The sequence below is a fragment of the Vibrio sp. Isolate34 genome (assembly GCF_022397915.1).
Lineage (GTDB): Bacteria > Pseudomonadota > Gammaproteobacteria > Enterobacterales > Vibrionaceae > Vibrio.
Map to the genome: position 1 here is coordinate 115,344 of NZ_JAKEUO010000005.1, position 57,671 is coordinate 173,014.

The 57,671-nt window shown below is 44.5% G+C and carries 52 protein-coding genes and 1 riboswitch (2 of these 53 cut by a window edge); of the genes, 35 read left to right on the forward strand and 17 right to left on the reverse strand.

Features of this window, described 5'->3' with window-relative positions; translation table 11 throughout:
* Positions 1-1,509, reverse strand: the 5' portion of a protein-coding gene (locus L1D22_RS07610) for a phospho-sugar mutase (protein ID WP_239829267.1). 216 nt of this gene lie to the left of the window's left edge; the window shows 1,509 of its 1,725 coding nt (coding positions 1-1,509); it begins with the start codon at positions 1,507-1,509; its stop codon lies off the left edge, out of view.
* Between the two features lie 519 nt (positions 1,510-2,028).
* Here L1D22_RS07610 and coxB point away from each other — a divergent pair.
* The 4 genes from coxB to L1D22_RS07630 are packed head-to-tail and all read left to right on the forward strand — an operon-like array spanning position 2,029 to position 6,447.
* Positions 2,029-3,246: a cytochrome c oxidase subunit II gene (coxB, locus tag L1D22_RS07615; RefSeq protein WP_239829268.1), complete on the forward strand. Its 1,218-nt coding sequence runs from the start codon at positions 2,029-2,031 to the stop codon at positions 3,244-3,246.
* Positions 3,243-4,904: a cytochrome c oxidase subunit I gene (ctaD, locus tag L1D22_RS07620; RefSeq protein ID WP_239829269.1), complete on the forward strand. Its 1,662-nt coding sequence runs from the start codon at positions 3,243-3,245 to the stop codon at positions 4,902-4,904. The genes coxB and ctaD overlap by 4 nt, the downstream gene beginning before the upstream one ends.
* 11 nt (positions 4,905-4,915) lie before the next feature.
* Positions 4,916-5,524: a cytochrome c oxidase assembly protein gene (locus tag L1D22_RS07625; RefSeq protein ID WP_239829270.1), complete on the forward strand. Its 609-nt coding sequence runs from the start codon at positions 4,916-4,918 to the stop codon at positions 5,522-5,524.
* 38 nt (positions 5,525-5,562) lie between these two features.
* The gene (locus tag L1D22_RS07630) at positions 5,563-6,447 is read left to right on the forward strand and encodes a cytochrome c oxidase subunit 3 (RefSeq protein WP_239829271.1); all 885 of its coding nucleotides are present in this window, start codon (positions 5,563-5,565) and stop codon (positions 6,445-6,447) included.
* Positions 6,448-6,483: 36 nt separating this feature from the next.
* On the opposite strand, the gene L1D22_RS07635 is transcribed toward L1D22_RS07630, so the two are convergent.
* Positions 6,484-6,714, reverse strand: coding sequence for a DUF2909 family protein (locus tag L1D22_RS07635; protein ID WP_017630007.1), 231 nt, complete (start codon positions 6,712-6,714; stop codon positions 6,484-6,486).
* Between L1D22_RS07635 and L1D22_RS07640 the strand changes: the two genes are divergently transcribed.
* The 4 genes from L1D22_RS07640 to cyoE all read left to right on the forward strand — a co-directional run bounded on the left by L1D22_RS07640 (position 6,626) and on the right by cyoE (position 10,252).
* On the forward strand, positions 6,626-7,525 hold the full coding sequence (locus tag L1D22_RS07640; RefSeq protein WP_239829272.1) for an SURF1 family protein: 900 nt from the start codon (positions 6,626-6,628) through the stop codon (positions 7,523-7,525). The two genes, L1D22_RS07635 and L1D22_RS07640, sit on opposite strands and share 89 nt — an antisense overlap.
* A gap of 59 nt (positions 7,526-7,584) precedes the next feature.
* Positions 7,585-8,193 (forward strand): hypothetical protein, encoded by a 609-nt coding sequence (locus L1D22_RS07645; protein ID WP_239829273.1) that lies wholly within the window; start codon positions 7,585-7,587, stop codon positions 8,191-8,193.
* A 75-nt stretch (positions 8,194-8,268) separates the two neighbouring features.
* Positions 8,269-9,321 carry a COX15/CtaA family protein gene (locus L1D22_RS07650; RefSeq protein WP_239829274.1) on the forward strand — a complete coding sequence of 351 codons (1,053 nt, stop codon included), beginning with the start codon at positions 8,269-8,271 and terminating at the stop codon, positions 9,319-9,321.
* Positions 9,314-10,252, forward strand: coding sequence for a heme o synthase (gene cyoE, locus L1D22_RS07655; RefSeq protein ID WP_239829275.1), 939 nt, complete (start codon positions 9,314-9,316; stop codon positions 10,250-10,252). The genes L1D22_RS07650 and cyoE overlap by 8 nt, the downstream gene beginning before the upstream one ends.
* Positions 10,253-10,362: 110 nt before the next feature.
* Here the strand turns inward: cyoE and gbpA are convergent, their stop codons facing one another.
* Entirely contained in the window at positions 10,363-11,829 is a 1,467-nt protein-coding gene (gene gbpA, locus L1D22_RS07660) for an N-acetylglucosamine-binding protein GbpA (protein WP_239829276.1), read from the reverse strand.
* A 72-nt stretch (positions 11,830-11,901) separates the two neighbouring features.
* Positions 11,902-11,991: riboswitch (cyclic di-GMP riboswitch) on the reverse strand.
* A 316-nt stretch (positions 11,992-12,307) separates the two neighbouring features.
* Here gbpA and L1D22_RS07665 point away from each other — a divergent pair.
* The 3 genes from L1D22_RS07665 to aroG all read left to right on the forward strand — a co-directional run bounded on the left by L1D22_RS07665 (position 12,308) and on the right by aroG (position 14,488).
* Positions 12,308-12,661, forward strand: coding sequence for a hypothetical protein (locus L1D22_RS07665; RefSeq protein ID WP_017630160.1), 354 nt, complete (start codon positions 12,308-12,310; stop codon positions 12,659-12,661).
* A gap of 245 nt (positions 12,662-12,906) precedes the next feature.
* Entirely contained in the window at positions 12,907-13,122 is a 216-nt protein-coding gene (locus tag L1D22_RS07670; RefSeq protein WP_004730103.1) for a DUF3820 family protein, read from the forward strand.
* Positions 13,123-13,435: 313 nt separating this feature from the next.
* Complete coding sequence (gene aroG, locus L1D22_RS07675; protein ID WP_239829277.1) at positions 13,436-14,488, forward strand: 3-deoxy-7-phosphoheptulonate synthase AroG; 1,053 nt, start codon at positions 13,436-13,438, stop codon at positions 14,486-14,488.
* A gap of 112 nt (positions 14,489-14,600) precedes the next feature.
* Here the strand turns inward: aroG and L1D22_RS07680 are convergent, their stop codons facing one another.
* From L1D22_RS07680 to L1D22_RS07690, 3 genes are all read right to left on the reverse strand, one after another.
* Complete coding sequence (locus L1D22_RS07680) at positions 14,601-16,025, reverse strand: phosphomannomutase CpsG (RefSeq protein ID WP_239829278.1); 1,425 nt, start codon at positions 16,023-16,025, stop codon at positions 14,601-14,603.
* A gap of 15 nt (positions 16,026-16,040) precedes the next feature.
* Complete coding sequence (locus L1D22_RS07685) at positions 16,041-17,534, reverse strand: mannose-1-phosphate guanylyltransferase/mannose-6-phosphate isomerase (protein WP_239829367.1); 1,494 nt, start codon at positions 17,532-17,534, stop codon at positions 16,041-16,043.
* An 80-nt stretch (positions 17,535-17,614) separates the two neighbouring features.
* A complete protein-coding gene (locus L1D22_RS07690) occupies positions 17,615-18,730 on the reverse strand; it encodes a mechanosensitive ion channel family protein (RefSeq protein ID WP_239829279.1) in 1,116 nt (371 codons plus the stop codon).
* Between the two features lie 187 nt (positions 18,731-18,917).
* On the opposite strand from L1D22_RS07690, the gene L1D22_RS07695 reads away from it, so the two are divergent.
* On the forward strand, positions 18,918-19,574 hold the full coding sequence (locus L1D22_RS07695; RefSeq protein ID WP_239829280.1) for a TrkA family potassium uptake protein: 657 nt from the start codon (positions 18,918-18,920) through the stop codon (positions 19,572-19,574).
* Positions 19,575-19,600: 26 nt separating this feature from the next.
* Positions 19,601-20,968 carry a TrkH family potassium uptake protein gene (locus L1D22_RS07700; RefSeq protein WP_239829281.1) on the forward strand — a complete coding sequence of 456 codons (1,368 nt, stop codon included), beginning with the start codon at positions 19,601-19,603 and terminating at the stop codon, positions 20,966-20,968.
* A gap of 131 nt (positions 20,969-21,099) precedes the next feature.
* Here the strand turns inward: L1D22_RS07700 and msrB are convergent, their stop codons facing one another.
* Positions 21,100-22,242, reverse strand: a complete 1,143-nt coding sequence (gene msrB / locus L1D22_RS07705) for a peptide-methionine (R)-S-oxide reductase MsrB (RefSeq protein WP_239829282.1) — start codon at positions 22,240-22,242, stop codon at positions 21,100-21,102.
* A gap of 201 nt (positions 22,243-22,443) precedes the next feature.
* On the opposite strand from msrB, the gene L1D22_RS07710 reads away from it, so the two are divergent.
* Positions 22,444-22,842: an OsmC family protein gene (locus tag L1D22_RS07710; protein WP_017068628.1), complete on the forward strand. Its 399-nt coding sequence runs from the start codon at positions 22,444-22,446 to the stop codon at positions 22,840-22,842.
* Positions 22,843-22,944: 102 nt separating this feature from the next.
* Here the strand turns inward: L1D22_RS07710 and L1D22_RS07715 are convergent, their stop codons facing one another.
* The 4 genes from L1D22_RS07715 to phnW all read right to left on the reverse strand — a co-directional run bounded on the left by L1D22_RS07715 (position 22,945) and on the right by phnW (position 27,929).
* Complete coding sequence (locus L1D22_RS07715) at positions 22,945-24,015, reverse strand: OmpA family protein (protein ID WP_239829283.1); 1,071 nt, start codon at positions 24,013-24,015, stop codon at positions 22,945-22,947.
* 437 nt (positions 24,016-24,452) lie between these two features.
* Positions 24,453-25,271, reverse strand: coding sequence for a phosphonoacetaldehyde hydrolase (gene phnX, locus L1D22_RS07720; RefSeq protein ID WP_239829284.1), 819 nt, complete (start codon positions 25,269-25,271; stop codon positions 24,453-24,455).
* A 97-nt stretch (positions 25,272-25,368) separates the two neighbouring features.
* Positions 25,369-26,826 carry an aspartate aminotransferase family protein gene (locus L1D22_RS07725; protein ID WP_239829285.1) on the reverse strand — a complete coding sequence of 486 codons (1,458 nt, stop codon included), beginning with the start codon at positions 26,824-26,826 and terminating at the stop codon, positions 25,369-25,371.
* A complete protein-coding gene (gene phnW, locus L1D22_RS07730; protein ID WP_239829286.1) occupies positions 26,826-27,929 on the reverse strand; it encodes a 2-aminoethylphosphonate--pyruvate transaminase in 1,104 nt (367 codons plus the stop codon). Before phnW ends, L1D22_RS07725 begins: the two co-directional genes overlap by 1 nt.
* Positions 27,930-28,256: 327 nt before the next feature.
* Between phnW and L1D22_RS07735 the strand changes: the two genes are divergently transcribed.
* The 13 genes from L1D22_RS07735 to gntR all read left to right on the forward strand — a co-directional run bounded on the left by L1D22_RS07735 (position 28,257) and on the right by gntR (position 42,867).
* Positions 28,257-29,267, forward strand: a complete 1,011-nt coding sequence (locus L1D22_RS07735; RefSeq protein WP_239829287.1) for a putative 2-aminoethylphosphonate ABC transporter substrate-binding protein — start codon at positions 28,257-28,259, stop codon at positions 29,265-29,267.
* Positions 29,268-29,371: 104 nt separating this feature from the next.
* Positions 29,372-30,790: an FAD-dependent oxidoreductase gene (locus tag L1D22_RS07740; protein ID WP_239829288.1), complete on the forward strand. Its 1,419-nt coding sequence runs from the start codon at positions 29,372-29,374 to the stop codon at positions 30,788-30,790.
* Between the two features lie 74 nt (positions 30,791-30,864).
* Positions 30,865-31,518 carry an HAD-IB family hydrolase gene (locus tag L1D22_RS07745; RefSeq protein WP_239829289.1) on the forward strand — a complete coding sequence of 218 codons (654 nt, stop codon included), beginning with the start codon at positions 30,865-30,867 and terminating at the stop codon, positions 31,516-31,518.
* 274 nt (positions 31,519-31,792) lie between these two features.
* A complete protein-coding gene (locus tag L1D22_RS07750; protein WP_239829290.1) occupies positions 31,793-32,902 on the forward strand; it encodes a putative 2-aminoethylphosphonate ABC transporter ATP-binding protein in 1,110 nt (369 codons plus the stop codon).
* Positions 32,903-32,908: 6 nt separating this feature from the next.
* Positions 32,909-34,633, forward strand: coding sequence for a putative 2-aminoethylphosphonate ABC transporter permease subunit (locus L1D22_RS07755; RefSeq protein ID WP_239829291.1), 1,725 nt, complete (start codon positions 32,909-32,911; stop codon positions 34,631-34,633).
* A gap of 67 nt (positions 34,634-34,700) precedes the next feature.
* The gene (phnR, locus tag L1D22_RS07760) at positions 34,701-35,405 is read left to right on the forward strand and encodes a phosphonate utilization transcriptional regulator PhnR (RefSeq protein ID WP_239829292.1); all 705 of its coding nucleotides are present in this window, start codon (positions 34,701-34,703) and stop codon (positions 35,403-35,405) included.
* Positions 35,406-35,540: 135 nt separating this feature from the next.
* Positions 35,541-36,443, forward strand: a complete 903-nt coding sequence (locus L1D22_RS07765; protein ID WP_239829293.1) for a multidrug transporter — start codon at positions 35,541-35,543, stop codon at positions 36,441-36,443.
* A gap of 201 nt (positions 36,444-36,644) precedes the next feature.
* Positions 36,645-37,661: a TRAP transporter substrate-binding protein gene (locus tag L1D22_RS07770; protein WP_019820432.1), complete on the forward strand. Its 1,017-nt coding sequence runs from the start codon at positions 36,645-36,647 to the stop codon at positions 37,659-37,661.
* Between the two features lie 65 nt (positions 37,662-37,726).
* On the forward strand, positions 37,727-38,284 hold the full coding sequence (locus L1D22_RS07775) for a TRAP transporter small permease subunit (protein WP_239829294.1): 558 nt from the start codon (positions 37,727-37,729) through the stop codon (positions 38,282-38,284).
* A complete protein-coding gene (locus L1D22_RS07780; RefSeq protein WP_048663353.1) occupies positions 38,277-39,599 on the forward strand; it encodes a TRAP transporter large permease subunit in 1,323 nt (440 codons plus the stop codon). The genes L1D22_RS07775 and L1D22_RS07780 overlap by 8 nt, the downstream gene beginning before the upstream one ends.
* A 117-nt stretch (positions 39,600-39,716) precedes the next feature.
* Positions 39,717-40,214, forward strand: coding sequence for a gluconokinase (locus tag L1D22_RS07785; RefSeq protein ID WP_019820437.1), 498 nt, complete (start codon positions 39,717-39,719; stop codon positions 40,212-40,214).
* A gap of 3 nt (positions 40,215-40,217) precedes the next feature.
* Positions 40,218-41,726 (forward strand): NADP-dependent phosphogluconate dehydrogenase, encoded by a 1,509-nt coding sequence (gene gndA / locus L1D22_RS07790; protein WP_239829295.1) that lies wholly within the window; start codon positions 40,218-40,220, stop codon positions 41,724-41,726.
* A 139-nt stretch (positions 41,727-41,865) separates the two neighbouring features.
* Positions 41,866-42,867: a gluconate operon transcriptional repressor GntR gene (gene gntR / locus L1D22_RS07795; RefSeq protein ID WP_239829296.1), complete on the forward strand. Its 1,002-nt coding sequence runs from the start codon at positions 41,866-41,868 to the stop codon at positions 42,865-42,867.
* 123 nt (positions 42,868-42,990) lie between these two features.
* On the opposite strand, the gene L1D22_RS07800 is transcribed toward gntR, so the two are convergent.
* The 3 genes from L1D22_RS07800 to L1D22_RS07810 form a co-directional block, all read right to left on the reverse strand.
* Positions 42,991-43,773 carry a siderophore-interacting protein gene (locus L1D22_RS07800; protein ID WP_239829297.1) on the reverse strand — a complete coding sequence of 261 codons (783 nt, stop codon included), beginning with the start codon at positions 43,771-43,773 and terminating at the stop codon, positions 42,991-42,993.
* Between the two features lie 201 nt (positions 43,774-43,974).
* Complete coding sequence (locus L1D22_RS07805) at positions 43,975-45,453, reverse strand: peptide MFS transporter (protein ID WP_239829298.1); 1,479 nt, start codon at positions 45,451-45,453, stop codon at positions 43,975-43,977.
* A 414-nt stretch (positions 45,454-45,867) separates the two neighbouring features.
* Complete coding sequence (locus L1D22_RS07810; RefSeq protein ID WP_239829299.1) at positions 45,868-47,238, reverse strand: L-serine ammonia-lyase; 1,371 nt, start codon at positions 47,236-47,238, stop codon at positions 45,868-45,870.
* A gap of 336 nt (positions 47,239-47,574) precedes the next feature.
* On the opposite strand from L1D22_RS07810, the gene L1D22_RS07815 reads away from it, so the two are divergent.
* On the forward strand, positions 47,575-48,453 hold the full coding sequence (locus tag L1D22_RS07815) for a YdcF family protein (protein ID WP_239829300.1): 879 nt from the start codon (positions 47,575-47,577) through the stop codon (positions 48,451-48,453).
* A 166-nt stretch (positions 48,454-48,619) separates the two neighbouring features.
* Here the strand turns inward: L1D22_RS07815 and L1D22_RS07820 are convergent, their stop codons facing one another.
* Positions 48,620-48,886, reverse strand: coding sequence for a DUF333 domain-containing protein (locus L1D22_RS07820; RefSeq protein ID WP_239829301.1), 267 nt, complete (start codon positions 48,884-48,886; stop codon positions 48,620-48,622).
* 370 nt (positions 48,887-49,256) lie between these two features.
* Here L1D22_RS07820 and L1D22_RS07825 point away from each other — a divergent pair, with 370 nt between their 5' ends.
* The 7 genes from L1D22_RS07825 to L1D22_RS07855 all read left to right on the forward strand — a co-directional run bounded on the left by L1D22_RS07825 (position 49,257) and on the right by L1D22_RS07855 (position 57,045).
* A complete protein-coding gene (locus L1D22_RS07825) occupies positions 49,257-49,775 on the forward strand; it encodes an NUDIX hydrolase (RefSeq protein WP_076652109.1) in 519 nt (172 codons plus the stop codon).
* Positions 49,776-49,995: 220 nt separating this feature from the next.
* Positions 49,996-51,759, forward strand: a complete 1,764-nt coding sequence (locus tag L1D22_RS07830; protein ID WP_239829302.1) for an ABC transporter ATP-binding protein — start codon at positions 49,996-49,998, stop codon at positions 51,757-51,759.
* Complete coding sequence (locus L1D22_RS07835) at positions 51,753-53,537, forward strand: ABC transporter ATP-binding protein (RefSeq protein ID WP_239829303.1); 1,785 nt, start codon at positions 51,753-51,755, stop codon at positions 53,535-53,537. Before L1D22_RS07830 ends, L1D22_RS07835 begins: the two co-directional genes overlap by 7 nt.
* A 235-nt stretch (positions 53,538-53,772) precedes the next feature.
* A complete protein-coding gene (locus tag L1D22_RS07840; RefSeq protein WP_239829304.1) occupies positions 53,773-54,039 on the forward strand; it encodes a hypothetical protein in 267 nt (88 codons plus the stop codon).
* A 98-nt stretch (positions 54,040-54,137) separates the two neighbouring features.
* On the forward strand, positions 54,138-54,572 hold the full coding sequence (locus L1D22_RS07845; protein ID WP_239829305.1) for a hypothetical protein: 435 nt from the start codon (positions 54,138-54,140) through the stop codon (positions 54,570-54,572).
* A 232-nt stretch (positions 54,573-54,804) separates the two neighbouring features.
* Positions 54,805-55,644 carry an alkyl sulfatase dimerization domain-containing protein gene (locus L1D22_RS07850; RefSeq protein WP_239829306.1) on the forward strand — a complete coding sequence of 280 codons (840 nt, stop codon included), beginning with the start codon at positions 54,805-54,807 and terminating at the stop codon, positions 55,642-55,644.
* A gap of 144 nt (positions 55,645-55,788) precedes the next feature.
* Positions 55,789-57,045 carry a peptidoglycan DD-metalloendopeptidase family protein gene (locus L1D22_RS07855; protein WP_239829307.1) on the forward strand — a complete coding sequence of 419 codons (1,257 nt, stop codon included), beginning with the start codon at positions 55,789-55,791 and terminating at the stop codon, positions 57,043-57,045.
* 108 nt (positions 57,046-57,153) lie between these two features.
* Here L1D22_RS07855 and L1D22_RS07860 read toward each other — a convergent pair whose 3' ends face one another.
* Positions 57,154-57,474 carry a heavy metal-binding domain-containing protein gene (locus L1D22_RS07860; RefSeq protein ID WP_004730185.1) on the reverse strand — a complete coding sequence of 107 codons (321 nt, stop codon included), beginning with the start codon at positions 57,472-57,474 and terminating at the stop codon, positions 57,154-57,156.
* Positions 57,475-57,545: 71 nt separating this feature from the next.
* Positions 57,546-57,671 carry the final stretch of a LysR substrate-binding domain-containing protein gene (locus L1D22_RS07865; protein ID WP_239829308.1) on the reverse strand. Its footprint extends 801 nt past the window's final position, so the window shows 126 of its 927 coding nt (coding positions 802-927); its start codon lies beyond the right edge, outside the window; its stop codon occupies positions 57,546-57,548.

Sequence of the window (57,671 nt, forward strand, 5' to 3'; positions counted from 1 at the left end):
CTCTGTATTACCACCAATAATAAAGCGTAAAGACGACTGCAGATCTTCAATCACTGAAATAGCGACGCCATTGATTGATTTAGGTTGTGCAGACCTAAGCTTAGAGCCAATTGATGGTGAATCCGGGTCAAGCGCGATACTGCGTTGTGCGTTGGTGTGGACACCATGTTCCAACGATATCTGAGCAAGAAGATCCCAAACCGTTCTACCTTGAGATTTGAGCTCCTCAACCAGTTGAGCGAAAACAACGATAGCAGACAGTCCATCTTTATCTCGAACCTGAGTACCAATCGTATAGCCTAGCGCTTCTTCATAGGCGAATAAGAACTCATTGTTTTCGTCTTCTAATTGCATGCCGATATTGGCTAACCATTTAAAGCCTGTCAGTGTTTGGAAATAGGTAGCTCCATGAGTATTCGCTACTTTTTCAAGTAACGTTGATGAGACGATACTATTACCAACCAGCTGATTTTTCGTGTGCGGCTTTGACAACAAGTAGTGAGCGAACAACACACCTACTTGATCGCCCGTGAGCATTTTGTATGAGTCATCTTCAGTTCTAGCTTTATCATCTGTTCTAACGGCGACGGCAAATCTGTCTGCATCTGGGTCATTCGCGCAAGCTATGTCTGCATCGACACTTTTCGCTAGGTTCACCACAAGATCCATTGCCCCTTTTTCTTCTGGGTTAGGGAAGTTGACGGTCGGGAAGTTACCATCCGGTTCTCTTTGTTCTGCAACGCTGAATACCTTATGGAAACCGGAGTCATGGAGCAGATCTTCAGCCATTTGTGCGCCCACACCATGCATAGCGGTGTAGGTAATGGTGGTGTTCGCCGATTCAATATCTTTACTCACATACGGGCTCTGGTTGATCGCAGCGCGATACGTTTGGTAATAGCCCTCGGTCAACCACATTAACTTACCTTGTGCTTCAGCATCACTCAGGCTCATTAAAGGAATCGGCTTGGTCGATGCGATATCGATTTCAGATGCAATGCCAGCATCATGCGGTGGAATGACTTGAGCACCATTCTCCCAGTATACTTTGAAGCCATTGTATTCTGGCGGGTTGTGGCTAGCAGTGACCACAACGGCTGCGGCTGCGTTGAAATGTTCAATACCGAAAGCAACGATAGGAGTTGCAGCGACATTCGAGGTTAAGTAAACCTTAATGCCCAAAGCCGTAAGCACGGAAGCGGTATCAATCGCGAACTGCTTTGAATCTAAACGGCCGTCATAGCCCACAACAACACCACGAATCTTGGCATTTGCAACGTGCTCTATCAAATAGTGACCAAGCCCAGTTGCGGTTTCTTGTATGACTAAGCGATTCATTCTATTTGGACCACATCCGACTTTGCCTCGAAGACCTGCTGTTCCGAACTCTAATCGCTGCGTAAAACGGTTTTCTAATTCGTTGTGCATTCCTTCATCGATGAGGTATTGAAGCTCTTCACGAGTTCTCGGGTCTGGGTCTCTCGCTAACCAATTCATTGCATCTTGCATAATCACTAAACCTTTTAATGTCTGTATGACTTACTGTTGACTTAACTTAAGTGATATTGATTATCATTTCTATGAAAGCAATCGTAAAACTCGATATAAAATAAATTCCAACGGCAAGAGGGCTTGTAGCTTAGTTACTTCAAATAATTGACTGTTTAGTAAGTAAACCTACCTTGAACAATTGGATATCACTAACTAGCCTTTTACATAAATATAACAAAATTTAACAAATTCGCCGTTTTTGAATCTTTCATGGAAATCTCCAACGCTTTTTAGCCGTATTGGCTCATGGGGAGATATGAGGTTAATAGTGCTTTAAAGCTATCTCTACGTGAGTTGTAGATTGAGATTCAGCCTTTTCATGTGTAGTCGGGATAGCAATGAATGTTGTCCGGTTGGTAATGACATATAGCTTGTAATGAAACATAGCTCGCAACGAAATACAGATCGTAATGAAACACAGCTCGTAACGACATTTAGGTCGCAAGTATCCAATTAGGAAGGATAAGGAGAGATCTTTTGAAAAGATTACTGGTTAGGCTAGCGTGGCTTTTGAAGAGTTTTGTTGTGGTGTTAGTGTCGCCTTTAGTGCACGCAAGTAGTGAATACAACATGACAAGAGGCGTGACTGAGATTAGCGGTGAGGTTTATGAACTTCATATGCTGATCTTCTACATCTGCTGCGCAATCGCCTTCGTCGTTTTTGGGGTGATGTTCTATTCGATTCTGAGGCACAGAAAGTCGAAGGGCGCAGTAGCCGCTCATTTTCACGAAAGCACCAAAGTTGAAATCCTCTGGACCATCATTCCTATTATCATCCTCATCGCAATGGCGATACCCGCTACTAAAACCTTGATAGCGATGGAAGACACTTCTCAATCTGAACTCACCGTTAAAATTACTGGCTCACAATGGAAATGGCATTACAGTTATTTCGGTGAAGATGTTGAGTTTTTCAGTCTGCTAGCGACCAGTGACAAAGAAATCGAAGGCATTGAAGTGAAAGGCGCGCATTATCTGCTAGAGGTTGATAAGCCACTCGTCCTTCCTATTGATAGAAAAGTTCGCTTCTTGATGACCTCTGACGATGTGATTCACTCGTGGTGGGTTCCGGCCTTTGCTGTGAAGAAAGACACCATTCCAGGGTTCATTAATGAAGCTTGGACAAAGATTGATGAGCCGGGTGTGTATCGCGGCCAGTGTGCTGAACTGTGTGGCCGAGCGCATGGCTTTATGCCGATAGTGGTGCATGCCATGGCAGAAGATGAGTTTGATGCATGGTTAGCGGAGCAGAAAGAGTTAACGATTGCTGCACAACAAGCGGCTCAAGATGCGTTAGATGCGTCACTTTCTTTAGACGAATTGAATACCATCGGTGAAGAGGTTTACAAGACTCGATGTGCAGTATGCCACCAAGCTAATGGTGAAGGTATCCCTGGTGCATTCCCAGCAATTAAAGGTAGCCCGGTCGCTCTTGGGGATGTGGATGTGCATATCGATACCATTGTTTATGGTCGTGGAGGCACGGCGATGCAAGCCTTCGATAACCAGTTAACCGAGAAAGAGATCGCAGCGGTCGTTACTTACCAAAGAAACGCTTGGGGTAATGACACGGGCGATATTGTTCAGGCTTCAGATATTAACGCTTACAAAGTTAAACAAGAAGGCGGAGCCCAAGAACCTGACGAACAGGGCTCAACGGATGAAGCACAAAGTGATGCTAAGGAGCAGCTATGAGTTCACCAATTGATAAGCCGGTGAAATCGGCGCCTGCAGAAGATCAGGCCTTGAGCCATTCTGTGGAAGGCACATTGGACAGCAATGACTTACCTCTGGATGATCACGATTCTCACGCCGCTCCAAAAGGGTGGGCGCGTTGGCTGTATTCAACCAATCACAAAGACATAGGCACATTATATCTGTGGTTCAGTTTCGCAATGTTCTTAACCGGTGGTGCGATGGCAATGGTGATCCGTGCTGAGTTGTTCCAACCGGGTCTGCAGCTTGTTGAGCCTGATTTCTTTAATCAGATGACCACAGTACACGGCTTGATCATGGTATTTGGTGCGGTAATGCCTGCATTCACGGGGCTCGCTAACTGGATGATCCCGATGATGATCGGTGCGCCGGATATGGCGCTGCCACGAATGAACAACCTCAGTTTCTGGATTTTGCCTTTTGCCTTCTTAATCCTAATTGGTTCCTTGTTTACTGAGGGAGGCGGCCCGAGTTTTGGTTGGACATTCTACGCGCCGCTCTCAACGACTTACGGCCCAGATAGTACGGCACTGTTTGTTTTCTCTGTTCATATTATGGGGATCAGTTCGATCATGGGGGCGATCAACGTCATCGTGACCATCGTGAACATGAGAGCGCCAGGTATGACTTGGTTTAAACTGCCTATGTTCGTCTGGACTTGGTTAATCACCGCTTTCTTGCTGATAGCCGTGATGCCGGTTCTCGCTGGGGCGGTGACCATGGTACTGACCGATAAATACTTCGGGACGAGTTTCTTTGATGCAGCAGGCGGTGGTGATCCCGTCATGTTCCAGCACATATTCTGGTTCTTTGGGCACCCCGAAGTGTACATCATGATCTTACCGTCTTTTGGTATTGTCTCTGCAATCATTCCAGCCTTTAGTGGCAAGCGCTTGTTTGGTTACCACTCGATGGTGTACGCGACCTGTAGTATCGCCATCTTGTCTTTCTTAGTGTGGGCACACCACATGTTCACCACTGGGATGCCGGTTTTTGCTGAGCTCTTCTTCATGTATTGCACCATGTTGATCGCGGTGCCGACGGGGGTGAAAGTCTTTAACTGGGTCGCGACTATGTGGCGAGGTGCATTGACCTTCGAAACCCCGATGCTATTTACCATCGCCTTTATTGTTCTGTTCACGATCGGCGGCTTGTCAGGTTTGATGTTGGCTATTGTTCCTGCTGATTTCCAATATCATGACACCTATTTTGTGGTGGCTCACTTCCACTATGTTCTGGTGACTGGTGCGGTGTTCTCGATAATGGCCGCAGCCTATTATTGGCTGCCTAAGTGGACTGGGCATATGTACGACCACAAACTCAGTCTGTGGCATTTCTGGACTTCAGTAGTTTCAGTGAATGTGCTTTTCTTCCCGATGCACTTTTTAGGCTTGGCGGGCATGCCACGTCGTATTCCAGACTACGCTATTCAGTTCGCAGACGTTAACCAAGTGGTGTCGATAGGTGGCTTTGCCTTTGGTTTATCGCAACTCATCTTTTTATGGTTGGTCATCAAATGTGTGAAAGGCGGCGAGCCTGCATCAAGCAAGCCATGGGAACGTGCTGAAGGGCTAGAATGGACGGTACCAAGTCCAGCACCTCATCACACCTTTACTCATCCACCTAAAATCGATTAGAGAGATTAGCTATGAGTGATAAGCACAGCGATCTAGATAAAAACCAACCAAAACGGTCAACCAAAAAGCTGACGGGCTATTTGGTATTGAGTGTGGTGGCGATGTTTGGTTTCGGTTTCGCTTTGGTGCCGCTCTACGATGTGATGTGCGAGGCTTTGGGAATCAACGGTAAAACCAATACTGTTTCTGCGGTTCAACCTCAGGGAATGCAGCCTGACTACTCTCGTACAATTCGAGTGGAATTCATGTCTCATATTAAACCAGATATGCCATGGACGTTTTCGCCTGAAGTGCGTGTATTGGAAGTTCATCCTGGCGAGGTGGTGCAAACCAATTACATCGCGAAGAATTTATCTGCGAGTTCATTGATTGGTCAAGCTGTGCCATCGGTGTCTCCGGGAATGGGAGCGACTTATTTCAACAAGATGGAATGCTTTTGCTTCAACCAGCAACCACTTGATGGCTTCAAGAGCGCCGAAATGGGTTTGATATTTTATATAGAGCCAGATATTCCAGAGTCGATACACACGCTGACGCTCTCTTATACGTTATTCAATATCACGAGTGAGGTGATCGGGGAATCAAGCAGTCCTGAGCCTAATATACTCGCAAGTAACTAAGACATTACAGAACCAGAATCAACAAAAGGAGTTGAGCGATGAGTTCTAAAAAGGAAGTGTATTTCGTTCCACATCAAAGCCATTGGCCGTTAGTCGGTGCCGTTGCGTTGTTTCTTGTCGCGGTTGGAGCAGGGTTAACCGTGCAAAACATGGGCACTGACGCTGCTGGCGGCGTGTTCGGTAAAGCGGTGCTGTTAGTCGGTTTCGCTGTTCTTCTGTATATGCTCGCGGGTTGGTTTAGTAACGTGATTACAGAGTCACTGAGTGGTGTTTATTCCGAGCAAATATCTCGCTCCTTTAGACAGGGTATGAGCTGGTTCATCTTTTCTGAGATCATGTTCTTCGGCGCGTTCTTTGGCGCGCTTTTCTACGCTCGTATGATATCTGTCCCTTGGATTGGCGGGGCGGGCAATAATGAAATGACTCACGAAGTGTTGTGGCCGATGTTTCAATCGATGTGGCCGCTGACCACGACACCTGATGGTGTGACGACGCAAGCGATGCCTTGGCAAGGTATCCCACTTAAGAACACCATTATCTTACTGCTTTCATCCGTAACGCTTCATATGGCGCACCTAAGCCTTGAACAAAATAAGCGCATGGCATTAATCGTTTGGTTAGAAATTACGATTGTTCTGGCTGGTTTTTTCTTGTTTTTCCAAGTCGAAGAGTACGTTCACGCTTACCAAGAGATGGGGCTGACCCTTCAATCGGGTATCTATGGCAACACCTTCTTCTTATTAACTGGATTCCATGGTTTGCATGTTTGCTTGGGGACGATCTTTTTGGTTGTGTTACTGGCAAGGGTTGCGAAAGACCACTTTACGCCAAAAGACCACTTTGCGTTCCAAGCTGGCAGTTGGTATTGGCACTTTGTTGATGTGGTTTGGTTAGGGTTGTTCGTGTTTGTCTATGTCCTCTAGCGACTTAGACCGCTTTCTCTATCGGGTTCATAGAGCTTAATAAGGACGAGGGTTAGGTGTGATGACTCCTGTTCCTAAAGCCAGTAACAACATTAACACGACAACGGCTGACCACATAACTCGACGCCCTAGGAAGTGACTCAACCTTTTGCCATTGTGTTTGCCAGAAGCGATTTGGATGAGGCCTTTCATTAAGTTGAAGGCGATGAAAAACAGTAGAGCAACCAATACAACTTTGAATAACAAGATAAAGGTGGATGACGCCATAGTGATAACTCCAAACGGTTTGAATCATGATGAACGAACGTTCCGCAGTAAAGGTTTTTGGGTTGCGGTTGTTTTAACTTTGGTTTCAGTCGGCATTTTAATCAAGTTGGGTTTATGGCAGTTAGACAGAGGTAACGAGAAATTACGCTACGAGCAACAGCTATCGCAGAGAGCAACGCAATCCTCTAGGCCTCTGGATATCGTGATTTCAGAATGGCGAGAAGAAAGTGTTCGAACTCAGCAGTCATTGAATCCTTCAACCTTAAATGGTTTAAAAGCTGAAGTTCAATTAGTGAAAACAAGTGATTTGATGTTCTTGTTGGACAATCAAATCAACCAAGGAACGGTTGGATATGTGATTTACATGCTCGGTGAGGTTCTAACACAAGATGGAAGAAAGCAACTGTTGATCGATCTCGGGTTTGTTGCAGCAAGTAATGACAGAAGAGAGCTTCCACAAATAGGAAACGTCACGCTACCAACCAAGATGTCTGGGCGTTTGTACACACGTTCAGTGAATCCGTTAAGTCAGGGGCTTGGGTTAGAGAATACGGCACCAAAAAGAATTCAAAACATCAATATAGAGGCGTTATCGCAATATACAGGACAAGAGGTGTTGCCGTTTATCTTTCAACCCCAGAGCTTAGATTCATGGCCCTATGAGATGTTATGGCGCCCGACGGCGATGAAGTCTGAGAAGCACTTTGGTTACTCATTTCAATGGTTCGTGATGGCTGCGGTACTGCTCTCGTTGATGTTAATGATTGGCTACCGATACTTAAAGAAACATAGTCACATTAATAAGAAGTAAATGATCGGAATGACATAAATACAGATAGCGAACGGCAGCGCTTAATACAGGGAATCAAAATGGATAAGTCTCAAGTACAAATGAACAAGGAAAGTACCGATGCGAACTTGGCTGCGTTTAAACAGCGTCGCTCGCGTGGTCGCCTGGTATTAATCGGTTTGATTCTGATCTTCGCCTTACCTGCCATTATCGCTAAAACCGTGTTGGAGCAAAATTGGTACACATCCGGAGTGACAAACACTGGGGAGTTGGTCGAGCCAAGAGTGACGTTACAGGATTTTGGATTGACGGCGCCGGTGGAAGGTGAAGGGTGGCTGGTGGGTTACATTGCGCCAACAGAGTGCGATAGCTTGTGTGAACAACAGCTTCACTACTTGAATCAAAGCTATTTAGCGTTAGGGAAAAATAAGGAACGAGTGACCGCGGTGGTTTTTGTCTCTGAAGGAGACTCACTACCAGGAGCATTTAATAAGCCTGATTTGTCGTTTCTATCCGGTGGAGATCAGTTGAGTACCAAGTTTGCGCCAGCTTCCATTGTTATTATCGACCCTCTTGGGCAACTCGTTATGGAATATAAAAGTGTTTCAGAACCGTCGCAGTTAGTCGGGCAGTCTAAAGGCATGATTCATGACCTGAGAAAGCTTCTTAAACTGTCGCGTGTTGGGTAGCTGAAAGAGCATTCGTGATTGACCGCAGAGGCTTAGCACTATTAGGAACAGGGAATAAATATAGGGAGATAAACGATGCAGAATAAAGCCCCTGATTTACTCATGCTCGTGATGCGAGTGACCATCTTACTGACGCTTACCGTGATTGTGCTCGGTGCTTATACCCGTTTGTCTGATGCTGGTCTTGGTTGCCCTGATTGGCCTGGGTGTTATGGGAAAATCACCGTTCCTTCTGATGCACAAGCAGTGAATCAAGCCAATCTCCAATTTCCTGAACGTGCGCTTGAAGCAGATAAAGCATGGATAGAGATGATACATCGCTACTTTGCTGGATCGTTAGGGCTTCTTGTCTTTGTTGTGGTTGCTTGGTGTATTAAGAAGAACATCACCTCTGCTGGACTACCGTTACTTATATCGGCAACCGTGATTTTTCAGGCTTTATTAGGCATGTGGACGGTGACACTCAAGCTGATGCCTGTCGTGGTTATGGCGCACTTGATGGGTGGTTTTACTCTGTTGTCTCTACTGTGTTTACTCTACTGTCGTCTCTCTAATTTTCAAACCCGATTTGGCGAAACCTCTCATGCGCCTCAGCTTAAATTCTGGGCCTCGTTGGGGGTAGTGGTTGTGGTGGGGCAGATACTGCTTGGCGGGTGGACCTCATCAAACTATGCCGCATTGGTGTGCACCCAGCTACCAATTTGTGAGGGGAACTGGGCAAGCTATCTAGACTTTAAGAACGCGTTCGATTTTGCACAGAACGGCCATGATAACTATGAGTTTGGTGTATTAGAGTATCCCGCAAGGCTCACAATACATGTCATGCATAGGTTTGGCGCTATTGTGGCAACGTTGACGGTGCTAATGGTCGTGTATCAGTTGTGGAAGCTTGGTCAAACATCACACCAAAAGCTGAGCGTGATTGTTGCAATAGTGTTGGTTACTCAAATCAGCCTTGGAATCAGCAACGTGTGGTTTCACCTGCCAATCTCAGTCGCGGTTTTGCATAATCTAGTCGCGGCGATGCTGCTTATTAGCATGGTTGTGACTAACTTTGTCGTGTGGCAACGGAAACCGAGTGAGAACTTGGTGAAGAACAGTGTATTACAAGGAGGTAATCATGGTTAGTAGAACTTCAACACAGCATGAGATTGTGATTCAAGACGCAGTTTCAAGTAATGAAATGGCTGCGAAAAACAAAGCTGCTTGGAAGGTCTATTTAACACTGACCAAGCCTAAAGTGGTTGCTTTAATGTTACTAACGGCATTAGTCGGAATGTGCTTAGCTGTGCCTAATGGACTACCACTACAGCAGGCTTTATTCGGCATGATAGGGATAGGGTTAATGGCAGGTTCAGCCGCTGCATTTAACCATTTGATCGACAAAAAGATCGATGGGCAAATGTCTCGAACTAATCGACGCCCTTTACCATCGGGTGAGCTCAGCAGCGTACGAGTCTTCGCTTTTGCTGCGGGTATCGGTTTGCTTGGCTTCGTCACCTTAGTGATGTTGGTCAATCCGCTTACAGCATGGTTAACCTTTGCGAGCTTATTGGGTTATGCGGTTATCTATACCATGTACTTGAAGCGAGCGACGCCACAGAACATTGTTATAGCCGGCATCGCTGGTGCAATGCCTCCGTTATTGGGATGGACGGCCGTCACTAATGAGTTGCATTCCAGTGCATGGTTGTTGGTGATGATCATCTTTATCTGGACGCCTCCACACTTTTGGGCGCTTGCGATTCATCGTCGTGACGAGTACGCCAAAGTGGATATCCCGATGTTGCCTGTGACTCATGGGATAGCCTACACCAAGACTTCAATTTTGCTTTATACACTGTTGTTAAGCATCGTATGCGTGCTTCCAGTATTAGTTGGCATGAGCAGTTGGATATACCTGAGCGCTTCTTTGGTGCTAAACGGTGGGTTTGTTTATCACGCGTGGGTTCTTAAATATCATGATGAGCCCAACATGGCGATGAAGACATTTAAGTTCTCTATCTATCACCTTATGCTCTTGTTCGTAGCTCTGTTGGCCGATCACTATCTACTTTGAACACTGACTTTTTAGATGTTACTGCATAAGAAAACGGATGCGCTAGGCATCCGTTTTTGTTTGGTTGATTACTCACTCTCATCTATTAAGAGGAGGTTTCTAGTGATCAATTAGTCCACTTTGTTCCAAGCATCTTGCCAGTGTGAACCTACACCTGGTTCGTACTGAGTTGCTGTTGGTGCCCATTGAACACAGTAGCCAGAGTATGGGAACTCTTTACACTGATAAACGCTACCATCGCTGCTTAGTACTTTAGTTCCTGCTGTGTAAGACTCAATGCTTTCAGGGAATACGAAGTCGTAATCGCCCGCTGGTGGCGGTGTTTGCTCATCCATCAGATGGAAATCAAGCGTGTTCTGATCCACTAAGTTACCTTGGTCATCTTTCGTCACAACCACAAGCATGTGGTGGCCAGCTTCAGATTTAGACAAAGTCAGTTGAACATCTTCCACTTGTCCGTCTGTTAATTCAGATTTTTGAGAAGCAAGTGCTTCACGATGATGGTTGTACACAGTCAATTCAGCTTGAATATCGCCTGTTGCTGCAAGAGTAAGATCAAGCTGTGTTGGCTGGTTTTCATCAATAATGTACTCAGACTCTAAACCTGTTACTTCTAGCTCATGGTCTGGTTCTGGAGTATCAATCTTGTAACCGATCTCTACGCTGTTAAAGCCTGAACCTGATTTTAAGTAAATAGGGTTCGAACCGTATACAGGAGCGAAATCGCCTTGGCCGTTTAATTGACCTGCTTTGATTTGCGTCTGCTCTTGGTTGATCTTAGAGGCAAGTGCGTAAGACCAGTTGTTTGCTTTGCCTTGCTCGTTGCTTTCAATCACTAGCTCAGTGCTGTATGAAGCGTTCTCACCAGATTGGTCGAAGACACGAGTGTAAACCGCATCACCAACGTTCAGGTCTTGAGTTGGATTGATTTGACCACCTTGATCCCAATCCGGGATGATAGGACCGTCGCCATCAAATTTCACATCGATAACGTTGTAGAAAGCTGCAGCAGTGTCACCCACATCCCATACAGCAAGGATCACTTGATAACCTTCGCGCTCTGGAACATTACACAAGTGGCTTACTTGCATCGGTGGCTGTTCCATATTGCCTTCAACAACACAGAATGGCGTTAAATCAAAAGAGCTGCGTGCCAAAGGCTGGTTTGGATTCCAGTCAGGTTGCGTAATGTAGTATTTCCAATCGCGGGTCTTGTGGTTCGCTGTGAACGTCCACTCGAAGTATTGAGAACCAGACTTGATAGGGCGTTTAACCCAGCGGTCTGCAGTTTGTTCGTCTAGTGCTGCCGCTAAAGGAGATTCTGCACTGGCGATTTTTCCATCAACAGGGCCGACTTCAGGGAAACCTTCTGGACCTTCTACACTTTGTGGCTCGTATTGGATCCCACCACAATCAGTGTTTTTCTGTTGTGTGTCACTCGCAGGGAACTTACATAGGGCGACACGGCTCTCAGCAACGCCATTATCGTATGCTGAAACATAACCGTGACCGAAGCTTGCACCGCTTACGCTAAGTAACGACAGCGCGATGAGTGATTTTTTTGGGAGTTGTTTCATTATTTGTCCTTACTGTATTTGGCCGACAAAAAAGAGAACACTCCGGCATGCATATGCACTTAAATCCTATTAAGTGGCGGCCCCGCTATCATAGACAGAATATTTGTCGACAGACCGGTGGCTTTGCGTCCTATTCTTTCAAATAGTTTGCCAGAAGTGCGTTTAAGCAAACGGAATGTAGCCAACCAGTTTTATAAATGCGAATCAATAGATTGAAATGTGGAATGCTAATCTCGAACTTTTAATTCTTAATACAAATTAACTTGCTATATGTTTCGTTAGTTAACGTATAAAACATTGATATCAATAAAGAAAGCATTTGATCTAATCGTTTTTGTGAATGCTTTTGGGTTTTTGCTCTGTACAACAATTGCACTCATATCAAAACCAAACCTTTGGTTTCCACTAACCGAACCCTGACATGTCGTGTATGAAAAAACGGACAATTGATTGGTATGAATTATATAAAGGAGTTGGTATGGAATTCACAGAACAAGACAGAGATGCGTTGTATCAAACGTGGATGTCACAAAAATCGCGAATGCGAATTACGCAGATGGAGTTTTCTAAAAAGCTAGGAATGAACCAGCTTGATTTCTCACGAGTGTTAAGAGGAGAGACGCCATTGACCATGTCTTTCATCAGTCACTTTTGTCGTTTACTTCATTTAGAACCTAGAAATGTGTTTCCTTCACTTAAAGAAGGCAATGAATCTGGGCCTAAAGTGGTTTATTTAAAAAGTAGAATGAGTGTTGATGGCGAGATTCAAAACGCTTATATCGAAGGAAATCAGGTGATTGTAGAGTATGCTCACACCGTGCAGCATGACTAATTTTAGAGCTAGCTCTGAGTTTTAACCCCTTTTTCTACAATCTTCCCACATAGGGTATGGCATACTTAGTATGATTATTATCTTTAATGTAAGTGCGCTATGAAACCTTTAAAACTTCTCTTGCTTGTTGCAACCAGTATTTTTTGTTTGATTCCCTAGATGATGCCAAAGACGCAATCAACTATTGGGTTGAACGTTTAGGTGATACTCTACAGAACATCGATGACGCATAGAAAGAGCCTGTAATGCTAGAAAAAGAGAACCTCATCAAACTTGCCAGAATGCAGATGCCTTTTGGCAAATACGCTGGTCGTACATTGATCGATTTACCTGAAGAATATTTGCTATGGTTTGATAAAAAAGGATTTCCGTCTGGTGAACTGGGTGATCTATTAAAGCTGTGCCTTGCTCTGAAAATCGAAGGGCTTGATAGTGTCGTCAAGCCATTGAAAAGAATGTAATGAAATTAAAGCTCACGCTAATCACGTGAGCTTTTTTGTTTTCAGTTTCCTTATTGGATTAGAGGAACATGGCAATTCGCACAACATAGAATCTCATCCTGCCTTAAATTGCGCAATCGATAGCGTGTAAATAATGTTGTACGGGGTGTTTTAAATATAAAACACAAAAAAAATTGCGTTTTTTTTAAATTAGTGATTGAAACTAGGGTTTTTACTAGTTAAGTTACAGGGAACAAGAAGATATGTGCTGATGGAAAGTTACGTGAGATAACGTACATTCAGCTCAAGGATAGAAAATAGGAAGAAGTAAGCAATGTTCCAGACTGATGATGTAAGAATTAACAAAGTAAAAGAGTTATTACCACCTGTTGCTGTTTTAGAAAAGTTTCCAGCGACAGAAATTGCTTCTTCTACAACCTTTGAAAGCCGTAAAGCGATTCACAATATTTTAGAGGAAAGCGATGATCGCTTGCTCGTTATTGTAGGTCCATGTTCTATTCATGACACTGAAGCTGCTCTTGAGTACGGTAAGCGTTTGAAAGTGCTACGCGACGAACTAGGCGATAAGCTTGAAATCGTAATGCGAGTTTACTTTGAAAAGCCACGTACAACCGTTGGTTGGAAAGGTCTGATCAATGACCCGTACATGGACGACACATTTAAGCTAAATGATGGTCTTCGCCTAGGACGTAAGCTACTGCTTGATCTAACAGACATGGGCATGCCGACGGCAAGTGAATTCCTGGATATGATCACACCTCAATACGTTGCTGACCTAATCAGCTGGGGTGCAATCGGTGCACGTACTACTGAATCTCAAGTTCACCGTGAACTGGCTTCTGGTCTGTCTTGCCCTGTTGGCTTTAAGAATGGTACCGATGGCAACATTAAGATCGCAACAGACGCAATCCGTTCTGCTAGCGCTTCTCACCACTTCTTGTCGGTAACTAAATACGGCCACTCAGCTATCGTAGAGACAGCAGGTAACCCTGACTGTCATATCATCCTACGCGGTGGTAAAGAGCCAAACTACAGCGCAGAGCACGTTGGTAAGATCAAAGAAGAGCTAGCAGCTTCAGGTCTTTCACAGAAGGTGATGATCGACTTCAGCCATGCAAACAGCTCTAAGCAGTTTAAACGTCAAATGAACGTATCTGATGACGTAAGTGCGCAGATCTCTGCTGGTGATAAAGCTATCTTTGGTGTGATGATCGAATCTCACTTAGTTGAAGGTCGCCAAGATTTAGTCGAGGGTAAAGCTGCAACATACGGCCAGTCGATTACTGATGCTTGTATTGGTTGGGAAGATACTGAAACCGTACTTCGTCAATTGGCAGATGCTGTTGAAGCTCGCCGTAATAAGTAAATTGGTGACTTTAATTAGTCTCTAGCACGACTTAGACAATTGAGGCCCTTATTTGCTTTCGTGAATAAGGGCTCTTTTGTTTTTTAATGCTAACAGGAAGCAGTCAGTATCTTTAAACAAGAAAAGACAGTAGCTCGTCGACTTTACGTGACAACAAAGCTCTATCTTGTCTGGTTTCTGCGTTAAGGCGTATTAATGGCTCGGTATTGGCCTTTCTCAAGTTGAAACGCCACTCGCCCATGTTGATGCTTATTCCATCGGTATGATCGATGTCTTCAGCACTTTCTCGGTAGCGTGACAATACTCGATCCATAACTTGCTCAGGGTTTACTACCTCGCGATTGATCTCGCCTGAAGAAGGGAATTTGCCCATGCTTGATCTGATAAGTTGGTGGAGAGACTGTTGAGTCTTACTAATCAACTCAATCACTAACAGCCAAGGAATCATTCCCGAGTCGCAATACCCAAAGTCACGGAAGTAGTGATGTGCACTCATTTCTCCACCGTACACCGCATTCAGTTCTCGCATCTTCTCTTTAATCAGAGCATGCCCAGCTTTGACGCCAACAGCGTTTCCACCAAGCTTGTTAGCAACTTCAATCGTATTCCATGTCATACGCATATCGTGCAACACAGTAGCGTTAGGTTCTTTCAGTAAGAATGCTTCGGTGAGCAGACCAACGATATAATAACCCTCAATATAATTGCCTTGTTCATCGAAGAAAAAGCAACGGTCGAAATCTCCATCCCATGCGATACCAAGGTCGGCGGAATGAACTAAGACAGCATTGCGTGTCGCAGTCTGGTTCTCTTTAATTAAGGGGTTAGGAATACCGTTGGGGAATTTTCCGTCTGGAGTGTGATGAACCTTGATGAAAGAGATAGGAACACTCAGTTCGTTAAACTTCTTCTCTAACGCGTCAATGACATGCCCAGCAACACCGTTCCCTGCGTTAACCACAATCTTCATCGGTGACAGCCTTGATGGGGTGATATACGAGAGTATGTGCTCTACATACGGAGCAAGAATACTGGTCGTTCTACAAGAATAAGAGGGTTGTACATGGCTGGTCGGTAGATCGCTGACTGGCTGTTGATCTAGAACCTCAATGCGTTGTTTGATTACATCTAAACCACTGTTTTTACTAATCGGACTCGCACCTGCACCGACTAATTTCATTCCGTTGTAATTGATTGGGTTGTGGCTAGCCGTAATTTGGATTCCGCCAATCGCATGCAGGTAGCGAGTTGCAAAGTAAACCTCTTCAGTACCTGTCATACCGAGATCTATTACGCTTATTCCAGACTCGTTTAAGCCTTTGGTTATGGCTTCTTGTAGTGAAAGGGACGTTTCGCGGTTATCACGGCCAATCACTACTTGAGCCAAGCTATCGAGTGACGCTTCAGCTGCAGCACAAAGTACGTGTTCGCCAAATGCCTTTCCAAGCAGAAAGGCGAGGTGTTCATTGATTTGTTCACCAATGATGCCGCGGATATCGTTATTCTTAAAGCAGCTTAGGTCTAATGTTGATTTCATGGATTTGTCGCTGCTTTAGTTCGATTTGTTGCTTTGAGACGGATCGGACTGTTTGCATTTTACGTCTCGCCCATAGCTATCTTGATATCGGATGATGTCGTCTTCGCTCAAATGGCTGCCGGTTTGTACTTCGATCATTTCGAGTGGCAGTTCGCCTGGGTTTTCTAAGCTATGAACATGTCCTAATGGAATGTAGGTGGATTGGTCTTCTTCGACTAGGTAAGTTTTCTCATCATTGGTTACCTTCGCGATGCCTGCTACGACAACCCAGTGTTCCGCTCTATGATGATGCATCTGTAGTGATAACTTGTGACCGGGTTTTACGGTGATACGTTTTACTTTGTCGCGTTTACCTAGGTCGATTACATCGTATTTACCCCAAGGTCTAAACACCTCACGGTGATGAACATGTTCTGTGCGACCAGCCTGGTTCAGTTGACTAACAATCGATTTTACGCCTTGAACTTTGTCTTTATTCGCAACCAATATAGCGTCTTTGGTTTCGACAATAATCAGGTTTTCGACACCCACAGTCGCAACTAATTTATTTTCAGCATGGATATAGTTGTGCTGAGAATCGACAGTCAACACATCGCCTTCAATTACGTTGTTGTTCTTGTCCTTATCACTGACATCCCAGATTGCAGACCACGAACCAATATCATTCCAACCGACATCCATAGGAATTACTGCAGCGTGTGAAGTTTTTTCCATCACGGCATAGTCGATAGAGTCGCTAGGGCTGCTTTTGAATGCTTCGGCGTCAATACGAATAAAGTCGAGGTCGGTGTTTTGCGTTGCGAGAGCGAGTTTACAGGCGGCTAAGATCTCGGGACTATGTTCAGCAAGTTCTTCAAGGTAGCGTGATGCTCTAAACATGAACATACCGCTGTTCCATAGGTATTGTCCCGAATCGATGTATTGCTCTGCCGTTGCTAGGTCGGGCTTTTCAACGAAACATTCAATCGCATAAGCATTTGGGGAGAGAGGCTCTCCTTGCTTGATATAACCATAGCCCGTCTCGGGTGCGCTCGGAGTAATACCAAATGTGACGAGTTTGCCTTGTTTCGCGTATTCGACACCTCTCGCTACCGCTTGCTGAAATTCGGTCGTTTTGGCGATGTGATGATCGGCTGCCAGTACCAATAATATTGGATCTGACTTGTTCTGTTGGTTGCTGTTCGAGTGACTTAAAGCCTGTAAGGCTGCAAGTGCGATGGCAGGCGCTGTGTTTCGACCTACAGGTTCTAGCAAAATACCACTGTGTTGGATGTTAGCGGATCGAGCTTGCTCTGCAGCAATAAAGCGGTGTTCTTCGTTACAGATAATGAAGGGAGCGGCACACTCGGTATCACTTAAGTGCGCTTTAAGGCCTTGCAAACGCAAAAGGGTTTGCTGGAGCATCGATTGTTCGCCAGCAATATTGAGGAACTGCTTGGGGTAAAGCTCGCGAGATAGTGGCCAGAGGCGGCTACCAGAGCCACCAGCTAGAATGACAGGTAAAATCATATCGTGGTAATTGAGTGCCTTAAAATACTGGCACCATGTTACCACGCTTCACCGTTATTATTGATCGATAAGAAATTTACTTATCGATGACCCTCTGTATTGGAAGTGACCATATCTTGAGCTTCGCTAAAACCTTGTGGATCGATTTTTAGTGTTTGAGTTGGGAAAGCTATATCCGCATTGTGCTTGTGAATTATTGCCAGCACCTGCAGTAGCACATCTTGTTTTACCTTATGGTATCGCACCCAGTTGACGGTTTTAGTGAAGGTATAGATGAAGAAGTTCAGCGTTGATGGGCCAAACTTATCGAAGTTCACGATGAGTGTTTGTTTAGCATCGATGTCTGGATGTGTTTCAAGCATGGCTTTTACGTCATCCACGATAAGAGCCAGTTTGCTCGCGTCTTGGTAGCGAAGCCCGAAGGTTTCATTGATTCGGCGGTTCAACATTCGAGATGGGTTCTCCACCACAATGTTACTGAATACTGAGTTTGGCACGTACAATGGGCGCTTATCAAAAGTGCGGATAATCGTCATGCGCCATCCAATGCGTTCGACTGTACCTTCTATTTGACGGTCGGGAGAGCGTATCCAATCGCCGACTTTAAAAGGACGATCGAAGTAAATCATCATCCCGCCAAAGAAGTTCGATAATAGGTCTTTGGCCGCCAAACCGACAATTAAACCGCCCACACCACCAAAGGTGAGCAAGCCCGATAGGCTGAGCCCAAACGCTTGCATGATGGTTAGGCCACCCATCACCATAAAGAACAGGCGGGCTACTTTTGCAATTGCCTGTACCGTCGTTTCATCTCTGTTTTTCTGCTCTAAGACGTACTCTTCAGTATTGGTGATCATTCGTAAGGTAAACCAAACGAAAGTACATATGATCAATATGTTTTTTAGCGTTCTTAACCAGTTGATTTCGTTGCCAAACTGGTCTTGAAGAATCAATCCAACTGATACAGTCGCAGGCCAACACCAAAGTAACGTACTGACTGGGGTTTTTAATGCTTCTAGTAGTAGGTCATCCCAGTGGAATGAGGTTTTCTGAACCAGAATTTCTAAGCGATTATGGATAATTCGCCAAGCTACCCAAGCAAGAAAGCTCGCAATAGTGATGAATAGGACACTGATCGTCCAATCACTATGGCTTTGGTTAATGTAGGTTTGTACTTGGGTTAAGAATTCATTCATTGTGTGTGCTGCCGCAGAAATTATGAATTGGAAATTAGCAGAAACTGGAATTGTTCTCTACCTTTATAAATCAAGCGATTATGACACTAGTATAACCTTATTATTGAAAAACTAACTTTTTTTTGAGGTGGAAAATAATGTAGGTTTGATTATCCCGTGTAATTAAAATTTCTCAACAGGACTTCAAATGAGCGACAAACAATATGCAGTTATCGGTTTAGGGCGTTTTGGGTTATCTGTATGCAAAGAGCTGCAAAGTTCAGGCGCGCAGGTACTAGCCGTCGATATTGATGAAGAGCGAGTGAAAGAAGCTGCGGCTTTTGTTTCACAAGCGATTGTTGCGAACTGTACGAGCGAAGAGACGGTAAAAGAGTTAAGGCTAGACGATTATGACATGGTAATGGTTTCGATTGGCTCCGATGTTAACTCGAGCATTCTAACCACTTTGGTGGTGAAAGAGTCAGGCGCAAAAGCCGTCTGGGTGAAGGCAAACGATAAATTCCACGGTAAGATCCTCTCTAAAATTGGTGCTGACCATATCATCATGCCAGAGCGCGATATGGGCATTCGTGTTGCACGTAAGATGTTGGATAGACGCGTTCTTGAGTTTATCGACTTAGGCAGTAGTTTAGCGATGACCGAAATTGTTATCGGTGCCAAGTTATTGGGCAAACAACTTCGCGAACTCAAGTTGTGTAAAGAGACTGGCGTTGAAGTGCTTGGCTTCAAGCGTGGTCCAAACCTAACCAAAGCTCCGGATCTGGATGTGAGTTTAGAAATCGGTGATGTCGTGATCATTGCAGGGCCGAAAGAGACCTTGTCTAGAAAACTGCGTAATTGGTAACCGGCAATGGGTCATAAGGTAATAGTATGAATTCGTTAAAACGAAAAGGTACTTTCTACACGCTTAAGAGAGATGAAAAACCACGTAAAGGCTCTGAACCTAAGATTATTCTGACGAGTTTCTTAGGTGTTCTTATCCCTTCGGCCATACTGCTAACGATGCCTGTTTTCTCTGTTACAGGGCTTAGCTTTACGGATGCGTTGTTTACCGCGACTTCCGCGATCAGTGTGACTGGCTTGGGTGTAGTCGATACGGGTGAACACTTCACTCTGGCTGGAAAAATCTTACTGATGTTTTTGATGCAAGTGGGCGGGTTAGGACAGATGACCTTATCAGCGGTACTGCTCTACATGTTTGGTGTTCGGTTAAGCCTGAAACAACAAGCATTAGCAAAGGAAGCATTGGGACAAGATCGTAAGATCAACCTGCGAAAACTGGTCAAGAAGATCATCATCTTTGCGTTAGTCGCTGAATTTATCGGCTTTGTGTTGCTCTGTTTCCGATGGGTTCCTGAAATGGGATGGGCAACTGGAAGTTTTTACGCACTTTTTCATGCGATATCAGCCTTCAATAACGCAGGTTTTGCTCTGTTTTCAGACAGTATGATGAGCTTTGTTGACGACCCTCTCGTGATCTTTACGCTTGCGGCTCTGTTCATTTTTGGTGGTTTAGGCTTCACGGTAGTGGGCGACCTATCAAGTAACTGGCGTAAAGGTTTCAGACATCTACATTTACACACCAAGATAATGCTGACAACAACACCGACTCTACTGTTAGTGGGTACGGTATTGTTCTGGTTGTTGGAGAGAAGCAACTCCGCGACCATGGAAGGTCTATCGGTTCAAGGTCAGTGGCTAGCAGCATTTTTCCAATCGGCAAGTGCTCGTACTGCAGGCTTTAACAGTGTTGATCTATCTCAATACACACAGCCTGCTTTATTGGTGATGATCGTGTTGATGTTGATTGGTGCTGGCTCTACCTCAACAGGCGGTGGTATTAAGGTATCGACCTTTGCGGTTGCCTTTGTAGCGACTTGGACATTCTTACGTCAGAAGAAGCATGTAGTGATGTTTAAGCGCACTGTCACATGGCAAGCAGTAACCAAATCATTGGCCATTATTGTGGTTAGTGGCGCGATACTAACCACCGCGATGTTTTTGTTGATGCTTACTGAAAAAGCCGCCTTTGATCGAGTCATGTTTGAGGTGATCTCTGCTTTTGCAACGGTAGGGTTAACTGCTGGATTAACTGCGAACCTAACGGAGCCTGGCAAGTACATCATGATTGTTGTGATGGTCATCGGTCGTATTGGTCCTTTGACTCTTGCGTATATGTTAGCTCGTCCAGAACCTTCTTTACTCAAGTATCCAGAAGATACTGTGTTGACGGGTTAATAATGCCAACAGGTTAGGGTTAACCCTTGTTGTTAGTGCGTTAGAGAAACGAAAGCCAGCGATATGCTGGCTTTGTTGTTTATGAATAGAATGTTGTTGATGAACTTAACGAGTTGGGATTGAGTCGTTAATTAGCCCTCAAACATCTCAACGTATTCTTCGTAGCCTTCTTCCGCTAATTTATCCGCAGGGATAAAGCGCATTGCGGCTGAGTTCATGCAGTAACGTAAACCTGTCGGTTTAGGGCCATCTTTAAATACATGACCTAGGTGAGAATCGCCAAATTTACTACGGACCTCGGTTCTTGGATAAAGCAACTTGTAGTCAGTCGTAGTTACCACGTAAGCCTCACTGATTGGCTGTGTGAAGCTCGGCCAACCTGTACCTGATTTGTATTTGTCTTTTGAAGAGAACAGCGGCTCACCAGTAACGATGTCGACATAGATACCTTCCTGTTTGTTATCCCAGTATTTGTTATCAAACGGACGTTCTGTCGCGTCATCTTGCGTTACATCGTATTGAAGTGCCGTTAACTTGGCTTTGATCTCTGCATCAGACGGCTTAACGTAGGTTTTAGCATTGGCTGTCGCATTCTTACCATCGATGATCTGGCGGAGTGTTTGTGGGTTGTCCTTTCTATCCTCGCCGAAGATTTTGTCTAAGTACTGGTCACGACCTGATGCGTAGCGATAGTAGTTATAACGAACCTTGCTCTTCTTGTAGTAATCTTGGTGATAGTCTTCTGCTGGCCAGAATTTCTCAAACTCAATCAGTTCTGTTTTTAGTGGTGCACCAAAGATTTGAGCCTTGTCGATCTCCATCATGAAGTTCTGAGCAACGTCTTTTTGCTCTTGGTTATGGTAGAAAATAGCAGGACGATATTGAGGGCCTCTGTCTACGAATGATCCTTTGTCATCTGTTGGGTCGATGTGTCGGAAGAATTGGTCAAGAACCTGTTGATAGCTAACCACATCAGGGTTATAGGTCACGTTGATCACTTCTATGTGACCCGACTTGCCTGAAGAGACCTGTTTGTAGGTTGGGTTTTCCAGTTCACCACCAGAATATCCAGAAATAACGTCGGTTACACCTTTTAGTTTCTCTAGATCGGATTCTGTACACCAAAAACAACCACCAGCCAGTGTCGCGATTTCACTTTTACCTGAATTAGCCGTTTTATCCATTGTATTGGCAGTGCCAGTCTGGCTTACAAACAGCGAAATCAGTGGTAGCGCAACCACGAGTGATACCAATATTTTAGATAATTTATTCATAGATACCTCATCTTGACGTTCTTCTCATTCGATTTTGAATGTACGAATAGAGACAGGTTTTAGATGGAAAAAATTGCATCATTCACAAAAAAAATATGTCGCCGAGAAAATCTTGCTCATAAATGCCGCCAGTAGTAGGGTGTCAGTATTGATATCCAATAATAGATAGTGATGGCGGTTATCGTACATCTAAGGAACAACATGCAAGCAGAAGTTAAATGGGTCGAAGGTTTTAAATTCCTAGGTCAATCTCAATCTGGCCACTCTGTAGTAATGGATGGCAGTGGTGGTGCAACCGCGCCAAGCCCTATGGAAATGGTCCTGATGGCCGCTGGTGGTTGTAGCTCTGTTGATGTAGTGGATGGTTTGAAATCTGCAGGCCAGAACATCACAGGCTGTAATGCAAAACTTGAAACGACACGTCGTGAAACAGCACCAAAAATCTTTACCGTGATTAACATTCACTTTGAAGTGTCTGGTGACAACCTAGATCCTGAGTTGGTGGCTAAAGTATGTGCTGATTCGCTAGAAAAATACTGTTCAGTATGTCTAATGTTAGGTGCTGGCGTAGAAATGACTCACAGCTGGGAAATCGTTTAGTTTTCTGATTGCCGAGCTTGGCTTAGATCAACAGCAGACAAAGAAAAGGGCGAAGCACTTTAAGTGCTTCGCCCTTATTATTTCGGTTAAAGTAGAATGCTATTATTCAGCAGTTTCTACGATAACTTCTTCAACTTGTACTTCTTCTTGGTATTCGAAGCTTGGGATCGTTGCTTCAACACGACGGTTTTGTGCTCGACCTTCAGCTGTATCGTTTGATGCAACTGGGTTTTCTTCACCTTCACCTGTAGCAGTGATACGCTCAGCTTCGATACCTTGCTCTTCGATGTGCGCAGCAACTGCAGCAGCACGTTTCTTAGAGATCATCATGTTGTATTCAGCAGCGCCTGTTGAGTCAGTGTGACCAACAACAACAACAGTCGATTGAGGGTGAGCTTTTAGAACTTCAACTAGAGGTTGTAGTGCAATTTTACCGTCTGTAGACAGCTCAGTACTGTTTGTTGCGAACATTCCTTTAGAGTAGCTCTCTGTTTGTGCTTTAGTCACAACAACAGTACTTTTCTCTTCAACAACAACTGCAGGCTCTGTGATTGGCTCAGATGGTGCTTGTGTTACTGCTGCCGCAGAAGCTGCTGCTGCCGCCGCTGATGCAGTTGTGTTGCCTGTACCGAAATTGTAGCTAACACCAACAGACAGTAGGTTTGAGTTTAGGTCTTGAACGTAGTTGTCATCGAAGTCATCAAAGTACTGGTACTCAACGCGTAGTGCCCAGTCAGAAGAAAGTTGCTTCTCTACACCGATACCAGCAGATAGTACAACGTCATCTTCACCACCGTGCGAGATGTAAGCAGGACCTGCTTTGAAGAATACGTCAAACTCTTGCTGTACTGGAAGGCGGTACATTGGCGTTAGTGAGATTGCGATTAGTGGATCGCTGAACGCAGCTGTTGTGCCGTTCTTTGAAAAGCTTGTTTTGTAATCACCTAAGAAATCAGAACTCAACTCAATGCCAAGTCTTTCTGTGAAATTATAACCAGAGTAGATACCAGCACCAATTGCATCATCATCACATTTAGTACCGCTTACACACGCGCTGTCTAACCAGCCTAGGCCGACTTTTGCACCAACATAAGTGGTTGCAGCAATTGAAGGCGCTGCTGCTAGGCCTGAGGCGGCAACAACAGCACACATGATTTTCGACAGTTTTTTCATAATCTTATCCTTGGATTAACTCTTATTGTTATCTGAACTTACCAGTAAAATGATCACTTATTGGGTTACGACACTGCTTATAATAAGTAAATCAAGGTGTTGGTTCAGCTGAACCTATTTCTTTCTCAGTACTTATATTGTTAATCTGATTGCGTATTGGAGTCAATGAAATTGTTAGATATTATACATTTAGATGGTTTTTATTATTAATTTTATCATTTATTGGAATGCCTATATTTAAAGCTATAGCTTAGCCTCGTGTATTTGCCAGTGACTTTGAGGGGAATAAGTAAAAAACTTGCGCTTTATCATGCTTATAAACGCAAAATCCCCATCCACCATGTCTAACTCGGTTGAGTACATGATTAGATAGGGATTTGAATTGAAACTATAGCGGTATTTTCACGTTTTACATCACGTGAATAGCTCGACTTTGTTTACGGACGCTCACCCGCCAATAAACGCTTCTCGATATCTGCGATCACGCTAGGTAAGTCTGCAATAGTATCGATCAGGTAGTGAGGGTTTGATTTGTTCAGCTTCACGCTTGCTTTTTCACGCGCCGTTGCCAGTGTTGCTTCGTCTGCGTCTAAGTATTCTTGATACGTTAAGCCTGCTTCGTTACCTGATAGAACAAGGCCAACCGTCCACATCCCTGCGTTGTGGCCTTCATCGATACCCGGTGCTGCATCATCCACTTTCACACAAGCAGCAACGCTCGTAACGCCTAGGTCAATGACGTTTTTAAGTGCCATGAATGGAGCTGGGCGACCGCCTTGAGGTAAGTCATCCGTTGCAACTACGTTGTCTGGTCGATAGCCATAATCTGCCGCAGCAGGGATTAGCACATCCATTACTTCACGTGGGTAGCCTGAACAAGAACCGATCTTCACGTTCTTCTGTTTAAGGTTATTCACCACTTCAATCGCGTTTAAAATCGGCGCAGCGTGGTCGGCTACTTTCGCTTTTTGAAGAGGCATGAATGCCGCGTATATCGCGTCAACGTCTTCACTGGTCATTGAACGTCCGAACTGGGCATTCCAACGAACATCAACAGCAGGGATTCGACCCACCGCTTGGATGTGATCCCATTTACCGATACCCATAGGTTCACGAGCTTCAGCTAAGTCGATGTCAAAGTCGAAACCTTGTTTGAATGCTTCAACGAAGATGCTAGTTGGAGCAAACGACCCAAAATCAACGATAGTGCCAGCCCAGTCAAAGATAACCGCTTGGATAGGTGATGTTGTGTTCATAATAGTGTCCTATTTTTGTGTCACTCCCAGTGCAAAGTATTGGGAGGACGAATGATTGTTTGAGGTTATTGGTTTAAATGTTGATTTAGAGAGTGAATTAAAGGTATTCAAAATCTATGCAGACTTTGGCTATCGCTTTTTCGAAGACAGACAGAGCGACTTCTAGTTCGTTTCGGCTGATGATCAATGGCGGGCTTAATTGAATCACGTTACCTTGTGACACCTTGAAGCTCAGGCCATCGTTCAGACATTGGTAAAGTACGGCTTCTGCTTCATCGAACGCTCGGGTTTTGGTGATATGGTCAGTAACCAATTCCACACCCCAAAGTAGGCCGATACCGCGAACGTCACCAATAACTGGGTATTTCTCTTTCATTTGCAGCAGTTGTTCACGAACGAATACGCTGTCCGCTTGCACTTTTTCAAGTAGGTTTTCTTGCTCAATCACTTCCATGGTAGCCAGTGCCGCCGCGCAGCCAGTAGGGCTTTTCTCATGGGTGTAGTGTCCAAGTGATACTTGCGCTGCCGTGTTGTATTTGTCTTTGGTGACCATGGCTGCAATTGGAACCAAGCCGCCGCCAAAACCTTTACCAATACAAAGGATGTCAGGTTCGATATCAAACGCTTGGTGTGTGAACCATTCTCCGCTACGACCCATGCCATTTGGGATGTCATCAATGATCAACATGACGTTGTGTTTGTCACAGATCTCACGGATGCGTTTCCAGTAAGCTTTACTTGGCACTTGAACGTCTGTGTTACGAACCGCTTCGGCAATGAAGGCACCAATACCACCTTCTTTTTCAATCACATACTCGAGGTAATCGGCGTAGTGAACATCGCATGCCGTCTCATTGTTATCGCTTGAGCTACACTCACTTAACGGAAAACTAGCGCGAAGCGAAAAAGAGTCATTGAGCGGGAAAGCACCACGATAGGAAATCGCTGGTGGAATACGTTCTACGCCAGCCATTAACGGCCCCATACCTTCGCGAAAACAAGCTTCGCCGCCGACAGAGATCGCATCGAGTGACGCACCGTGGAAGGAATCCCACAATGAAACGACTTTGAAGTTATTGGTGACATGTCGAGCCAGTTTGAGTGCCATTCCAATAACTGAAGTACCACCTGGAGCAAACAATACACGCTTCAATTCACCACCACAGATCTGCGTAAGCTTTTCAGCGCACTGAACGGCTGTTTCATTGGTAAAGCGACGCGGTGAAAACGGCAATGACGCCATTTGTTGAGTCACTTTATTAATGATGTGTGGGTGGCCATAACCCAGCTGATGAACATTGTTACCGTGAAAGTCCATGTACTTCTTGCCAGTCGCATCTTGAATATAGATGCCCTCTGCGGCTTCAAGTGTATCTAGGCAAGGCGTTGACATCGCTTGATGAAGAAACACGTTAGAGTCACGTTTTAACATCGCTTGAGTCGCATCATCGTTTAGCGACTCATTCCATTTTTCACGCGCTGGTGTGGTGTTCACATCGCCTTCGCTTCGAAAGTGTGTCGCCTTTAGAACTGGCTCTTGATTGGTCATCGTCATTATTTGATGTCCCAGTACATAGCGTTTTTCACTGCTCCAATGAGGGCTTCAATGTCCGACGGGTAAACTTCACCGATGTTACCGATGCGGAAACAGTCTGCGTTTGAAACCTTGCCCGGATAAATCACAAATCCTTGCTCTTTCAAACGGTCATAGAACTCCTTGAATTGGTAATCGCTATGAGTTGGAGAATAGAAAGAGGTGATGATCGGTGAATGAAGGTCATCATTTAGCAGAGGTTCAAAACCAAGAGAGCGCATACCGGTAACCAATGTGGTTTGGTTGGTTTGGTAACGATTATGACGAGCTTCGATGCCGCCTTCCTGTTCCAGTTCAAGCAGGGCTTGGTAGAAAGCACGTACTGTGTGAGTCGGAGAGGTGAAGCGCCATTTACCGTGGTTGCTTTCCATGCAGTGCCATTGGTCAAACAGGTCAAGGCTTAATGAGCGAGCTTGGCCTTTACACTTTTCAAGTTCCGATTGCTTTGCAATAACAAAGCCGAACCCCGGTACGCCTTGGATACATTTATTGGCCGAGCTGATCATGTAGTCGATGCCTAAGTCAGCAATATCCATCGGGATGCCGCCGAAGCTCGACATCGCATCAAGAATAACGGTTTTGTTGTGTTGTTTTGCCAATTTGGCAATGTCTTCAATTGGATTCAGCATGCCAGTCGTGGTTTCACAGTGCACAATTGCCACGTGAGTAATGTCTGAATCCATAGCCAGTGCCGTTTCCATTTCGTTCAAGTCAGGCTGTGATGTTTCACCCGGGGAAACGACATGGCATGGAATGTTTAAATAGTCTGCGATTTGAGCAATACGAGCACCGTACGCACCGTTATCCACAACCAAAAGCTTACCGCTGTTAGAGATAACACTGCCAATCGTAGCTTCAACTGAAGCTGTACCGCTACCTTGCATTAATACGCTTGTGTATCCCGCTTGCTTAGTCGCCAAAGTCACTAACTTGCTACGAATTACTTCAACAACGTCTTTGTTGTATTCATCATCCCAAGTACACCAATCTTTTAGCATCGCTTGGCGAACGGTTTCAGAAGTAGATAGAGGACCCGGTGTCAGTAGTAAGTATTCGTTTCTCATGTTCAATTCTCGTGATATTTATTTTGGACTATACCAGTATTTAAGGTTACTTTAACAACCAATTTAAACGGTCGTAAATAGCCCAAACATCATTTTCACAAAAGCTTCATATTAAAATTGGTCACTTGTCTTGAGAAATTTCCCGATCTTTAAACTGCCATTTTTTGTTCATTTAATCGTCATAAAAGCCAGTTACCTTAATACTCGAAATCTGGTACATACCAATGTGAAGGGTGTGTGCTAACAACCTAAATGAATTTATGGATATAGAAGCCTCTAGATGGAGCTTCTAACTTCTAACCTTGGCATCGGGCCTGACTGGAGAAAATGATGAAAAACCGTTTTATGAAAGGATCACTTGCAGCATTAGTCACTCTATTAGCGGGTAATGCTTATGCAGCACAGGAAGTGACGGTTTACACTGCTTTTGAAACTGACATTTTAGCGAAATACAAAAACGCATTTGAAAGTGAAAACCCAGACATCAACATCAAATGGGTTCGTGATTCAACCGGGATCATGACGGCAAAATTATTGGCTGAGAAAAATAACCCTCGAGCAGAAGTCGTGTGGGGCCTTGCAGGTTCTTCAATGGCCTTACTGAAAGAGGAGGGCATTCTTAAGCCTTACATTCCTCAAGGTGTAGAAGCGTTGCGTTCAAACCTCAACGATCCGCAATCTACTCAAGCTTGGTATGGCAACGATGCATTCTTCAATGCGGTTTGTTTCAACGAAGCGGTAGCGAAACAACTTAACCTACCAGCACCTAAATCTTGGGATGACCTAACGAAGCCTATCTACAAAGGCCATATTGCGATGCCAAACCCAGCGTCTTCTGGTACGGGTTACATGCAAGTGTCTGCTTGGCTGCAAAACATGGGTGAAGACCAAGGTTGGAACTACATGCAGAAGCTAGATCAAAACATCGCTCACTACACGCACTCTGGTTCTAAGCCATGTGTTCAAGCGGGTATGGGTGAAGTCGCTATCGGTATTTCTATGGCGAGCCGTGGCGCTAAGCTAAAAACTCAAGGTGCACCACTTTCTGTGATTACGCCTGAAGGTATCGGTTGGGAATCTGAAGCGGTAGGTCTTGTTAAGCCGTCTGATGCAGCGCAACGCGTGGTTGATTGGTCTATCTCTAAAGCAGCAAGCGAACTTTACATCGAAATGTACCCAGTTGTTGGTCACCAAGATGTGACGGCAACAATTGAAAACTTCCCTAACGTCGAAAAGAACATGGCAAAAATGGACTTTGCACGCATGGGCAGCGAGCGTGCAGACGTATTGAAAACATGGTCTGAGAAGTTTGACGCTAAATCAGAGCCAAAATCTTAATCTATCGAGCTAGTCAGTTAATTAGAAGTTAGAAATCAGTAAAGGAAGGCTTCGGTCTTCCTTTTTTAGTTTTACGCCTTTAGGTATTAAGTAAGGTACGACAAATGACAAAGCACTATTCATTTTGGTTCAAACAAGCATTGGAACAGGAGTTTGGCAGTATAAATGCAGGTCTAGAATCCGCGAATCCACTTCAAAAAGACGTTAACTGCGACATCGCTATTGTTGGCGGTGGTTACACAGGGTTATGGGCGGCGATTTTAATCAAACAGCAACAGCCTCAAAAACACGTTGTAGTGATTGAAAAAGGCTTGTGTGGCAGCGGCGCTTCTGGCGCGAACGGTGGCTGCATGTTGACGTGGTCGACTAAGTATCCAACGTTGAAGAAGTTATACGGCAAAGAACAAGCAAAATGGCTGGTTAAAGAATCGGAAAAGGTCATTTACGAGATCGAAGCTTTCTGTAACGAACACAACATCGACGCGCATCTCTATCGCAGTGGCACTTATTACACGGCGACCAATGAAGCGCAAAAAGGTGGAATGCAGCCTGTTGTGAATGAGTTGGTCAAGCAAGGAATAAATAGTTGGAAGAAGTGTGACAAGTCTTTGCCTGATAAAGCGGGATCGGAGCGTCATATAGAAGGCTATTATTCGGAAGCCGCGGGCAGTGTGCAGCCAGCATTACTGGCGAGAGGGTTACGTCGAGTTGCTATTGATTTAGGGGTTGAAATTCACGAAAACACGGAGATGACTTCGCTTGATTATGGAGCCCCGGCTCGAATCCAAACCAAAGGTGGATCTGTCTTTGCCGACAAAGTAATTTTGGCGCTTAACGCATGGATGCTCGATCACTTTAAAGAGTTTAAACGCAGTATTGTGGTTGTTTCGTCAGACATGGTTGTCACTAAGCCTATCCCTGAAAAGCTTAAGCAGTTTGGCCCAGAGAAAGGGGCGGCAGTAGTGGATTCACGTATCTTTGTTCACTATTACCGAGACACCCAAGACGGACGACTCATGTTAGGTAAAGGTGGCAATAAGTTCTCGTTTGCCAACCAAGTAGAAAGCATGTTTAACCAAACCACTAATTATCTACCGATTCTCAATCAATCCTTCCAAAAACTGTTCCCTAAACTGGAACAAAGTGAATTCGATTACAACTGGTCGGGTGGCTCAGATCGATCGGTAACAGGATTGCCATTTTTCGGTAATCTAAAAGGCCAAACCAACATCTATTATGGGCTCGGTTACTCAGGTAATGGTGTTGCTCAAACTCGTATGGGCGGAAAGATTCTCTCATCTATGGTACTCGGAACCGATAACGCTTGGACCTGTTGTGGACTAACCAAGGGGCCGCTTGGACATTTCCCGCCAGAGCCATCTCGTTGGGTGGGTGCAATGATGGTGCGAGACGCAGTGCGAAGAAAAGAGAACGCGGAAGATTCTGGTAACACGCCATTGTGGCTAGATAAGCAATTGGCAAAGCTGGCTGGTGCGGCAGGTAAAGCCGACAAGGTAGAGTAAATCTGTTGTTTAGATTTTTTCTCGCCCGCTAAGTCTGAGTTGGAAGTTAAATTTGATTTGAAGTGAGAATTGATATGACGACCCCGCTGTATGTATTTGATCTAGATGAAACACTCATGGACGGAAACAGCGCCATGATTTGGAATGAGTTTTTGGTTGAGAAAGGCTTAGCGAATGAACCTAGCTTTCTGAACGAAGAACGCCGGCTAATGACGCTGTACGTTCAAGGTATTCTTAATGAAGATACTTACCTTGAATTTGCTACACGCTCTCTAGCGAAAAAGACACATCAAGAGGTGTGTGCTTTGTTAGAAGAGTGTATTGATAGCAAAGTTCTGAGCAAGATCTTTCCTCAAGTGATGCAGGGGAGTTGGTCTTCCAAAACACAAGGGCAGCCGATGGTGATCATTTCTGCGATTGTCTCATTCATTCCTGCATGCGTAGCGAAAAGGCTTAATATTCCGAATGTTGTCGGCATCGAACTAACGGAAGAATCGGCTCAATACACTGCCAAAATTCTAGGGCTTCCAAATCACCCATACGGCAAGAGTGTTGGTTTGAAAGAGTGGCTAGAGCAGCACAGTACCTCGTCTCATCAACGTCAAAACAATGGTGATTCAATCAACGACTTGCCTCAATATGAATTGGCCGATCGCCCTCATCTCGTTAATCCACACGAACGTTTAACGGCTCGTTCGGACTTTGCTCCATGGTGTGCGGTCTACTGATTTCAGTATTGGTACAAGCGATAGGTATAACCATCAGCAAGCATTGATATTTGGCGGTGAAAAGTACATTGGCTTTCATCGTCAAATACTATTTTTGAAACTATTGGTTTACTGTAAGTTATTGAATATTATAACTTGTTTAACTCGCGTCTTCCTCCGCTAGAATGAGTTTTATTTCTGCAATATAACTGTCACTTAGCTTCTATAAATTTGTCACTCAACTGAAATATTCAAAGTTTAAATTTGGTATATACCATATAAAGAGTGCTGTAGTATGAGCAACCAAACTTATTTGAATATTGAAAACGTTGTAAAGCAATTTGGCCAATTTACAGCGCTAAAAGACATCTCCTTATCGATTGAAAAAGGCGAGTTCGTCTGTTTCCTTGGCCCGTCTGGCTGTGGAAAAACCACCTTATTACGTGCGATTGCAGGTTTAGATTTACCAACTTCTGGCTCTATCGAGCAAAACGGTAATGACACAACCTTCTTGCCGCCAGAAAAGCGCGACTTTGGCATTGTGTTCCAATCTTACGCATTGTTCCCAAATCTGACAGTGGAAGAAAACATTGCGATTGGCCTTAAAAACCAAGGTATGTCGACCAAAGAAGCCCTTGAGACTGTTGAATCTTGGTTAGAAACCATCGGTCTGCCTACGTCGGGTCAGAAATTCCCAAATCAACTGTCTGGTGGACAGCAGCAGCGTGTGGCTTTGGCTCGCGCTTTGGCTTTGTCTCCGGGCTTGCTGCTCCTTGATGAACCGCTGTCTGCATTGGATGCGAAGGTAAGGACACACCTGCGCGACGAGATTTGTCAACTGCAGCGCAAATTGGGTATCACCACAATTATGGTGACGCACGATCAAGATGAAGCTTTGACGATGGCGGACCGCATTGTGGTGATGAATCATGGAGTTATCGAGCAAGTCGGAGCTCCGCAAGAGATCTACCAAAAACCTGTAAGCCGTTTTGTGGCGGAGTTTGTGGGCAGTATGAACTTTATTCAAGCGTCTGTAGCAGCTCAGGGAAAAATGCGTATCGCTGAGTCTATGTTGCCACTGCCTGGGTTAGACAACCTGACACCAAAGCAGGGTGATGTGTTTGATATCGCGGTTCGTCCAGAGCAAATTCAGTTTGTTGATCGTTTTAATGAATCTTTACCTGTTCGAATCGTATCAAGTGAATTTCTAGGGGCGTTTTATCGCGTGGAGTGTGAGTTGCAACACGACTCGACCGCGAAAGAGATCATCGTTGATGTGCCTGTTAAAGAGTTCAACCGATTGAAGCTGCGCCGCAGTGATATTCGTTACGTGGCATTCGATCAAGAAGGCCTGAGAGCTTACCCATCGAAAAGCTTACAAGTGATGAAAGACGAGGCGGCGTAATCAATCATGGAATCGACTCAAATGATGCAATCTAAGCTGCTATTTCAACGACGAGTACAACCTTTTCTTGCTCGGTTGAGTAAAGACAACGTTATCCTATTTGGGCTACTGGCATTTTTGTCTGTAGTCATGACACTGTTTATTCTGATGCCACTGTGGGCAATGTTGAAAAAGAGTGTTCAAAACGCAGATGGCGAATTTGTCGGTTTACAGAATTTCGCGACGTATTTTGCTTCTCAAAGCCTGTGGCAATCCGTTGGTAACACCTTTACGTTGGGCTTGTTGGTAACAGCTGTCGTTGGTGTTTTAGCGTTTGGTTATGCCTATGCTTTGACTCGTTCTTGCATGCCTTTTAAGGGGCTATTTCAGGTTCTAGGTTCTGCGCCAATTCTTGCTCCGTCATTACTTCCTGCAATCAGTTTGATCTTCCTATTTGGTAACCAAGGTATCGCCAAAGAAGTGTTAGGGGGCAACTCGGTATACGGCTTGATTGGTATCTCACTCGGCTTGATATTTTGGACTTTTCCGCATGCCTTGATGATTCTAACCACTTCACTTAGAACGTCCGATGCTCGTCTTTACGAGGCAGCGCGCGCTCTAAATACTTCATCGCTTAAAACCTTCTTCATGGTGACCTTACCTGCAGCTAAATATGGCTTAATCAGCACTTTGATCGTTGTGTTTACGCTGGTGGTTTGTGACTTTGGTGTACCAAAGGTCATTGGCGGTAGTTACAACGTTCTATCGACGGACATCTTTAAACAGGTGGTTGGTCAACAAAACTTCTCGATGGGTGCTGTAACCAGTATCTTGTTGTTATTGCCTGCGCTACTTGCGTTTACAGTGGACCGCTGGGTGCAAAAGAAACAGAAGAGCTTGTTTGATACTCGTTCTGTTGCGTACCAACCAGAGCCAAATACCGTGCGTGACGGCTTGTGTTTCCTTTATTGCACGATTATCTCTGCTGCTGTCGTTATCGTGTTGGGCATGGCGATATACGGTTCTATGGTGACCTTCTGGCCTTGGAATAAAGCACTCACCTTAAATAACTACAACTTCGCAGAAATGAGTACCTATGGTTGGACTCCGTTCTTCAACTCTCTGACGCTTGGCACATGGACTGCCATTATCGGTACCGTGTTGATTTTCTTAGGTGCGTACTGCATTGAGAAGGGCAGAGCATTTGGTCCTGTTCGTCAGGCGATGCAAATGCTCAGTGTTGTGCCAATGGCGGTTCCGGGTATGGTGTTGGGTTTGGGGTATATCTTCTACTTCAATGACTTGAGTAATCCACTCAATTTCTTGTATGGCACAATGGCGTTCTTGGTTATCAATACCGTGGTTCACTACTACACGGTTGGGCACATGACGGCATTAACTGCGCTGAAGCAGTTACCTTCGGAAATTGAAGCTACGGCTGCCTCGGTTAACTTACCGCAATACAAGTTGTTCTTTAAAGTGACGGTACCTGTTTGTCTGCCTGCGATTTTAGATATTGCGACATACCTGTTTATTAATGCACTTACCACGACATCTGCGGTAGTATTCTTGTATTCTACCGATACGATACCTGCGTCAGTTTCAGTACTGAATATGGACGATGCGGGGCAAACCGGTGCAGCAGCAGCCATGGCGGTAATGATCATGATATCTGCAGCGAGTGCGAAGTTGATTCATATGTTAATCAATAAGTTATTTGAGAAGCGCACCCAAGCTTGGCGCAAGCGCTAGCGAACCATTTATATTGCAGTTGGCCAAGGAGTGGCTGACGACAAGAACAAGAATGAAAGGAAATTAAGTGCAGTACGTAAAAATCAAAGATGTCATCGTAGAGCAGATAGAGTCGGGGATGCTAACGCCACGACAGAAGCTGCCTGCAGAACGTAAGCTGGCTGAATCGTTTGATACGACACGCGTTACATTACGTGAAGCTTTGTCTTCACTTGAAGCGGAAGGGCGTATTTATCGAGAAGATCGCCGTGGTTGGTTTATCTCACCATCGCCGCTTCGTTACGATCCAACACAAACACTTAACTTCACTAATATGGCTCTGGCGCAGAATCGAAAGCCGAAAACCGAGTTAGTGGCAGCGAAAGGGATGTTGGCAACTAAGGAGGCGACTAAGCTTCTTGAGTTGCAACCGTTCTCCGATGTTTATCGAGTCGATAGAGTTCGCTACCTTGAAGACAGGCCTGTTGTGTATGTGACGAACTATATTCGACCAGAGCTGTTTCCTAACTTGCTCGATTATGACCTGTCTAAATCACTGACCGACATCTACCGTGAGCACTTTGGCGTGGTGTATCAGAAAATCCGTTATCGTGTAAGCACAACGTCTTTACTGGGTGAAACTGCGCAAGCATTGCGTGCGACTTCGGGTTCTCCTGCAATGGTTGTCGAGCGTGTTAACTACAATCAAAACGGCGATTTGATTGACTGTGATATTGAGTATTGGCGTCATGACGCGATCAGTATTGAGTCGATAGCGCAGTTAGAGCGTTAGTCGTACGTTAGAACGCTGGCACACCTCAGGTTAGGGATTTACCCTACTGGAATGATCAAAGGTCTCTTATCTGGAGGCCTTTTTTATCCTCTGTTTTCAGCGACTGCTTTTATCAGTCAATAAGTTAGGAATGAAATGGAATTTTCTGCCATTGTCATCGTGATTATTTCGGCTCTGCTGCATGCGGGTTGGAATGTCCTCGGTAAATCAAATCAAGGCTCTGGCTCATCTTTTTTCTTAGCGTCTGACTTTGCCGCTGCCGCGATTCTGACTCCCTATTTGATTTGGTATGTCTACAGCGTCGGCTTTGCAAACATCACGATTCCATTCTGGCAGTTGCTCTTCTTAAGTGGCATTTGCCAAATCATCTATTTAATCGGCTTAGGCATCGCCTATAAACAGGCAGATATTGGTGTTATCTACCCAATGGCACGAGCGCTGCCTGTGTTAATGGTTGGTTTGGGTACAGTGTTGATTGGCTATGAGTTGTCATTGAATCAATGGATTGGCTTTGCACTGATCACATTAGGCTGTTTGTTTGTGCCGCTTAAACAATTCTCTGAGCTGAGGCTCAAGGCCTACCTGAACCTTGGCGTATTGTGGGCATTAATAGCGGCGATAGGCACCACGGGTTACTCCATTATTGATAAAGAAGCGCTTCTATTATTGGAGCCATTAAGCACGCCTACTATTACCAATAAACACACGGCGATTTTCTACCTAGGCATTCAATTTTGGGCGATCGTGATTCCGCTGAGTATTTGGTTGTTGGTGACCAACCAAAGAGTCGAGTTTACCAACGCATGGATACTGCGTAAGAAAGCCACGGTTGCAGGCATTATGATGGCATCGACTTATGGCTTGGTGTTATTTGCGATGACGATGACAGAGAACGTCAGCCTGGTTGTGGCACTTAGGCAAGTCAGTATCATCTTCGGCGTAGTGATGGGGATCTACTTTTTAAAGGAAAAGTGGTACATGACTCGTGGTCTAGGCGTTGTTTTTATCATTACCGGTTTAGTTATCACACTGACTTGAAAAGAAATTAATTCACACCTCCAATCTATAATGTGACTTTTTAGTCACATTTCTCTTATTGATAGCAAACGTTTTACTAATGTTAAAGATGTGATCCTTCTCATAGACAAGGCTGTAAAGTTACCGGTAACATTTACCCCCAACGTTACCGGTAACATATAACAACAAACCGGACTCTGTGAAACTCATAAGGATACCCAAATGAAAGCTCTGACTAAAACGCTGATTGCTGCTTCCCTCACTGGTCTATTTGCTACTTCAGCAATGGCTGCAGACTTTAAACTTAAGATTCAATCTTCAGATCCATCTGGTGATTTGAACTTCAAGGTTCAGCAGAAGTGGGCTGAGCGTGTAGAGACGATGTCTAACGGACGTATCGACATCGACCTTCTGCCTGTAGGCGCTGTGGTTAAACACACTGAAACGCTGGGCGCGATCAAGATGGGCATCCTTGATGGTCATATCACAGCAACAGGTTACTTCTCTGGTAAAGATCCAGCATTTGGTCTTATCGGTAACATGGTTGGTGCATGGTCAGACACAACACAACTGCTTCAGTACATGAACTACGGTGGCGGTAACGAGCTAATGACTGAGCTTTACAAGCCTTATGGCGTTCAGTTCGTTGGTGCTTCAACAACAGGTGTTGAATCTTTCATCTCTAAAAAGCCAATTGACGGTGTCGCGGATCTTAAAGGTCTTAAATTGCGTGCGCCTGAAGGCCTAGTACAACAAGTGTTCGCAGCAGCGGGTGCGACTCCTGTAAACCTTCCGGGTTCTGAAGTATTTACCGGTCTAAGCAAGGGCGTAATTGATGCTGCGGACTACACAGTATTCTCTACAAACCAAAAAGCGGGCATGAACGATATTGCGACACACCCAGTTCAACCGGGTTTCCACTCGTTGCCACTTATCGATATCTCTGTTTCTCAGAAGAAATGGGACAAGATGCCTGCTGACCTACAAACAATCTTACAAACATCTGTGCGAGACTTCTCTTACGACATGACGACTCAGCTAAAAATGGCTGACCAAGCAGCAGTTAAAGAAGCACAAGCAAACCCAGAAATCACGATTCATGACTGGTCTCAAGAAGAGCGTAAGAAGTTCCGTGAGATCGCAAAAGGTCAATGGAAAGTATTTGCAGAGCGCTCTGATAACGCACAGAAAGTTTACACCTCAGTTACCGTGTTCCTAGAAGAAAACGGCTTACTGTAATTCAAACTTAGCTTATTGATGGGGGAGGGCATTGCTCTCCCGTTTTCTCCCAGGAAATTTGGCCCATGACAGACAAAATCCCTCACGCACCAGCTGAAAACGATGAAAAGCCAAGAAACGGGCTTGATCGTCTTATCATAAAATTCAGCAACTTAGTTAGCTGGTTGTTTATCTTCACTGTATTGATTTCATTCTACGAAGTTGTAATGCGCTATGCATTTGACGCCCCAACCACATGGGTGCACGAGACGGCTTCATTTATCGGTGGTTCATTATTCATTATCGGCGGCATCTATGCTTTCGCGGCTGATAAGCATGTACGTGTTGTTCTTATTTACGATTCAGTATCTAAACAAACACGTAAATATCTTAATCTTGTTCACCACATTGTTGGTTTAGCCTTTGCGGGCATGCTCGCTTACGCAGCTTACTTCACTGCAGAAGAAGCGTGGTTTGCACCTTGGGGTGAATTTCGCCTTGAGACATCAGGCTCTGTATTGAATGCGCCTTATCCTGCGCTGCTTAAAGGTCTGATCTTTGTCGTTTTATGTGTTCTTGTTGTCCAGTTTGTATTGCACCTAATCCAAGAGTTGATGGGTCTAAGGAAGAATGACGATGTTTGATTTATCTTCTATCGGTATCGCATGGGGCAGTTTGCTCATGCTAGTTATGATGATTGGCTTGCTACTTACAGGTATGCAGCTGGCCTTCGTAACAGGCTTCGTGGCGATTTTCTTCACCCTGTGCTGGTTTGGCCCTGATGCTTTGCCTTTGATAGCTAGCCGAACTTACAGCTTTGCTTCAGGTTATGTATTCCTCGCCGTCCCAATGTTCGTATTGATGGCAGCCCTCTTAGATCGTTCGGGTATCGCACGAGACCTGTTTGATGCCATGAAATCGGTTGGCCGTAAGGTTCGCGGCGGTGTTGCGGTACAAACCTTATTGGTAGCCGTGTTGTTGGCCTCAATGTCGGGTGTTATCGGTGGTGAAACCGTACTACTTGGTATTCTTGCTCTGCCTCAAATGCTTCGCTTAGGTTATGACCGTAAACTCGCTATCGGTACAACCTGTGCGGGTGGCGCGCTAGGCACCATGCTTCCGCCAAGTATCGTACTTATCATTTACGGCATGACAGCCAGTGTATCAATTGGTGACCTGTTCAAAGCGTCTTTCTTGCCTGCGTTTATCCTTGCGGGCTGTTACATCGGCTACGTATTGATTCGTTGTAAGCTAAATCCGTCTCTTGCGCCTATTCCGAGTGATGATGAGACAGAGGAAGACATCGCTAATCAACCTAGCTACTTCAAGGCTCTGTTCTTCCCGCTGCTTTCAGTAGCAACCGTTCTAGGCAGCATCTACACGGGTATCGCTTCAGTAACCGAAGCTTCAGCTTTGGGTGTGGTTGGTATCATGATCAGCGCACTAATCCGTGGTGAGCTGAACTACAACATGCTCAAAGAGAGTGCCATCGCAACGATGCGTACCTGCGGCATGATCATGTGGATTGGTATCGGGGCAAGTGCTCTGGTTGGTATCTACAACTTGATGGGCGGTATTGATTTTGTTGAAGAAACCATCCTTGCGCTAAGTGGCGGCAACGCGACAGTAACGCTGTTAATCATGATGGCTATCTTGTTGGTACTTGGTATGTTCCTTGATTGGGTCGGTGTAGCACTTTTAACAATGCCCATCTTCGTTCCAATCATTACTGGCCTTGGCTTCGACCCAGTTTGGTTTGGTGTTGTGTTCTGTCTAAACATGCAGGTGTCTTTCTTGTCACCACCATTTGGCCCAGCAGCTTTCTATCTGAAATCGGTAGCGCCAAAAGACATCAGCTTGGGTGAGATTTTCACGTCACTGCTGCCGTTCATTGCACTTCAAGTCCTAGTTTTAGGCTTAGTTATCGTCTTCCCGCAACTCGCGCTTTGGTGGCAATAACAGCAAAGGTTCCTGACCGGATTTAGCGTCAGGAACCGAACCGCAACAACACAAGTTTAACTATTAGATTCGATTGTCAGCCCCAGTTTTGGTTGGGGCTTAGGGAAGGCTTGCCTTATGAAAAGCAAAAAAATACTCGTGATGGGCGTATCTGGATGCGGAAAAAGCCTGATTGGTAGCCGTATCGCAGAAGCATTAACGCTCCAGTTTTTTGATGGAGATGACTTCCATCCGCAAAGCAATGTAGAAAAGATGCGTCAAGGTATTCCACTGACAGACGAAGATCGTCAAGGATGGCTGGAAACACTGAACAAGCAATATATCGAACAACCAAGCGCTGTGATCGCTTGCTCGGCTCTAAAGCCGCAATACCGCGATATTCTGCGCAACAACAACGAAGACTTGGTGATTGTATATCTACAAGGCAGTTTTGATACGATTTGGAATCGTCACAAAGCGCGTGAAAATCATTATTTTAATGGTCAAGAGATGTTGAAAAGCCAGTTTGAAACCTTGGTTGAACCTGAATTAGATGAAGCGTTATTTGTCGATATCTCGCAAGATGTTGAGCAAGTCGTAGAAAGTGCACTTAAACAAATTAAGCAGATAGGCTAAACCATGACTCAGCTAAAAAATGACATCGCGATGATTGGTTTAGGTGTGATGGGCAAAAGCTTAGCGCTGAACCTACTCGACAATGGATTCAACGTTGCGGGTTTTGATTTAAACGCTGACAACATTCAACGTGCTAATTCAGAAGCGAAGCAGCTTAATGAGTCCTTTGACGGCAAAGGTCAGTTCACTAAAGGAACTAGCCTTGAACATGTATTACAGGGCTTAGCAAAACCTCGTGTTATCGCGTTATCGGTTCCTGCAGGAAAACCAGTCGATATCGTCGTGAATAATTTGCTCGACGCAGGTTTGGAGAGCGACGATATTGTTATCGATACGGGTAACAGCTTATGGACAGATACCGAAACGCGTGAACAGAATTACAAAGGTAAGCTTCGTTTTTTCAGCACCGCTGTGTCTGGTGGTGAAGAGGGGGCGCGTGTTGGCCCTGCGCTGATGGCGAGTGGTGACCAGTCTGCTTGGCAATATGTGAAGCCAATGTGGGAAGCGATTGCTGCAAAAGTGGATGCGAACGGTTTACCTGTAGCTCAATTTGAAGCGGGTGAGGCGTGCGCTGCGTATGTTGGCCCTTCTGGCACAGGTCATTACGTTAAGATGGTGCACAACGGTATTGAATACGCCGATATGCAGCTCATCTGCGAAGTGTATCATTTCATGCGTGATGTGCTGGAAATGCCAGCTCAAGAGATCGGTCAAGTCTTTGAACAATGGAATAACGGTGTTCTTAATAGTTACCTAATGGAAATCAGCGCCGATATTCTTCAGCAAGACGATATTGTGACTGGGAAGCCATTTGTTGATGTTGTGCTAGATAAAGCCGGGCAGAAAGGGACTGGATTGTGGACTGCGGTGAATAGTCTACAAGAGGGTTGTCCAACGCCAACTATTGCACAGGCGGTCTATGCTCGTGCGATGAGTGGTCAAAAATCACAACGTATTCAAGGGAGTCAGCTTCTAAAAGGCAATATTGCGGATGCCAGCCAGTTGGACAAAGCGGAGGTTGTCTCTGAGCTTCATGACGCTCTCTACTGTGCGAAGCTGTCTGTCTATGCTCAAGGCTTTGACTTGTTGAAAACAGCGTCAGACAAAGAAGGCTGGAACCTAGACTTCACCCAAATCGCTAAGATCTGGCGAGCAGGTTGTATTATCCGTGCTGCTTTCTTGCAAAGTATCACGTCGGCTTACCAACAGAATAGTGAGCTATCGAACCTGTTGTTTGATGAGGCTTTCATTAAGCAAGTGGAAGAACGTGAGTTGGCTTGGCGTATAGCCGTGGCTAATTCCGCTTTATATGGTGTGCCGATGCCGGGGATCAGCTCTGCATTAAGTTACTTTGATTCTTTGCGCTGTGAAGTGTTGCCAGCCAATTTACTGCAGGCACAACGGGATTACTTCGGTTCTCACACTTATTCGCGAGTCGATAGAGATGAGGCTGAAAAGTTTCACGTGACTTGGAGTCAGTCTCCAAGAACGGAAGTTAAAGTTAACACTTAAACAATGTCTAACGCCCTCGCTATGAGGGCGTTTGTAATTGTGATGCTATATCAACCTTTTAGTAAATTAGGCTTCAAATTCCAAGTCAGTTGGATACACTGTTACCAGTAACATAACTCAAAAATAATAATTATTAATTATGTCGAATAAGAAAAAACGTCCTACATTACAAGATGTTGCCAACTTAGTTGGTGTCACCAAGATGACCGTAAGTCGCTGTCTGAGAGATCCTTCTCAAGTATCAGAAGCGCTACGAGACAAGATCAACGCCGCAGTCGATGAACTGGGCTATATCCCCAACCGTGCTCCAGACATTCTTTCCAATGCAAAGAGCAACGCGATAGGTGTGCTGGTTCCCTCGCTAACCAACCAAGTTTTTGCTGAAGTTATTCGTGGTATCGAGCAAGTCACCGCACCAGCCGGCTATCAAACCATGATTGCCCACTACGGCTATAGCGCAGAACTGGAAGAACAGAGTATTGCTTCGCTGCTCTCATACAATGTGGATGCGATTATTCTATCTGAGAATGTGCATACCGATAGAGCGCGTAAGATGCTACAGACCGCGTCGATTCCTGTGATTGAGATTATGGACTCGGTATCGCCAAGGATTGAACAAGCTGTCGGCTTTGATAACTTCGAAGCGGCTAGGGCAATGACCAAAACCATGCTCGAACGAGGGCGCACTAATATTGCTTATTTAGCGGCTCGTATGGATGAGCGTACTCGCTTGAAAATGGCGGGCTATGAACATGCAATGCAAGAAGCCAACAAACCGCCTGTAACACTGCAAACGGAAGATGCTTCTTCGTTCACTTTAGGTGCAAAGCTTATCGGAGAATTGATAGAGAAACACCCACAGGTGAATGGCATTTTCTGTACGAACGATGACTTAGCGATTGGTGCCTTCTACGAATGTGTACGTCGTGGTATTCAAGTACCAGAGCAGATGGCGATTGCGGGCTTCCACGGACACGACATCACAGTGGCGATGACACCTCGTTTGGCCACTGTGGTTACACCGAGGGAGCAGATCGGTAAAGTAGCCGCAGAACAAGTTGTGGCGCGTTTAAAAGGCAATCAAGAATGGATTGCGAAGTTAGATCTTGGTTATGAGATTGAAGTGGGCGAGAGTATCTAATCTTCAGTCCGGTCTTGCCCTTTATTGGATTCAAACTAAAACGCCCTTAACGGTAGTGATGTCGTTAAGGGCTTTTTCAATTTGTTTTTGTGCTTCTAGCTTAAGTGCTTGTAGTAAAGATCTTTAGCTCGCTAAAGTTTGAGCATCTTGTTGCTTTAGCACTTTATGGCCATCTTCAGTGACGCCACGTTTCCAGTAACTGCTGATGTAGATGTTCTCTTTTTCTACTTCTTTTTCGTTGCGGAAGTATTGTCTTAGCTTGCGCATGCTTTCAAACTCACACGCGGTCCATACTGAAACCTGACCGCCTAACCATTCAATGCTGCGAACGGTTTGTGATAGTGTTTCTTCAGTTTCATCTTCAATCAACCAAGTGATTTTGATGCCTTCAGGGGCTTCAAGTGTTTGCTTGTCTGCTGCTGAGTTGATTTGAACCACAGCGTGGCCTGTCGCGTTCTCTGGCAGTGACTTTACTTTTGCGGAAAGCGCAGGCAGTGAAGTCATGTCTGCGACTAAGAAGAACCAATCAGACTCGAGGTTCAGTCCTTGAATTAAACCTGGGCCAGCTACTGAAATAGTATCACCCACTTTCGCGCTCATTGCCCATCTTGCAGCAAAACCACACTGCAAATCTTTAGTGATGTGACGAACGAAATCGACTTCGATGAATTGCTCTACTGGGTTGTACTGACGAATGGTGTAGGTACGCATGGTTGGACGCTCACCTTCATTCAATTGGCTCAAATCAGTGGTGCCTAGTGGCGAGAATAAAAGCTTGATGTAGCCGCCGGCACATTCTGTTGGGTATTTACTTAATCCCTCACCGCTCAGTGTTATACGCTGCATGTTTGGAGTAATGGTTGAGGTTTGAGTAACGGTTAATGTGATAGGGCTAGGCTTGCTCATATAAGGCTCTCTTAGATTTTGATTCCGACATCATAATCCTGAACCAGAAAACACTCAATACTAATAATTATCATTTACTGTAATTTACAGTAAGTGCAATCTAACCAGAATTCATCGATCTGTGTTGGTAAACTCATAGACAAAAAGCCCTTTAGAAAACTAAAGGGCTTGATGTGTTAGCGCGGTTGAACGTGAGAGTAATTAGCTGTTAGCTTGCTTTAGTTCAACCGTTTCATCAGCGGCTTTTGCTGTTTCTAGCATTTTGCGAATAATGAATGATGCTGCCATTGCGATACCGACCATCACTACTGCTAGAACCGTCAGCATTTGGAAGTAATCGCCATAAACCGTTTGAACGATCTCTTGTGTGATCTCTTGACCTTTCTCAAGTGCAATTGACGTTGAGAATACCGCACCAACAATGCCTGACAATGCCATTGCAACATAGAACATACTTACTGAGAAGTTCTCGATGCGCTTTGGTGCAACAGATAGTATGAAGGCAACAACCATTGAACCTACAATTACTTCACCAAATGCTAGGAAAAAGTGAATTGCTAGGAACACTTCTGGGCGAATGACAGAATCCTCACCAACCGTAGTGACTGCCATTGTCAGGATACCGAAAGCGATAGCCGTTAGAATGAATGAGAAACCCACCTTCGTTGCTGTAGAGAAATTAATGTTTTTCTTTTCTAGGTTAGAAAAGATGCCCGCAATGATAGGGCCTGCAACCATGCACCATAGTGGGTTCATTGCCATTGACGCTTCTGGTGCAATAGGGATGAAACCAAATAGGTCACCACGCATTGTGTTGATCGCTACCATTGTCATCGACGTCATCATCTGACCGTAGTACACGAAGAAACAGGTGGTTAGGAAGGTGATGATTAAGATCGTGCCCATTTTCAGCATGTCTGACTTCTTCGATTTCACCATCAAAGAGACAAAGTAGATAATGGCTGCAGCACCGATCGCGTAAACGATGTTTTGGCCGATATCCATGTTAGAGAACATGAAAAATACTAAGCCGATCATTGCTGCAGATAAGCCTAGGAAAGCAGCCCAGTTTTTAGTACTTACAGGTTGTTGATCGATCTCTGCGCTTGCTTCGACAAGGCCTTTGCGAACAAAGAGCATCATAAGCAGCGCAGCACCTGCTAAAATCGCTGAAAGAAGGAAACCACCTTGGAAACCAACAATAAGCACTAGCATTGGGAATAAGTATTGGCCTAGCAACGCACCAATGTTGTTTACCGAGTAGTTGATAGGGTAGCAGTTTTCAAAATCTTCTTGAGTTTTGAACGTGCGTTTGTAAAGACTTGGGTAAGAAGGCGACATTAAACCACGTGCATAACTTGCTAAAGCGATACCACATAATGCCATCGGCACATTGGTCGCTGCTGCACCGATTACCAGTAAAGCATAACCACTTGCGAAGCCTAAAAAAGCAATGGTTAAAGAACGGTAAGCACCTAAAAATTTGTCGGCGATGAAGCCACCTGCGATAGCAAACAGTGGTCCGATTGCAGAGAAAGCACCAACGACCATCATGGTGTCGGCTTCATTGTAGTTCAGATCTTCAAGGAAGAAACGAGTCAAGATCACCATGACGCCATAGAACGAAAGTCCAAACATCATTTGGCAGAACATCATTGATTTATTTAATCTATTCCACATTATTTTATTCTCGCATTTTGTAAACATGTAGTGCTATTGCTCTATTGTACTATCATTACTAGTAATATATAAGCTGAAAGATCTCTCCCAAGCAGAACTTTACTCGATATTCATCTTATTATGAGTCCATGAAAATTTAACACGAGTGAAATTTGCACTATTAAATGTTGCTAGTAGATGCATGGTGGTGTGAAATTTAGCCAAATTTGTTTGTAGTTAAGTGACGAACCAATAACGGGAAAGTTAGTAGGAGTCATCGAATAAATGTTTTTAAGTGAGTATCACTTTCAATTGGCGGCTGAGTTCTCGTTAGTAAAAAAGCCAGCTTGGCGGCTGGCTTTGTTTTGATATTGAAAACTAAGTTTACAAGAATGCTGTCTCTACAAGGGCTTTCTGAACTCGTGTTTTTGTCTGTTATTCACACGGTGGTGCCATGTGAATCACCGCCAAGCCGCCTAGAGACGTTTCACGGTATTTCTTGTTCATGTCTTTACCTGTTTGGTACATGGTTTCAATAACCTTGTCTAACGAGATAAGACACTTGCTGGTGCGCTTCAATGCCATACGTGATGCGTTGATGGCTTTCATCGCACCCATAGCATTACGTTCAATACACGGTACCTGTACTAGCCCACCGATTGGGTCGCATGTCATGCCCAGAGAGTGCTCCATTGCAATCTCAGCAGCAATACAGATCTGCTCGTTACTGCCGCCGCGTAGGGCAGTTAAGCCTGCCGCAGCCATTGAGGAAGACACGCCAACCTCACCTTGACAACCCACTTCAGCGCCAGAAATAGAAGCATTGGTTTTGTACAGGATGCCGATAGCACCAGACACCGCTAAGAAGTCTTTGAGCTGTTTAGTGTCCAGTTCTTTGATGAAACGATGGTAGTACATCAATACTGCAGGAATAACACCAGCAGCACCGTTGGTTGGTGATGTCACAACTTGGCCACCCGCTGCATTCTCTTCACTCACAGCAAAGGCAAACAGGTTAATCCAATCCATGATCTCCATTGGATCGTTTTCAATAGAGGCATTTGCTTCGAGCTTTTTCAAAAGCGCAGGCGCACGACGTGTGACTTCTAGGCCACCATCAAGGATACCTTCGGTGTCAAAACCACGTTGCATACACAGAGACATCACCTTCCAAATTTGGTTAGCTTTCTGGTCGATCACATCCATGCCTTGGAATGACACTTCGTTGCGTAGGACTAAACCACCAAGGCTCAGTCCATTTTGGTCGGACAGTTCAAGCAATTGATCGGCAGAAGAGAAGGGGAATTCAACTTGTGTTTCTGACTCTTGCTTGCCGTTTTGAAGCTCATCAGCGGTTGCGATAAAGCCACCACCAATCGAATAGTAGGTTTCCATATCCAGAAGGCTGCCATTTGCATCAAAGGCAGAGATAGTCATACCGTTCTCATGAAGGGGTAGGTTGGTTTTGTGGAAGAGCAGGTCACTCTCTACATCGAAATGAATTTCATGGTTGCCACTCACCATTAAAGATTTCTCTTCAATCGCTTTACGCATGGCCGCATTAGCGCTGGTTATTTTGATCGTATCAGGGCGGTTGCCAAGCAGGCCTAACAGGGTCGCACGGTCGGTGTGGTGACCAATGCCTGTTAGTGACAATGAGCCGTATAAGTCAATTTGAATACGGGTAACTTGACCAAGTACAGATTCAATCTTTTGGGTAAAGTTGAACCCAGCGATCATTGGCCCGTTGGTATGGGAGCTGGAAGGCCCGACCCCGATTTTGTAAATGTCAAAAATAGACAGCATAGTAACTTCCTGTGAAGACGGTTCGATGTACGAACTCTGTGTAAAATTTGTATTTGTTCGTTTCACTTTTTATGAAACATTTTTAGTCGAGCTTGTTCTTTGCTTGAAACGTCTCTTTTATTGAAACTTGTGTTAGCAAGCGTAGAGCAATGAAATACAAGAGCGTGTTATGTTTGCTTTATAAGCGTCACGTCTATTCCTGCATTACATATGGTGTTGCTATCAATAGTGAGCATTATTGCGAGCAACCTATGAGAATTTAAAAATACTTTTGTTACTGGATATTGTATACATAATTCACTCTATCTAATCACTAAAACGAGACTTGAACATAAAATGAGCATTAATCACCTCCTTATTGTGCTGGGTAAGCGACTTAATGGGAATAAATTGACTGATGAAGGGATCAGTCGAGTTGATGCTTTAGTTGAGTATCTGGCGGAGCTTTTGGCCGAAGAGTCGAATCAGCAAACTGCAGTGGCATTTTGTGGTGGAGTAACAAAGGGGCAAACCCTCTCTGAAGCGGATGCTATGCACCAGTATTTTCGAAAGCTAGAAAGTGAACGTGAAGCCCCGTTTGTGTTGGGCGCGATCTTACTAGAGCAATTTTCGACAAATACGGTAGAGAACATTCAGAATTTGGCTTCTGAAATGATAAAGAGCGGGCTGTTTACTCGCGGGCAGAGTGTGAAAGTAACCTTTATCTCGAACGATTATCACCTGCAACGCATCTTTGAGATTCAAGCGTTGATGGACGAGCAAGGCCTGCTTAAGGTGCTTATCGAAAAGTGTTCAGCACTAGGTGTAGAACTACAGATAGATCGCAAGTTGGAATCTCATGTTGCAGTGCCATATCCGCACCAAACGACTCAAGGCCAACTGTTTTTGTTGATGGATGTACTAACGACCTACAGAGTTTATCTTGAAGGCGTAAGCGTAGGGGCGTTTCAACGAGATTTAGATATCGTTAGGGAAGAGCCACAAAGACTCTCCGTTGAAGCGGTGGTTAAAGCAAAAGAATTGGTAAGGCGTTCGTCCCTTTTTGGTATCGTGGAAAGCCTGCTTCCGGTTTTGGAATGTTGTGTTCAACAGACTCCAGTGGATACTGACATTAAAAAAGTCAGGGAATATCTAGCACTACTAGACACTAACCTGACTTTATTGAATCGATATTTAGATCCAGAATCGGATCACACACATCGCTGGTGGCGATAAGTGTTTATTTCTTTCTCGTGATGCAATAAACCGTCTTTAAACTAGCAAAAGCGATTAAACAATAGGCCAGAAGCTCGGCACCTTCTTCGGCAATATTTTTAACTACGCGAACGTAATCATCACCCATAACGTTGTGCCAAAAGGCCCATGTGTTGCATTACAATGATTAACTTTGACTTTGGGTTTCTGAATCTTGCTCGTGGTTATTGCGGTAGAACTCCCATTGTTCAATACGCTCACCGTCATCGAATACACAGTAAGTGGTACGTTGATTGTTTTCAGTCACCGTATCTAATTCACCATCCTGTTGAACACAATAAACCGCGGCTGGGTTAGCGACTGAAACACGTTGGCCTTCGCTATATTCTGCATAGTCGTTTGCACAACCGCCTAATACAACGGCAAATACAGCCATCAAACCAATTTTCTTCATGTTTATCTCCTACGTGATAACTCTACAAATAAATGCGTTAAGTTCTACAGAACCCAATTAGAAGCTCTATGAAATGAGTATATTTTAGATTTCAGAAAAGGTTGTCCTAATTTGGTCAAGATATTGAAATAGGTTGATATTTCGTTGGATTTCGCCGAATTTTGAGTGCTAGATCAAGCTAACTAGAGCCAAGCTATAAGTGGAGCCTCCTTGTGTGACGCATGCTCGTTTGAGGTTTACTGTGATTCGATGGCGATGTGTTAACAGCTGGGAGGTGAAGTCGGAAAGCGCTCTTGAAGGCGATTGTGCACCTCGAATCTATTGATGATTATGATATGATGCCGCCAAATTCAGTAGAGCAGTCACAGTCATGAGACACCTAAAAACCACTATTCACCCTGATATCGACCATCTAGACAATAAAACAGTATATAAGCGCAACGCAGCCCGTGCGATTGTGTTAGATGGCGAAGACATTTTGATGCTTTATACAGAGCGTTATCACGACTACACCATTCCTGGTGGCGGTTTAGATGAAGGTGAAGATGTTATTGCAGGCATGGTTCGTGAACTGGAAGAAGAGACGGGTGCGAAGAATATTCACAGCATCAAGCCATTCGGTATCTTTGAAGAATTTCGTCCTTGGTATAAAGACGACGCAGATATAATGCACATGATCTCTTACTGCTACTCATGCAAGATCGACCGTGAGCTTGGTGAAACGGCTTACGAAGATTATGAAGTGAAAAATGGGATGAAACCGGTGTGGATGAATATCCATGAAGCGATCGCCCATAATGAAAAAACGATGGCTGAAAGCCCAAAAAAGGGCATGAGTATTGAGCGTGAAACCTTCTTACTTCATCTCATAGCCAAAGAGATGCTTTAACACTTAGCTATGATAGATCAATATTTAAGCTACAACTTTGCCGCCACTAGAGCGGCAAAGTTGTTTCTTGTGGCGCTAAAATATAACCACAACATCGAATAATTAAATATGGTTGATATTGTCAACTATGTGTTTTTGATGTATCTTTACCTCTGCGATGTTCCATCTTGCCGGATAACACCATCACATCGCTGTGTGCCTGCCCTAAACAAAGAATACTATGACTAAAAGACAGTTTATTGCCCATTACTTGCGCATGAATCGCACCTCTTATTTGTTGGCGATTGTGTTCATTTTTCTCGTTAACTGGTTACAAGTAGAGATCCCTCGTTATATTCAATTGGCGATAGATTTAATTGATGATGCCTCTTCAACAGGTCACCAACAGCTTCAAACCTATGTTTGGATTGTGGTGGGTATGTCGGTCGCAATGGTTGTTGTACGGATCCTGTCACGGATCTATGCGTTGAACCCCGGGCGAATCACAGAGGCAGCGCTCAAAAGCACACTGCTACAAAAGCTGAATCGTTTACCAAGCAGCTTCCATGAACGCTTCGCTTCAGGTCGTTTAATCTCAATCATCAATAATGACCTTAGCGGGATCCGTTTGATGTTCGGTGTGGGCTTCCTGCAGTTCTTCAATGCGTTGCTTGCCTTGTCGCTGACGCCTCTTTATATGTGGCGTATCTCACCAGAATTAACGCTTTATTCGATTATTCCTATCTCAATCGCTTTTGTGATTTTTCGAGTGGGCTTCAAGCGCATGAAAACGCTGCACTTAGAACACATGAAGCGACTGCAAAACCTATCTGCTCAGTTAATGAGCTACCTATCTGGGATTGATCTGATCAAGAGCCAGCAGATGTCACCTTGGGTGAAGGCGGAAACCGAAAAGCTCAATCAACTGTTGCTTGAATGCCGCCTTAAGATCACTCGTATTCAAGTCTTCTTCATGCCGGTGCTCGATTACGCCAATGACCTGATGAAAATTATTATTCTTGGTCTGGGTGGTTTCATGTTGATGAGGCAGGAACTCACACTGGGTGAGATAACCGCTTTCTTAACTTACTCGGTTTTGCTTGCAATGCCGTTGATGCAGCTTGGTCGAATCGCGACGATTTATCAGCGTGGCATCGTCGGAATTCAGAGCGCGCAAACCATTCTTAATGCCAAAGTACCAGAGCTAGATGAAGAAAAGCTCTCTGAGTTAGATGTTGAATCGCTGAAGGGAAAAACGTTCTCTGTTCGTAATCTTAGCTTTAGTTACGCGGGTGAAGAACGCTTAATCCTTGATGACATCAGCTTTGATATTCCTGCGGGTAAGAAAGTGGGTGTACTAGGCGGAATCGGAGCGGGTAAAACGACATTAGTGAACTGTTTGAATCATCATTTAGATGTGTCTGAAGGTTCCGTTTTCCTTGGTGAAAAAGATGTCACTCGTTTCTCGCGTAGTGATTTACGTCGTTATGTGAAAACCGTTACTCAAGACCCTTACCTGTTCTCAGCGACTGTCGAAGATAATATCCGTTTTGGTAGCTTGGATACCGATTTGGCCAAGAGTCAGGTTGATGAAGTATTAGAGCTCAGCCAATTGGCCAGTGATGTGACTCGCTTTGAACATGGCGACCAAACCATGGTCGGTGAGAAGGGCATCATGTTGTCTGGTGGTCAGAAGCAGCGTCTGAGTATTGCACGTGCTTTGTTGCAGCCGACAGACTTAATTATCATGGATAATGTTCTGTCTGCGGTCGACTATGAGACAGAAAGAAAGATCTTAGAAGGCTTGTTTAAACGATTGGAAAATCAGTCGGTTCTGGTGGTGTCACACCGCGTTAATGCCCTTGAATATATGGATGAAATTATTGTGTTGAATGAAGGTAAGGTAATTGCCAAGGGCGACCATGCCACGTTACTCAAAACTTGTCCTTACTACTATGAGACATGGCAGCTACAGCAGAATGAAACGGAGGCCACAGCATGTTAAAGGGTGTTGATCTCAAGTACCTTAAGCACTTTTTTAAGTTTGCTAAGAAATACAAAGGTTCTGCCATTCTGGGTATTGCGATGCTTCCGCTGTCGGTCATCACGAGCTTGTTGTTTCCTTGGTTGATCATTCAAGTGATCGACGTCCATCTAAGTCATGGTGATATGGATGGGTTGCTCGAATACGTTTTCTATTTGGTTGCCGTGCTGGTGGCGAGCTATGTGGTGGATACCACCTATTCGTATAACCTGCGTAAAACAGGTCAATACACGATAACTGACATGCGTTCTGTGTTGTTTGCTCGCGTGCTTAAACTGCCGCGCAGCTATTTTGACAATACGCCAATAGGTGTCACGCTTTCGCGCCTGACGAGTGATTTAGAAACCATCGGCGAAACCTTTGTTCAATCGGTTGTCGGTTTAGTGAAAGACAGTATCAACACCATTGCTTTATTGGTGATGATGTTCTTCATTGATTGGCAGCTGACGTTGATTGTATTGATTATTATGCCGCCCGTGATGTACTTAACGGTGTACGTGCGAAACCGACTTCGTGCTCTGTATAAAGTCACGCGTTCTTCACTTGCACGCGGTATTGGCTTTCTACAAGAAGTCTTGTTTGGCATGAAAACGGTTCAGATGTACCGAGCGGAAGAGCAAGTTGAGCAGCGTTACCAATGCTACACCGATGAGTTTTTGAAAGCGCAGAAAAAGATCAATAAATACGATGCGATTCTGTTTTCGTTTATCTCTGGCATTACCTCAATCACCATCGCGATAATGATTTGGTACGGTTCTGGGCAAGTAATCGAAGGGGCACTCACCTTGGGTGTGCTGATTGCGTTCATCAACACGCTAGAAAAGGTATTTGTACCGATTCGCGACTTCACCTCGCAGATTGCTTCGATTCAGAGCTCATTTGCTGCGTTCGACCATATCGAAGAGTTGTTTGTCGAACCGACGGAAGAAGAAGGTCGCAACTTACTGCCATCTAAAAAGGTTGAAAATCAGCTCGAACAGTTTGTTAGCTTAGAATTTAAGAACGTGAGCTTCCGCTACAAAGACGATGCTCCGTACGTTCTAAAGAATGTCTCGTTTGTATTGGAGAAAGGGCATCAAATCGCGCTTGTGGGTTCGACTGGTTCGGGTAAATCGACGATTCTACGTTTGATATCTAAAACTTATCAAGACTATGAAGGCAGCATTCTGCTTAATGGTATTGAGTTATCGCAGATCTCAAGCGAAGACTCTGCTCACTTGTTCTCAATGATGATGCAAGATGTGCATTTATTTGAAGAGACGATTCAGTTCAATATCGCGCTGGGTAAAGAACACCTCTCAAGAACCGAGGTTGAGCAAGCTGCGCGTTATGTTTACGCGGATAAGTTTATCGAGCAGTTGCCACAAGGCTATGATTTCCGTTTAGAGAAGAACGGAGCCAACCTATCTGTAGGGCAAACGCAGCTTATCTCCTTTGCACGAGCGGTCGCACAAGGCGGACAACTGATGATGCTTGATGAGGCAACCAGTTCGGTAGATTCCATCACCGAAGACTTGATTCAAAAAGCCATGCAACGTCTGTTCAAAGAAAAAACCGTGATCGCCATTGCCCACCGCCTGAGCACTGTTCGCCACTCTGACACTATTCTGGTGTTGGAAAAGGGTGAGATTGTTGAGCAAGGCAATCATCAACAGTTGGTCGCATACAATGGCATTTATGCCGGCTTGTTGAAGGAATCGATCGTGGAAACGAGCGACTCTCAAGTAACGGTTGCCTGATCACCTCAAGTCAGGTCTACCGTTATTGATACTATGGATTGGTGTTACTTATGTTTCACCAATTTCTATTCTTTTCTAGTATTCCCAGTAGCTTAGGAAAAATAAAACATATTTTACGATTATTAATATGTTATGATCTCCCTACTACTAAAGGGGTGTCTACGGGCATCGGGATGTATGCAAGCAAGAAGAACCGGCTTGTGTCAGTCACTTTCTGGCGAATATGGAATCGAAAATGTTGTTGGAAGAAGTTGTAGAAATTATTGAATTAACCGACTCAGACCATTTATCTCAAGCAATGGAGCTGTTTAACGAGCATGGTTTTGTTGATGCTGAGTCTTTACCTTTTATGAACGTTGTGTTCGAAACCGCACCAGATCAGCTTGCGAAGAAACTGTCGCAAATTGGTTTTAAAGGTTTAGTGCAAGTCGAAAAGAATGAAGACGCATCAGGCTTCACTATTATTGATGCTGACCGCATTCTGCTAAAAGATTCTGCTTAGCTGCAAGATTCTTCTTAATGACAAGAATAAGATTCAGCTTAATTAAAAGACTCTATCCAGTTCAGTTACACCCGTTATGATTATTTGAGGTTAACACAGTGACAACAGCAACCATTTCATCAACAGAGCAACACATTTCCAATGAACATGCGCTTTTGGGTGCATCGTTATTAGCGTCTCAAAAAGTTGAGTTGGCTCTGTTCAGTGTTATATCTAAATTGACGAAAGCGTTACCGAAAGAAGCACAGCAGCCACTCGATTTGGACATAGATACCTTTCTAAGAGAGAAACCGAGTGAGCAAGCTGCGACGTTGAGCTTGTACGAACAAACCTTTGGTGAGCAGCTTCCGTTAAAAACAAACGAACTTAACGATTTTATCTACCACAGAAATCTCGTGACTCGTGGCTTTTGGCGAGTGACTGGCGCTGATGTTAAAGGCGGTGAGAAGCTTGCTAACCCAGAGCTTTATTTAAAAGAGTTCTTAGCCAAATGCGAATATTGGCAAGTGATGATAGATACTCACAGCAAGTAATCAAATTGAAAGAAGAAAGCCATAGCAACCGAGCTATGGCTTTTTTGTGCGTACAGGTTTGCTTTCTTATATGGCGGCGTTGTTGATTAAAAGCCATAGCACTAGTTATCTGATGACTATGTGAATTTAGGTGTTAAAACCATGAGGAGAAGCTAAATAGGCTGGTTCTCTAGCTTGTGCCGCCATAACGAGATAAAGTGACACAAATATTAGATATATAAGGAAGGTATGAATGCTTCGTATTCTATTGATTGCATTGTTCTCACTGGTTACAACCATGAGTTTTGCAAGCGAAGAGGGTAAATACTCTGAACAGGAGTATTTGGATAGACCGCTGATGGAACGCTATATATTGGATGAGTTGAAGCAACTGCGAATGGAACAACAAGACCTTGAGAGACGTCTCACTATTCAGATGACGGATCGCGAATTGACTGTAGCGGATAAATCGCTGAACTACGCCAATGTTACCGTAACGTATTTCTTCTACATCATTGCTGGTGTGGCCTCTCTTATCGCGCTGGTGGGTTGGCAATCCATCAAAGAGCTTAAACACACAACTCAAGACATGGCTGATAAGCGACTTAATTCTATCGCTCAAGACTATGAGAAGAAGTTTAATGTTCTTGAACGGGATCTTAAGCGCAAGACCAGAATCATTTCCGACAACAACCGCGAAATTGAAATTATCAATGAGATTCATAACCTATGGTTGAGAGCACAGAACGCACAAACGGCAGAGCAAAAAATTGAAATCTACGATGAAATACTGAAGGTTCGTCCTGGAGATTTAGAAGCACTTACTGCCAAAGCTGACGCTGCTATGGATATACAGGAATACCACTGGGCAATGAGTCTTTGTAACCGTGTATTAGAAGTCGATGACCAAAATGCTCATGCCTTGTATCAACGTGCTTGCGCCTACGCTCGATTAGGGGCAGAAGGTCAAGCTATCGATGACTTAGAGCGCGCTATTGAAGCCAGCGGGTCCATGAGAGAGCTGCTAACTGAAGAGCCGGATTTTGAAATGTTGCGTGGCCTAGAGCGCTTTGAGGCGCTTCGCGAAGAATAAATGTTTGGTGACATGGTGGGTTTCTTATGCCCACCATACTTTTATGCTTTGTACGGAACGGTTTCTTACATTTCGTTTATTTTGTTGATCTGATTGTTATGTTATAACACTTAATAAGTTCCTTGTTATAACCGTTAAGTATTTATGAAGTACCTCCGTATTAGCCTGATTGTTGTTGCTATCAGTGCATTTTCACTTGCCGCTTTACTCTCTTTTCATCCAGAACCAGAAAAAGAAATTGTAATAAAAGTCACGCCTTATCAAGAACTGAACACGGACGGTGAGGAACAGGCGCTCCCACAAACCAATTCGAACCCAATGATCAAAATTCACTACTTTGTGAAGGTCGGGGATACCCTCAGTAACATATTCGAGTCGTGGAATCTGCCTTATGAAACGGTTCATAAGGTCATGGAAGCGGATCTTGAATCTTTGAAACTCGATACGATAAAACCTGGTGACCACCTAGAACTGCTTGTAGATGGTGAGTCCAAACAGCTCGTTGAGTTGGTTTTCCACGAAAGTCTGGTTGAGCAGGCTGCCTTTACTCGAAATCATGATGGAAGCTTCAGCTATCAGTTCCATGAGATACCAGGTGAATGGAAGGAAAAACTCTACGCGGGTAGTGTCCATGGTAGCTTTTCAACATCTGCATACAAAGCAGGGCTTACCACAGCTCAGATAGCTAATATTACTCGCACGTTGAAAGATAAAGTTAACTTTACTCGTGAGCTAAGACCTGGTGATAACTTCAATGTACTGGTTAAAGAGCAGTACACGAATGATCACTTAACGGGAAAAACAGAAATTCAAGGCATCTCTATTCAATTGAGAAACCGAGAAGTGGCGGCGTTTTTGGCACCTGATGGCCTCTTCTACGACAGAGAGGGTAATAGCCTAGAGCAAGCGTTCGATAGATACCCTGTAGACAGAAAATTCCGAAGAATTACCTCATCGTTTAACCCTAAGCGAAGACACCCAGTGACAGGGCGAATCTCGCCACACAATGGTACTGACTTTGCGACGCCTGTGGGTACGCCAGTATACTCAACGGGTGATGGCCGTGTTGTGGCGCTTCGTGATCACCCTTATGCCGGGAAATACTTGGTGATTGAACATAACAGCGTATACACGACACGTTATCTTCACTTGAGCCGCTTCCTCGTTAAGAAAGGGCAGCAGATTAAGCGAGGTCAGAAAATCGCATTATCGGGTGCAACTGGCCGTATCACAGGTCCTCATTTGCACTTTGAAGTATTAGTCCGTGGTCGAGCTGTTGATGCGATGAAGGCAAACTTACCGATGGCAAGTTCGATTATGCCTAAAGATAGGAAAGAATTTTTGGCTCGAATGGCCTCTTTTGATGCCATGATTTCTGAGCCAGCAGATCGTGCAAGTTAGAGATATTCGAGCCTAAGTTGGCCAACGAATACAATAACGCCCCTTAGCTAGTTATTTAGCTAAGGGGCGTTTTTTATAGGTAGTCACTCGATTTAGCGAGTGATTAAGTTAAGCAACAACAACCGCTGTGCCACTTGCTGAAACCATCAGCATGCCATTGCCTGTACCCAATACTTCGTAATCAATATCGACACCAACCACCGCGTTTGCACCTGCTTCAATGGCTTTCTGTTCTAGCTCTTTGAATGCGTAGTTACGAGCTTTCTCCAACTCTTTTTCGTAAGTACCAGAACGCCCACCAACAAAGTCACGAATACCCGAAAACATATCTTTGAATACGTTCACCCCTAGGATCGCTTCTCCTGCAATAACCCCTTTGTAATCGACAATGCGTTTGCCTTCGACAGATTGTGTAGTGGTAATAATCATAATAGCCTCTGTATGTTAGATGCGTTGTAACTAGCTGAATAACGGCTAGCTGTATTGTGGGTGGAGCCGTTTTATTCTTGAATATCACCGCTGATTATTGTCTCTGAGCGTGTGAATTCATGTCTCAACCATGTTCTCAGTTTTAGCACACTTTCTTGGTTTAATTTGTTTTTTGGACAAACAAAATAGAAATCTTG

What these genes read in the sequence shown, in the direction of transcription:
- ctaD (WP_239829269.1), top strand. Translation starts at nt 3,243, where the DNA reads ATGAGTTCACCAATTGATAAGCCGGTGAAATCGGCGCCTGCAGAAGAT.
- L1D22_RS07625 (WP_239829270.1), top strand. Translation starts at nt 4,916, where the DNA reads ATGAGTGATAAGCACAGCGATCTAGATAAAAACCAACCAAAACGGTCA.
- L1D22_RS07630 (WP_239829271.1), top strand. Translation starts at nt 5,563, where the DNA reads ATGAGTTCTAAAAAGGAAGTGTATTTCGTTCCACATCAAAGCCATTGG.
- L1D22_RS07640 (WP_239829272.1), top strand. Translation starts at nt 6,626, where the DNA reads ATGAGGCCTTTCATTAAGTTGAAGGCGATGAAAAACAGTAGAGCAACC.
- L1D22_RS07635 (WP_017630007.1), bottom strand. Translation starts at nt 6,714, where the DNA reads ATGGCGTCATCCACCTTTATCTTGTTATTCAAAGTTGTATTGGTTGCT.
- L1D22_RS07645 (WP_239829273.1), top strand. Translation starts at nt 7,585, where the DNA reads ATGGATAAGTCTCAAGTACAAATGAACAAGGAAAGTACCGATGCGAAC.
- L1D22_RS07650 (WP_239829274.1), top strand. Translation starts at nt 8,269, where the DNA reads ATGCAGAATAAAGCCCCTGATTTACTCATGCTCGTGATGCGAGTGACC.
- cyoE (WP_239829275.1), top strand. Translation starts at nt 9,314, where the DNA reads ATGGTTAGTAGAACTTCAACACAGCATGAGATTGTGATTCAAGACGCA.
- gbpA (WP_239829276.1), bottom strand. Translation starts at nt 11,829, where the DNA reads ATGAAACAACTCCCAAAAAAATCACTCATCGCGCTGTCGTTACTTAGC.
- L1D22_RS07665 (WP_017630160.1), top strand. Translation starts at nt 12,308, where the DNA reads ATGGAATTCACAGAACAAGACAGAGATGCGTTGTATCAAACGTGGATG.
- L1D22_RS07670 (WP_004730103.1), top strand. Translation starts at nt 12,907, where the DNA reads ATGCTAGAAAAAGAGAACCTCATCAAACTTGCCAGAATGCAGATGCCT.
- aroG (WP_239829277.1), top strand. Translation starts at nt 13,436, where the DNA reads ATGTTCCAGACTGATGATGTAAGAATTAACAAAGTAAAAGAGTTATTA.
- L1D22_RS07680 (WP_239829278.1), bottom strand. Translation starts at nt 16,025, where the DNA reads ATGAAATCAACATTAGACCTAAGCTGCTTTAAGAATAACGATATCCGC.
- L1D22_RS07685 (WP_239829367.1), bottom strand. Translation starts at nt 17,534, where the DNA reads ATGATTTTACCTGTCATTCTAGCTGGTGGCTCTGGTAGCCGCCTCTGG.
- L1D22_RS07690 (WP_239829279.1), bottom strand. Translation starts at nt 18,730, where the DNA reads ATGAATGAATTCTTAACCCAAGTACAAACCTACATTAACCAAAGCCAT.
- L1D22_RS07695 (WP_239829280.1), top strand. Translation starts at nt 18,918, where the DNA reads ATGAGCGACAAACAATATGCAGTTATCGGTTTAGGGCGTTTTGGGTTA.
- L1D22_RS07700 (WP_239829281.1), top strand. Translation starts at nt 19,601, where the DNA reads ATGAATTCGTTAAAACGAAAAGGTACTTTCTACACGCTTAAGAGAGAT.
- msrB (WP_239829282.1), bottom strand. Translation starts at nt 22,242, where the DNA reads ATGAATAAATTATCTAAAATATTGGTATCACTCGTGGTTGCGCTACCA.
- L1D22_RS07710 (WP_017068628.1), top strand. Translation starts at nt 22,444, where the DNA reads ATGCAAGCAGAAGTTAAATGGGTCGAAGGTTTTAAATTCCTAGGTCAA.
- L1D22_RS07715 (WP_239829283.1), bottom strand. Translation starts at nt 24,015, where the DNA reads ATGAAAAAACTGTCGAAAATCATGTGTGCTGTTGTTGCCGCCTCAGGC.
- phnX (WP_239829284.1), bottom strand. Translation starts at nt 25,271, where the DNA reads ATGAACACAACATCACCTATCCAAGCGGTTATCTTTGACTGGGCTGGC.
- L1D22_RS07725 (WP_239829285.1), bottom strand. Translation starts at nt 26,826, where the DNA reads ATGACGATGACCAATCAAGAGCCAGTTCTAAAGGCGACACACTTTCGA.
- phnW (WP_239829286.1), bottom strand. Translation starts at nt 27,929, where the DNA reads ATGAGAAACGAATACTTACTACTGACACCGGGTCCTCTATCTACTTCT.
- L1D22_RS07735 (WP_239829287.1), top strand. Translation starts at nt 28,257, where the DNA reads ATGATGAAAAACCGTTTTATGAAAGGATCACTTGCAGCATTAGTCACT.
- L1D22_RS07740 (WP_239829288.1), top strand. Translation starts at nt 29,372, where the DNA reads ATGACAAAGCACTATTCATTTTGGTTCAAACAAGCATTGGAACAGGAG.
- L1D22_RS07745 (WP_239829289.1), top strand. Translation starts at nt 30,865, where the DNA reads ATGACGACCCCGCTGTATGTATTTGATCTAGATGAAACACTCATGGAC.
- L1D22_RS07750 (WP_239829290.1), top strand. Translation starts at nt 31,793, where the DNA reads ATGAGCAACCAAACTTATTTGAATATTGAAAACGTTGTAAAGCAATTT.
- L1D22_RS07755 (WP_239829291.1), top strand. Translation starts at nt 32,909, where the DNA reads ATGGAATCGACTCAAATGATGCAATCTAAGCTGCTATTTCAACGACGA.
- L1D22_RS07765 (WP_239829293.1), top strand. Translation starts at nt 35,541, where the DNA reads ATGGAATTTTCTGCCATTGTCATCGTGATTATTTCGGCTCTGCTGCAT.
- L1D22_RS07770 (WP_019820432.1), top strand. Translation starts at nt 36,645, where the DNA reads ATGAAAGCTCTGACTAAAACGCTGATTGCTGCTTCCCTCACTGGTCTA.
- L1D22_RS07775 (WP_239829294.1), top strand. Translation starts at nt 37,727, where the DNA reads ATGACAGACAAAATCCCTCACGCACCAGCTGAAAACGATGAAAAGCCA.
- L1D22_RS07780 (WP_048663353.1), top strand. Translation starts at nt 38,277, where the DNA reads ATGTTTGATTTATCTTCTATCGGTATCGCATGGGGCAGTTTGCTCATG.
- L1D22_RS07785 (WP_019820437.1), top strand. Translation starts at nt 39,717, where the DNA reads ATGAAAAGCAAAAAAATACTCGTGATGGGCGTATCTGGATGCGGAAAA.
- gndA (WP_239829295.1), top strand. Translation starts at nt 40,218, where the DNA reads ATGACTCAGCTAAAAAATGACATCGCGATGATTGGTTTAGGTGTGATG.
- gntR (WP_239829296.1), top strand. Translation starts at nt 41,866, where the DNA reads ATGTCGAATAAGAAAAAACGTCCTACATTACAAGATGTTGCCAACTTA.
- L1D22_RS07800 (WP_239829297.1), bottom strand. Translation starts at nt 43,773, where the DNA reads ATGAGCAAGCCTAGCCCTATCACATTAACCGTTACTCAAACCTCAACC.
- L1D22_RS07805 (WP_239829298.1), bottom strand. Translation starts at nt 45,453, where the DNA reads ATGTGGAATAGATTAAATAAATCAATGATGTTCTGCCAAATGATGTTT.
- L1D22_RS07810 (WP_239829299.1), bottom strand. Translation starts at nt 47,238, where the DNA reads ATGCTGTCTATTTTTGACATTTACAAAATCGGGGTCGGGCCTTCCAGC.
- L1D22_RS07815 (WP_239829300.1), top strand. Translation starts at nt 47,575, where the DNA reads ATGAGCATTAATCACCTCCTTATTGTGCTGGGTAAGCGACTTAATGGG.
- L1D22_RS07820 (WP_239829301.1), bottom strand. Translation starts at nt 48,886, where the DNA reads ATGAAGAAAATTGGTTTGATGGCTGTATTTGCCGTTGTATTAGGCGGT.
- L1D22_RS07825 (WP_076652109.1), top strand. Translation starts at nt 49,257, where the DNA reads ATGAGACACCTAAAAACCACTATTCACCCTGATATCGACCATCTAGAC.
- L1D22_RS07830 (WP_239829302.1), top strand. Translation starts at nt 49,996, where the DNA reads ATGACTAAAAGACAGTTTATTGCCCATTACTTGCGCATGAATCGCACC.
- L1D22_RS07835 (WP_239829303.1), top strand. Translation starts at nt 51,753, where the DNA reads ATGTTAAAGGGTGTTGATCTCAAGTACCTTAAGCACTTTTTTAAGTTT.
- L1D22_RS07840 (WP_239829304.1), top strand. Translation starts at nt 53,773, where the DNA reads ATGTTGTTGGAAGAAGTTGTAGAAATTATTGAATTAACCGACTCAGAC.
- L1D22_RS07850 (WP_239829306.1), top strand. Translation starts at nt 54,805, where the DNA reads ATGCTTCGTATTCTATTGATTGCATTGTTCTCACTGGTTACAACCATG.
- L1D22_RS07855 (WP_239829307.1), top strand. Translation starts at nt 55,789, where the DNA reads ATGAAGTACCTCCGTATTAGCCTGATTGTTGTTGCTATCAGTGCATTT.
- L1D22_RS07860 (WP_004730185.1), bottom strand. Translation starts at nt 57,474, where the DNA reads ATGATTATTACCACTACACAATCTGTCGAAGGCAAACGCATTGTCGAT.